Raw genomic sequence first — 53,417 nt, 5'->3', positions numbered from 1 at the left:
ACGTCTCCAAGTAGACCGTCCGCAGAGGGCCCGCCCGGACGAGTCCCGCCCGGGGCGCCGCCCCGTACAGCCCCACGCTTCGATCGCCCGGTAGGAGACGCCGCCCCGTGCCGCACTGGCTCGACCTCATGCTCCAGTCGCTGGGGCCGCTGCTCGCGGCCGGACTGCGCTTCACCGTGCCGCTGACGCTCATCACCTTCGTGCTGGGCCTCGCGCTGGGGCTCGGGACCGCCCTCGTGCGCCTGTTCGCGCCCCGGCCCCTGGCGGCCCTGGCGTGGTTCTACGTGTGGATCTTCCGGGGCACGCCGCTCCTCGTGCAGCTGTTCGTGATCTTCTACGGCCTGCCGAGCGCCGGCATCCTGATCGACGCCTTCCCGGCCGCCGTGATCGGGTTCACCCTCAACGTCGGCGCCTACACGTCGGAGATCGTCCGCGCCGCCATCGCCTCTATCCCGAAGGGCCAGTGGGAGGCGGCCTACGCCACCGGCATGAATCCGGTCCAGGCCCTGCGCCGCACGATCCTGCCCCAGGCGGCGCGGGTGGCGGTGCCGTCGCTCGCCAACTCCTTCATCGCGCTGGTGAAGGACACCTCGCTCGCGGCCGCCATCACGGTGCCGGAGCTGTTCCAGGCGGCCCAGCGCATCGTCGCCGTCACCTACGAGCCGCTGATCCTCTACATCGAGGTGGCGCTGATCTACCTCGTCCTGTCGACGCTCCTGTCCTGGCTCCAGACGCTGCTGGAGCGGCGCCTCGGGCGCTACGGCGGCTACCTGGAGGCCCGCGCGTGATCGCCCTGTCGGCCATCGAGAAGCGCTTCGGCGACAACCCGGTCCTGCGGGGCGTCGACCTCGCGGTGCCGGAGGGGCGGGTCACGGCGCTGATCGGCCCCTCGGGCTCGGGCAAGTCGACGCTCCTGCGCTGCGCGAACCTGCTGGAGGTCCCGCAGGCCGGGACGCTGACCCTCGGCGACATACGCCTCACCTTCCGGCCCGGCAGCCCGCCGGCGCGGCGGGACGTGCTCGCCGTGCGCCGGCAGACCGGCATGGTGTTCCAGAATTTCCAGCTCTTCCCCCACCGGACCGTGATGGAGAACGTCACCGAGGGGCTCGTCACCGTCGGCAAGTGGCCGCAGGACCGGGCGCGGGCGCGCGCCCTGGAATTGCTGGAGCGCGTCGGCCTCGCCCACAAGGCCGCGGACTGGCCCGCCAGCCTGTCGGGCGGCCAGCAGCAGCGGGTGGCGATCGCCCGGGCGCTGGCCCCCTCCCCGCGCCTGCTGCTCTGCGACGAGCCGACCTCGGCCCTCGACCCGGAACTCGCCGCCGAGGTGGTGGACGTGCTCGCCGGCCTCGCGAACGCGGGCACGACCATGCTGATGGCGACCCACGACCTGCGCCTCGCGCGGCGCGTCGCCGACACGGTGGTGTTCCTGGAAGGGGGGCATATCGTCGAGCAGGGCGCGGCCGCCGACGTCTTCGGCCGGCCGGCCGACCCGCGCACCCGCCGGTTCGTCCGGACGCTGCTCGGCGAGGCGGCCGAAGGGGCGTGAGAAGGGGCCTACGGAACGGGCCGGGACGCGGGATTCAGCGCGTCAGGCAGCGGAGCGTGAGAAGATCCTCGACGGTGAGCGCGGTCCCGAAGACCAGGGGCCGCCAGGCCGGCAGGGTGGCGAGGCTCAGGCCGGCCGCCAGGGCGAGCCAGGGCGAGCCAGGGCAGGACCGGGCGCAGGCCGGGACCGGCGGCCCTCACGCGGGATTCCGCGCCAGCGACGCCTCCTCGCCCTTGCCGACCACCACGAGGCCCAGACCCGCGGCCAGCATGGCGCCGCCCCAGAGCAGGAAGCCGATGTCCCAGTAGAGCCACTGCTCCGGCGGTGCCCGCTCGTTGACGTGGTGCACGCCGAGGATCTCGTGGTCGATCAGGCCCTCGACGAGGTTGAACAGGCCCCAGCCGATCAGGAGCGACCCGGCGAGCAGCTTGCTGGACCAGTAGAGGTGCGTGCGATGCGCGGCGCGCCAGAGGAGGAACAGCCCGAGGACCACGAAGACGTAGGTCGCGCTGTGGAAGAGGCCGTCCCAGCGGGTGTTCAGCTCGAGGTTCGGGATCGTGTCGATCGGGTACCAGCTGCTCAGCATGTGGTGCCATTGCAGGATCTGGTGCAGCACGATCCCGTCGAAGAAGCCGCCGAGGCCGAGCCCGAACAGGATGCCGGCGCTCACGGGGAAGACGCGCTCCCGGGTGTCGGCCGCTCTCTCAACCGCCCTGTCAGCCGCTCTGTCAGCCGCTCTCATGCGCAACTCCGGCGTGGCGGAGGCCGCGGCCGCGCGGGCGACGGCGTCCTGCGGGGAACCCGCCCGGGGCGCCGGCGGATCCGTCACGCCTCCCGCGGGACCGCTTCCGGTCGCGAGACCATCCGCAGGTAGACGGCGAGCCCCGCCAGGAAGACCGCGAGGCCGAGCCCGGTGGCGTAGGGCGCGAAATCCTTGCCGGCCACGGCGATCGCCGAGCTGTGGCCCGCCAGGAGGTCGGTGCCGGCGAGCAGCACGCCCACGAAGCTCTCGCCGACGAGGAACCCGGACGCGAGGAGGACACCCCGGCGGCGGGCAGTGCCGACCGCCTTGTCGGCCTTCGCGTCGCCCTTCGCGCCGACCCGGGCGCGCAGCCGGCGCTCGGCGACCCAGCCGAGGATGCCGCCGATGGCGATCGTCATCTCCACCGAGAGCGGCAGGTACATGCCGATGCCGACCGTCAGGGCCGGGAAGGTGAGGTCGCGTCGCTTCAGCCACGTCTCGGCCGCCACCAGGACAACCCCGAGCCCGGCGCCGATCAGCACCATGGTCCAGGGCAACTCGCCGTGCGTGATGCCGTTGGCGATCTGGGTCATCAGGGCCGCCTGGGGCGCCGGCATGGCGCTCCCCGCGTCCTGCCCGTCCCGCGCGGGGGCACCGACGAAGCCGTAGGCCTCGTAGAGCAGCGACAGGAGCGGGGCGATCACCACGGCGCCGACCCCGACGCCGAGGATGAGCGCGACCTGCTGGTGCCAGGGCGTGGCGCCGAGCACCTGCCCGGTCTTCAGGTCCTGCAGGTTGTCGTTGGCGATCGACGAGGTGGTGATGATGACCGACGTCAGCAGCAGCGCCATGCCGGTGACGAACCGGTCTCCCTCGGGCCCGGCGGAATGCCCCAGGACCAGGGGCAGGAGCAGCGCGGTCGCCATCGTAGTCAGGATGCCGATCCCCGAGATCGGGCTCGACGAGGAGCCCAGCAGGCCCGCGAGGTAGCCGCAGGCCGCCGCCATCAGGAAGCCGAACAGGACGGTGAACAGGGTGGCGGCCACCGCCAGCACGATCGTCAGGCCGCCGAGGTCGGCGGCCCCGGCGAAGGCCCAGAACAGCAGCGCGAGCGGCACGCACAGGCCCAGGGTCGCGGCGGCCACCCAGGTGATCGGCAGGTCGCGGTCCTCGCGCGGGTGATCCTTGCCGAGACCGCCACTGCCCGACAGGGCGGCGCGGATGCTCCCGAGGATCGGGCGCGCCAGCGAGCCCACGGTCCAGAGCCCGCCCACCGCGATGATACCGGCGCCCATGAGGCGCACTTGGCCCGACCAAACCGCCTCGGCGGCCGCGCCCGCCGACTTGGCGGGATCGGGCGACAGGGCGGTGAGGATCGGGACCGCGATCCCCCAGGCGATCAGGACGCCGGTCAGCAGCGCGAGGCAGGCGCCGATGCCCACGAGGTAGCCGACGCCGACCAGCGCCAGCGAGAAGCCGGTCCCGGTGCGGAACACCGCGCCGCCGAGGCTGACCGCGCCGTTGAGCCCCTCGCCCAGGACCTTCAGCCCCGTGGTGGCGAGCCCGATCGTCCCGGCGGCCGCGGCGGCCCCGAGCAGGTCCCGCAGGCCGTGGCCGCCCTGCTCCTCGTGGCCGGTCCTGAGCACCTCCGCGGCGGCGATGCCCTCGGGATAGGGGAGATCGCTGCCCGACACGAGGGCGCGGCGGAGCGGGATCGAGAAGGCGACGCCGAGGAGGCCGCCCAGCAGGCAGACCGCCGTGGTCTGCCAGAACGGGAAGCCGTGCCAGTGGCCGACGAGGACGAGCCCGGGAAGCGCCAGGATGACGTTGCACAGGGTGCCGGCCGCCGAGGCCTGCGTCTGCACGATGTTGTTCTCGAGGATGCCGGCGCCGCCCATCAGCCGGAACGCGCCCATCGAGATCATCGCGGCCGGGATCGAGGACGAGAACGTCATCCCGGTCTTCAGGCCCATGTAGAGGTTGGCGGCCATGAACACGACTGTGATGGCCGCGCCGAGCGCGATCCCCCGCAGGGTCAGCTCGGCCTGACGGTCCTGCGTCGTCGGCGTGATCGTCGGGCTGCGGGCGTCCATCGTCCACTCGGGCTGCCACAGGCACAGCACGCGAGGGGCCGGAAACGTTCCCGCGCCGCGCCCGGCCCGCCCGGCCTCACCCTGCCCCGCCCCGCCCTGGGGCGATCTGTCCCGGCGCCGACCGGGCCTGTGATGCAGTCACCCGGCGCGGCGGCGGGTTTGGCAGCAGACCGCCCCGTCCGGGTGCGATCCACTCCTCGTCGGGAAGGCGCCGCCTTGTCCAAGTGGTATCTCTACGGCATCGCCCTCGTGGCCGGCGTCGCGAACGCCATCGAGCCGGGCCAGAACGCCACGCTGGCGAAGGTCACGGGGCAGCCGATGCTGGCCGGCCTGTTCTGCTTCGGCCTCGCGATCGCCTGCTTCCTCGCCGCGATGGCCGTCGCCCGGCTGCGCGGCCGCTCCCAGGCCGAAGCGGCCACGCCCGTGCCCTGGTGGGCTTGGCCGGGCGGCGTGCTCGGGGCGGCGGTCGTCCTGGCGCAGCTCTACATCTCCGAGAAAGTCGGCGCGGCGCCGTTCCTGGGCTGCGTGATCACCGCGGGCGTGGTCGGCTCGATCCTCCTCGACCATCACGGCCTCGTGGGCTTCGAGCGCCACCGCGCCGGGCGCTGGCGCATCCTCGGCGGCGCGCTGATGGTCGCGGGCGTCACCCTCGTGGCGGCGTTCTGACGGGACCGTCGATCCGAACGCCTCGCACCCTTAGGATCCCAGCATGCTCTTCCTGTACGGCTTCGCGCTGCTCGCGGGCATCGCCACCGCGATCGAACCGGGCCAGAACGCGGGCCTCGCCAAGTCCCTCGCGCGGCCGCTGCTCGCCGGCGTGGTGAGCCTCGTCGTCAGCGTCGCGGCGATCTGCGTCGCCATGCTGGTGACGGGGCAGTACGGGTGGCCGACGCTGGACCGCCTCGCGCAGGTGCCGTGGTGGGCGTGGCTCGGCGGCGTGATGAGCGCGGGCCTGACGATGGCGCAGCTCTCCGTCTCCGCGCGGATCGGGGCCGCCACCTTCCTCGGATTGATCGTGACGGCGGGCGTCGTCACGTCGATCCTGCTCGACCATTTCGGCCTCGTGGGCTTCAAGGTCCATGAGGCCGGCCTGTGGCGCATCCTCGGCGGCGCCCTGATGATCGGCGGCGTGGCGCTGGTCGCCCGGTTCTGAGGCCCGCCCCGGCGGATCAGATCGTCCAGCCGCCGTCGATCACGACGGCCTGGCCGGTCGTGTAGGTCGCGCCCGCGAGGTAGACGGCGAGGTCGGCGATCTCCTCGGGCGTGCCGAGCCGGCCGATCGGCTGGCGCGCGATGAAGGCCGCGCGGGTCTGCTCGTAGTCGCCCTGCTGGCGGATGCGCTCCTGCAGCGACGGGCTCTCCACCGTGCCGGGGCAGATGGCGTTGCAGCGGATGTTGTGGCCGACATAGTCGGCGGCCACCGCCTTGGTCAGGCCGATCACCGCCGCCTTCGTCACCCCGTAGGCGAAGCGGTTGGGCACGCCCTTCACCGAGGAGGCCACCGAGGCCATGTTGACGATGGCGCCGTCGCGGCGCTCCAGCATGCCGGGCAGGACCGCCCGGATCGTGCGGATCATCGCCTTGACGTTGAGGTCGAGGGCGAAGTCGAGCTCGTCGTCGCGCATCTCCAGGATGGTGCCGGCGTGGACGGTGCCGGCGCAGTTGAACAGGATGTCGACCGCGCCGATGCGCGCGACCAGGGCCCCAACCGCCTCCGCGTCTAGCACGTCGAGGGTCGCGGTGCTGAGGTTGTCGGCGCGCAGGTCGGCGAGGGCGTCCACGTTGATGTCGGTGGCGTGGACCTGCGCCCCGGCGCGGGCGAAGGCGAGCGCGCTGGCGCGCCCGATCCCCTGACCCGCCGCCGTGACCAGGACCGTCTTTCCGGAAAGATCTGCCATTGCTCGCTCCAGCAGGCTGCGCGGCGCCGCGCGGGCGTCCGGACCGGGCCGCGCCCGGCGGGGCCGCCGATCAGGTCCGGTGGGCCCGGCCGAGCGGCCCATCCTTGTAGGTTCTGACCGCGCCGGGCTCCAGGCCCGATCGCGTCGGATCCGGGGCCGCCGTTCGGGCGTTCTCCCGGCGTCACCGTTCTGTGGAGGATCGCCGTGGGGCTCGCCGCCTTCGTCTTCTTCGTCGTCCCGTGGATGGCCGTCGCGATCTGGATGTCGATGCGGCCGTCCGGCGCGCGCCTCGGCACTCCGTCCGCCCCCTGGCGCCCGCTGACGGATTACCCGCCGCCGGCCCGGGATCAGCGGCAGGCCGGCGAGACGCGGAGCATGGAGTCGGGCTCCGCCCACGACGGCAAGCACGCGCCGATCGAGGCCGTCTAGAGCGCCCGCCGCCGGATCAACTACTGGCCCGGCGCGCGCGAGCGTGTCGGGAGAAGAGTTCCGCGCCGGGTCAGGCCTCCGCCTGCAGCAGGTGGAGGTTGAAATCTCCGCCCTCCCCCGTCCACAGGGCGCGGGGCTGCCAGCCGCTCTCGGCCGCGAGCGCCCGGAAGGCGTCCGCCGGGTACTTGTGCGACGTGTCGGTGCGGACGCTCTCCCCCGCCGCGAACGCGATGGTCCGGTCGCCCAGCCGGTAGCTCGCCGGCCGGGTCGCGACGAGGTGGGCCTCGACCCGCAGCGGGTCCGGGCAGATCCGCACGGCGTGCCGGAAATTGTCGCGGTCGAAATCGGCGCCGAGTTCCCGGTTCAGCCGCGTCAGGATGTTGCGGTGGAACGCGGCCATGAGGCCGTCGGCGCGCCCGTAGGCGCGCTGCAGGCGGTCCGGGTCGGCGGTGCCGTCCGCGCCGACGAGGAAGAGGCTCGGCCCGAGCGTGGCGCGCGCGCGCTCGAGGAACTGCCGGGCCCCGCGCGGGTCGAAGTTGCCGATGCTCGTTCCCGGATAGAAGCCCAGGATGCCCCCCGGCCCGGCCCCTCGCGGCAGCTGGACCGGCTGCGAGTAGTCGGCACAGACCGGAATCATCGGGATGCCGGGGTAATCGGCGGCGAGCCGCCGGATCGCGGCCTCCAGGTACGCCCCGGAGATGTCGATCGCCACGTAGGCCGCCGGTTCGGGCAGCGCGTCGAGGAGCGTGCGGATCTTGCGGCTCGCGCCGCTGCCGAACTCGACGACGGTCACCCCCGGCGTCACCCGGCGCGCCACGTCGGCGGCGACCTGCGGCAGGACGGTCATCTCCTGCGCGGTCGGGTAGTAGTCGGCGCTGTGGCAGATCCTGTCGAACAGGTCCGAGCCGGTCTCGTCCCAGAGATACTTTCCCGGCAGCATCTTCGGCTCGGCGGAGAGGCCCGCGAGGGCGTCCCGGAGGAAGGTGTCGGTCGAGCTGTCGGTCAGGGGATCGGTCATGGCCGGGTCACCGGGCGCGTGGCGGTCAGGACGACGAGGGCGAGCCGCTCGACCGCGTCGTAGGCGGGCGTCGCGAGTTCCTCGCCGTACGCGTCCGGGTCGAACTCGCGGTAGGTCCAGTCCAACCCGGCCCGGTCGCAGAGGTCGGCCACGGCGTCGCGGAACGGGTCCTCGCCGTCGACGATCGCCGCGCCGGTGAACAGGACGAGGCTGCCGCCGGGCGCGAGCCGCCCGGCCGCCTGCTCGGCCACCGCGAGCGGCAGCCCGGCCCCGAGGGGGCCGCCGCCGTGCCGGTAGGCCCGTTCCGCCGTGTCGATCATGAAGGGTGGGTTCGACACGATGAGGTCGAACGGGCCCTCGACGTCGCGCAGCAGGTCGCTGCGGCGGACATCGACCCCGTCGGTCCCGGCGAGCCGGGCGTTGACGCGCGCCGCCCGCATGGCCGCCGGGTTGATGTCCACGAGCACCACCTCGGCGCCCGGTGCCCGCTTGGCGACGCAGATCCCGGCCGCACCCGAGCCGCAGCCGATATCGACCGCGCGCCGCACCGGCCGCGACCGCGCCTCGAGATGCGCGATCACCCCCGCGGCGAAGCGCATCGTGTCGGGACCGAAGAACACCGCGTCGGCCGCGCTCGGGGGATACGCGGAATGGACGAACAGCTCGCCGTCGAGGCTGGAGACGCGCAGCGTCGGCCGCAGCAGCGGGCCGTCCTCGAGCACGGCGCCGGCCGCCCGCATCAGGCGCAGGATCGGCTCCGGGACCAGGTCGGCGCGGAACGGCCGGCTCCAACCGAACACGTCGCGCAGGCTGCGCGCCTCGGCGTGCCGCGGCCGGGCATTGACGTGGGCGTGGGTGGCCGGGGTCACGGTGGTGAAGGTGTAGCCGGTCTCGCGCAGGGCGCGCGCCAGCGCCAGCACCGCCTCCTCGTCCTCGGGAAACGGAGCGGCAATCGGAACGGAACGCGTCATCGGTCGGCCCTCAGCTGTCCATCCGGCGCATCACGAAGGCGCCCGACGCGCGACCGGCGGCGACCTGCCGGACGTCCCCGGTCGAACAGCACCGCGAAGCTCCGGAACAGGCCCGGCTGCGCGCGGTACCGCGCGGTACCGACAGAGGAAGGCGAGCAGGGCCGGGTAGATGCGGGCGTCGTCCAGGCCCGATGAAGTCCCGGAACCGCGCGGCGACGGGATGGTGATCGTCATACGTGGGAAGCTGCATCGGAGCGTCGGTTCACACCACCGGTAGCGGGCGCGCGCGCACCCCCGCCCGAACGGCCGCGGTGTCGTCCCGACTCGAATGCCCGGAGAACCGGAAGCCGCAGGCATTGTTCCCGGCGCAATACGCGCGGATCGGCCCCTGATCTATGTTAATCCCAGAGTTCAAACATCTTGTTTTGGTTTAATACTCACATGATGTAGATCGACACACTGAATGAACGATGATCGGGCCCACGGATATGCGGGCACGGCGGGTCGCCGCGCGGGACCGCGGTGCGGCGGCGCGGCCACGCTCGCCGGGTCGCGATCGTCGCCGGAGGCGGCGTTAACCATCCGATTACCGGGCGATCCTAGCGCGATCGACTGAAACGGCGCCCCCGCGCCGGCCGGTCGCGCACGATGAACGCCGCATCATTCCTGTATTCCTGGTCCGCCGCCGCCGCGACGCACCTCGATCTGTTCGGGTCGCTGGGCCTGATCCTGGGCTTTACTGCGGGGGTGATGCCGCGGCGCGCCTGGATCCTCGCGGCCTCGGCGGCCTGTGCCGCCTGCTTCGGCGCGCATTACCTGACGCTCGGGGCGCTCACCGGGACGGCGATGTGCGCCATCTCGGTGCTGCAGAGCCTCGTCTCCCTCCGCTGCGTCGGCGCGCCCGGCCGGGGCGGCTGGGTGCCGCCCGTCTTCGCCGCGAGCACCCTCGCGGCGGCGTGCCTGACGGCGGCCACGTGGAACGGCTGGCCGTCGGCCTGCGCGGCCGCGGGCGCGCTGCTCGCCACCGGCGCGCGGCTCCAGGCGGCGCCGCAGGCGATGCGCCAGCTCTTCCTCGGCGCCTCCCTGTGCTGGGCCGGGCACAATCTCCTGGTCGGCTCGGTCTTCGGACTGACCTGCGACGTGCTGACGATCCTCGGTCTCGCGATCGCGCTGCTGCGCGCCGCCCCGGTTCCGCCGATGGAGCCGGTCGCGCCCGACTGCGCGCGGGCGTGAGACGCCCCGGGCCTGCGGCGATGGATCCGGGAAACCCGCCGCGGCCCCGCCGTTGCACGGGAGCGGGCGCGTGACGTCCCGCGGCCGAGGAAGAGAGCGGGATTTGCCGGACGCGACCTATCCACCCCTCGACGTGCTCAAGCCAGTGGCCGAGGGCGTCTGGATCGTCGACAGCGGGCCGCTCCGCGCCCTCGGCATCCCCCTGCCCGTCCGGATGACCGTCGTCCGTCTCGGGGACGGATCGGTCTGGCTGCACTCCCCCACGCGCTACGACGCGGGCCTGCACCGCGCGATCGCCGCGCTCGGACCGATCCGCCACCTGGTCGCGCCCAACATCGCCCACTGGACCTTCCTGAAGGACTGGCAGGCGCAGTGTCCGGAAGCCCTGACCTGGGCAGCCCCGAACCTGCGCGAGCGCCGCCAGGTCCGACGCGCCGGCCTGCGCGTCGACCGGGTCCTGGAGGATGCGGCGCCGCCCGACTGGGCGGCGGACCTGCGCCAGGTCGTCGTGCCGGGCGGGTTCGGCTTCCGGGAAGTCGCGTTCTTCCACGGCGCGAGCCGCACGCTGATCCTGACCGACCTCGTCCTCAACCTGGAGCCGGCGAAGATGCCGGCGCTGCTGCGTCCGCTCCTGCGCCTCGCCCGCATGACGCCGCCGCACGGCGAGCCGCCGCCCTACCTGCGCCTCGTGATCAGGCTCCGGCGGCGCGACGCCGCGCGGGCGGCCGCGGATCTCGTCGGCTTGGCGCCGGAACGGGTCGTGTTCGCGCACGGACTCTGGTTCGCCGCGGACGGTGCGGCCCGGCTGAGACGCTCGCTCCGCTGGCTCGGGACGCCGTCCTGAGGATAACCCCGATGATCACCCCGAGTTTCGCCGTCGCCGCCGTCAGGCCGCGGCGATCAGCTGCCGCATGATCCAGGCCCGGGCCGCCGGAAGGTCCGCGAACAGCGGCGGCCCGAGGGGATCGATCGGGCCGAACCCGGCTTCGAGGAACCACTTCCCGGCATCGGCCCCGTGCTGCGCCGAGAGACGGACCAGGATCGCGACCAGGAACCCGTCGGCGAAGACGAGCTGACTTTCGGCATCGTCGCTGCCGGTCGCGACCTGCACGGCCTGCAGGCTCAGGATCATGCGGCCATCGCCTTCACGACGCGAGCGGGTTGAGGGCGTGCGACCGGAGGCGATCGTCGCACCGCGGCGACGGCGCGGATCTCCGTGCCGGCACACTGATCAATCAGCCCTTCGCCCCGAAGTTCCGGCCTCGCGGCGGTCCGGAACACGGCCGGAACCGCCCGGTTGGCCAACCATGGACCGGTGGCCGCGCGGAGCAGGATCGCAGATGGATGACAGGCAGATGGCCCGCGGGCTGGCTTGGTTCGGGATCGGGCTCGGCCTCGCCGAGACCTTCGCGCCCCGGCGCGTCGCCGCGGCGACCGGCCTCGACGGCCACGAGGGCCTGATCCAGCTCTACGGCCTGCGCGAGATCGCCTCGGGCGCGGCGATCCTGGCTGCCGCCGAGCCGGAGCGGCATCTCGGCCTGCGGGTGGGCGGGGATCTCCTCGATGCCGGCCTGCTGGCGACCCGCGCCACGCCCTCGAACCCGCGGCGCAACCGCACCCTGGCCGCGGCCCTGGCGGTGGCGCCCGTCGTCATGCTGGATGCCGCCATCTGGCTGAGAGCGCGCGACAGGCGCGGCCCATCTCCGGGCGATCCCGGCCGGAGGTCCGGCGCGATCGCGCGATGACCGTTACAAGGGTGGCGACGAGGGTGGCGACGGGGATGTGGCGACGGGAGCGGTGCGCTCAGGGCTGTCCGGGCGCGTCCTTCGCCGGGTCTCCCCCAGAATCGTCCGCCTCGCCTTCCGCGGCGGGTTCGGTCCCCTCGATCGCTCGGGCGAGCTCGGTCAGCACCTCCTCCACCATCGGCGGCCAGGGGGCCCTCTCCTCATCCATCAGGCGGGCCGCGCCGACCAGCGCGGAGATCTGCGCCTCGTAGACCGGGCGGCCTACCAGCTGCGCGTAGCGCACGCGCGCCGCGAGCGCCGTGGCCAGGCGCTGAACCTCCGCGATCTTCGCGCTCGGCGCGCCGCTGCCGTCGCCGTTGCCCATCCGTCCACCCCCTCGGGATCCTCACCGATCCTCATAGGCCATGGCCGGGACACAGTCAGGACCGGCTACCAGGCTTCGAGAATCCGGCCGCCGACGAGCGCGACGACGACACCGACGAGCAGCGCCATGCCGATGTCCCGGAGCGGCGCGGTGATCAAGCCGGCCTCGGGAGCCGGCGGCGACACGTAGCGGGTCAGGCTCTCGGGCAGCGCCGGCGCCGGCGGCACGGGGGCCCTCCGCCGAAGGGCCAGGCGGATACGGTGCATGGGCGTGATCCCCGGACGACCTCAGGCGGTCTCGACCTGGCGGGGCCCGGCGGCCGCCTGGGCCTTCCGCGCGGACGTCTTCGGCCGGACGAAATCGCCGAGGGGCTTGCAGGTCGGCAGGCCGATCACCTCGACCGACCGGGTCGCGGCCTGGGGCGCCGCATTGCGCGGAACGACAACCTCCGTCCCGTCCGCACTCTCCGTCTGCCCTTCGCCGAGATCCGGCAGCTCGACGCGATGCCCGACCAGGTACGCCTCGATATCGATGAGGCGGTGGCGCAGCCGCCAGATATCGTTCTCGACGCCGTTGATCTGCACGAGGAGGTCGGAGACGGTGCCCTGACGCGCCGCGATCGCCGAGAGCACAGAGGCCCGCTCGTTCAGCAGCACGGCCTTGACGGTCGGGTTCATGACGTACGCCTCCGAATGTTACAGCACCACGATTCCCCAATTCGGAAGCGAAGACAGTTCTCAAAATGGCTTAGCCGTTACGCCCGAAGGTGAACGGCCGCATTCAGCCGCCGAACGACTCGCGCCGGGGTGCCGATCGCGCGCGGAGGCGGGAACTTCTCGCGCGCGCGTGCGTCAGTTTCGCACAGACCGACGCACGCAGTGCTGGGAGCTTCACATGCGCAGATCCGCGACTCTCGCCATGGCCGCCGCCCTGACCCTGGCCTCCGTCACCGCCTGGGCCGACCCGGTGAGCCAGACGGGCACCGGCGGCGGGCCCGCCACCACCGCCAAGGCGCCCCATACCGCCGCGACCGGCCAGACGGTGCCCAATCCCGGCGCCCTCGGCCCGAACGAGACCGGCAGCATCGAGCGCCGCGACGCCGTCGAGGAGCGCAACGACGCGATCACCCGCGGCATCTGCATCGGCTGCAACCGCTGATAGCGGCGGGCCGGCGGCTACAGGGCTTCGGCAAGACCGCGCGCCTACGGCGTCCCGGCCATGACCGCGATTCATGGCCGGGGTGCGGTGGCCGCGGCCGGGGGTTGAAGCCCCGGCCGCTCTGGCCCAAATCAGCGCGCCTCACCGACCATGAACAGGAGTGAACACGTGGCAAACGAGTCTGTCGAACAGGCGGCAGAGAAGACCTATTTCGGCCTGACCCTCTCGCAGCACGCGGACCGGATCCGGAAGCTCGCGACGGAGCGGGGCCTGACCGGGGAGACGTTCGACCGCGTGACCGCGCAGGCCGTGGCGATGATCCCGACCATCAAGGTGACCGACGCCGCCCAGCGGTGAGCCGGGCCGGGCCGATCATCGCTCGGCCCGCAGCCCCTTGAGCATGCGCCGGGCGATGGTCCGCACGGCCTCATCGTCCCGCGCCTCGCCCTCGACCGTATCCCATAGGTGGACGAGGCTGCCCTCGAGTTCGTCCAGCAGCTCCGGGTTCTGCCGCGCCAGGAACCGCATCGTCCCGAACAGGAGATGCTCGATCGCCATCTCGCGCCGGCGCGCCTCGGTGACGGGATCCGGGTGCGGCTTGGATGTCTGATCGCTCATGGCCGGCCAACGGCCCGCGCGGGCCGCGGTTCGCCGGGCCGTGCGCGGTGCGACGCCGCGGACGGCCCCGAGCCTCGACAACGCACGCGACCGGGAACAGCGCCGGACCGACACGGTTTGCCGGTCAGGAACGGGCGTCCGGAGAGGGCTGACGATGGCCGAGGCGGATCCGCGCAAACCCGGGGACGAGGCCCCGCCCGGCACGCCGGGCACCGGCGAGAACCTGTGCCGGACCTGCGGCGGCACCGGCAAGGTCGCCGACGCGCAGTGCTCCGATTGCCGGGGCAGCGGTACGGTGACGACCGGAATCGGCGGCGCCTGACGCCGTATCACCCGGCACGATCGGCGCGGAGACCGCGACGCGCTCAGCGCCGCAGCGCGCCGAGCCACGCGGTGAGCGGCTCCACGAACGCCGCCCAGGTCCGTGACCACACCGTGCCGGTGCGGGCGTCCGCCGGGCGCGCGCCGGACATCAGGGCAGCCACCAGGGCATCCTCGCGGGCCTTGCACTCGTCGAGGGCGTTGCGCTCGTCGCCGGCGCGGCTCTGCCCCGTCGGCTGATGCCCCGTGGCGTCCCGCAGGCAGCGGTGCCACGCGCGCTCCAGCTCGGCCGGATCGGTGGCTCCGGCGGCCGGCCCCGCAACCGCAGGTCCGGTGGTCAGGAGGAGCATCGCGGACAAGCTGAGCACCGGCATGCGCATGCTCGCTCTATGCCCGATTCGTGCCCCCGAGAGATAGAACGTAGCAGCAACAGTGGCCACGGCTCGGCACGGCTGGGCTCGGCCGCCGGTCAGCCGGCCCGGCCGTGCCTGGCCACCCGGCAGCCGTGATCCATCAGGTATTCGGCACTGGCCTCAGGCTCCCGATAGGCGAGCAGGATCATCCCGCCCCGCGGATCCCCGGGATCGGCCTCCACCGCCGCGAAGCTCGCGTCGTGCAGGTGGCCCTGCCAGCCCGGCACGCGGGCCAGAGCGGCGAACGGGTTGAACGCCGCGACCGCGTCCGCCGGGACCCGCATGGCGAGGTAGGACACCTCCGCCAGCGGCACCGGGAACGGGGCCCAGCTGTCGCCGACGGCGTCGCCGTGGGCCTTCAGGGCCGCCGTGACGCTCCGGCGCATGCAGTCGAGGTGGATGTGCAGCTGATCCTGGCTGCGGCCGCCCACGGAATTCACCTCCAGGCCCACCGCGGAGGGCGGCAGGCGGCCCTGCAGCGCGTCCGACACGTAGTGCCGGGCCGCGAGCGCCGCCCGCCAGTAGGCCGCTCCCCGCGGGCCCTGGAGCACAGGGGCCTCGATGCCCGAGACGCTGTCGGAGGGCATCACCACCGTGTGGGTGGGCTGGCCCGGCGCCCGCAGCACCGCCGTTCCCGGGCGCGCCGCGTCGCCGAGATCGACCGCGAGGCAGGGAAAGCTCCGGCCCGCGGCCTTCTTGGCGAGCACGCAGCCCTGCAGCGCCACCCAGAGCACGTCCCGCACCGGATTGGCCGCGATGGCGGCCGGCATCACCGAGAAGGCGAGAAGGGTCGCGACGACCAGAGTACCACGCATGATCAGATGTTCCGGTCCCCGGCCGTCGTTATGATACGTCGGACGGCGCGCCATCGTTGTACGCGGCCGCCGTCGCCGCGAGGTTACGTTTCCGCGATGCTGAGATCGAACGCGCAGTGGCACGGCCTGATACGGGTCGCGGCCTGGATCCTGGTGGCACTGATCGCCGCGATCACGCTGGTGCCGATCGGATTCCGCCCGGTGGTCACGGCCAATCCGAGCTACGAGCGCGTCGCGGCCTACGCACTGGCCGGGCTGCTCATGACGGTGGCCTACCCGCGGCACTGGCTCTGGATCCTGGCGGGCAGCGTCGTCCTGGCCGGCGGCCTTGAAGCCGGCCAGACCCTCACTGGGACCCGCCACGGCCGGTTCGACGACTTCCTGATCAAGGCCGCCGCCGGGCTCGTCGGCGCCCTGGCGGGCCGCCCGCTCGCGATCCTGGCCGACCGCGCCCTCGCCGGCGGCACCGCGGCCGGCACCACCCTGGCCGGCCGCGATCTGGGCGACCGCACCTGCGGCTGAGCCGTGTCCGCCGTCGCGCCCATGCCGCCGGCGCATGGCCGCGGCGCCGGTCCAGTGCCGGACGACGGGCAGCGCGCGGAAACCGCCGAGCTTGACCCGCGTTGCTTTGAAGGGGCTCTCACGCGAGGTGCTGCATGTTCGGCGCGGCCAAGCTCACGGGACGGTTCTGGTTCCGCAAGACGTGGACGGGCAAGCTGGTCCTGCTCGTCGAGGAAGAGAGGCCGCGGTGGTTCAGCCGCACCGGCCTCACCAAGCTCCGCTGGCGCGACGCCCGCCTGCTCGATCTGGCCGAGGCGCCGATGCGCACCCTGATGACCCTCGAGCGCAGCTACCGCGCCGACTACGCGGCCGGGCCCGCGCGGGTCCTGCAGGCCGTCATCCCGCCCGGGACGCGCGGCGCGATCGCCACGCCGATCGGGACCGCGGCCAACGCCTGAGCGTCGCCGCGGCGCGAGGGCGCGGGCCGAGCATGGAGGGGCAGGGCTCGGCCCGCCTGTCGTTCGGCTTCTTACCCCCAAAGCCGGAGCGACCCTGTCAGTGACCACGGTCAGGGTTAACGCTTTGTGAAGAGCCCCGCCCGGTCCGGCCGGTCGGCTGCGGCCGAAGGCGCCCGAGGATCCGGAAATCGGGGTGCCGGCGGGCGAAAGATCCGGCGCGAAATGCGCCACTGATCTATGTTGGTATTCGCCACTCCATTCGGTAGATAACAGGCATAATGGGTTATCTTCGTGCAGATAAGGACTTGACTGTCGAGAAGCGAATGCACGTTCATGGATCACTCACACGTGAGAGGCGCCCATGGAAGATAGCAATCCTGCACCGCATCAGGACCCGATCGATTTCGTCGAGCTGACCGCCGATATTGTTTCGGCTTATGTCGCCAACAACTCCGTTCCGGTTCCCGACCTCCCGTCGCTGCTGTCCGGCGTCCACGCCGCGCTGGCCGGTCTCGGGCACACGACGGTCACGTCGGAGCCCGAATTCAAGAAGGCGACGCCCGCGCAGATCAAGAAGTCGATCACGCCCGACGCCCTGATCAGCTTCATCGACGGCAAGCCGTACAAGACGCTCAAGCGGCATCTCACCGGCAACGGCATGACGATCGAGCAGTACCGGCAGCGCTACGGACTGCCGCCGGACTACCCGACAACCGCGTCCAACTACTCGGCGATGCGCGCCGAGTTCGCCCGCAACGCCGGCCTCGGCCACAAGCGCCGCGGCCCGGCCGCCAAGCGGAGCGAGCCCGCGGAGATCGTCGCGGCGGAGGCCGGCGCCGGCACGAAGGCTCCCAAGGGCCGCAAGACCCGGAAGGCCGCCGCGGAGGCGTGAGGCCCCGGCCGCGCGCTCCGGCGCGCACTGCCGGCGCCCCGCGCGTCAGGACCTGAGATGACGGGACCGGGGACGGCCTCGCCCGACCCACCCGTCACCTCCCGGCCGGTCCCGGACCGGCGCGCGTCGGAACGACCCCAGCGGCCAGCCGTTGGGCCGGTTGAACGCCCGACCGCGCGACGGAGCCACGCTTGACCCGATCGATCCCCGCCCTCGTCCTCGCCGCCACGCTGGCCGCCCTTCCGGCCGCGGCCCGGGCGCAGGATCGGCCCGGCCCCGGGGCGGCGCCACCGGCCGAGACCGCGCCGAAGCCGGCAGCCGACACGAAGGACCCGGGCAAGACCGCGACGGAGGCCGTCACGCATCCCTCCGCCGTGCCGCCGACGGAGGGCGCGGTCGGCACCGGCAAGCCCCCGGCCACGGGCGACGCCCCGACGACCGGCCGGTAGAGTCCGCCCCCGCACCCCCAACCCTGTCCGCCCGCCGCCACCCCCGGCCGGCGGCCACATCCCCGTCGCGGCCGAGCCTCGTCCCGGCCGCGCATCGGCCCTGTCGGGCGAGGTGAGCCGGATCATGCGTCCAGACCGGGCCGTTCACGCCGGCCGCGCGCCCATCGTCCGCGCTCGAAACCCGGCACGTCCCTGGTGGCGCCTGCTGCGCCGGCACAGCACCGGCATCGCCGCGCCGGACCCGCGTCTCTGGGCCCTGACCCTGGCGATCGTCGCGGTCGACGCCGTCTGGATGGCGGCGTCCGGGATCGCCGCCGAGCCCCTGGGCTTCGCGCTCGCGGGCCTCGCCGTCCTCGTCCTGCTGAGCGCCGCCGCCTGCCTGAGCACGGTGAAGTCCGACCCGCCCCTGCGCGGCATGGCCCTGGCAAGCGCGTTCCTCATCGCCTTCACGGTGCCGGTGGCGGTCCTGCACTTCCTCGCCGCCGGGATCGGGCTGCCCTTCGTCGATCCCGCGCTCGCCCGCATCGAGGCCGCCCTCGGCTTCGACTGGACCGGTCACGTGGCGTTCCTGGCGCGGCACCCGACGCTGTCGTGGTGGCTGGCGCTCGCCTACCATTCGAGCGGCCCGCAGGTCGGGCTCGTGGTGATCGCGCTGAGTGCGACCCGCCGCCTCGGCCGGCTCTGGACCTACATCCGGCTGTTTTCCGCGACGCTGCTGTGCGTGATCGTCCTCGCCGCCCTGCTGCCGGCCCTCGGCCCCTACGCCCACTACGCCCCGCGGGTCGTCCCGTCCGAGCCCCTGGAGACGGTCGGCGCGCTCTGGCACCTGGAGCCGGTGGCGCGGCTGCGGGCCGGCACCCTGCACACGCTGGCGCTCGGTGACCTGCGCGGCCTCGCGACCTTCCCGTCCTTCCACGTGTGCCTCGCGGTCCTCACGGCCTGGGCGCTGGCGCCGGTGCCGGTCCTCGGCCCCCTGGCCGCCCTGCTGAACGCCGCCGTGATCGTCGCGACCGTCGGGTCGGGCGGTCATTACCTGCCGGACGTGCTGGCGGGCGGTGTCCTGGCCCTCGCGGCCCTGGCCTGCCGCGCCCGGCGGCGCGGGTCGACGGCCGATCCCGCCGCGCGCGATCCCACCACCCGGAGGATCGAGGCGCTCGAGGCGATCCGGCCCGCCGACGCCTGAGAACGGGTCGGGCCGCGAACATCCCCCCGCCCGGCGGATGGGCCAGGGAGCGGGGAAGGCGCGACGATGACCCGGGCCCGGTGGACGATCCGCGGTTCCGTCGCCGCCGCGCGGCTCCGGTCGATGTCCGAGACGCCCACGGGCGCCGACGGCACCGCCCGGATCCCGCGGCCCCGACGGCCCCGCTTGCCCCCCGACCCCGCGCTCCATAGATCCTGACGATGACGGCACTCCCCTTCGACAACAGCTACGCCCGCCTGCCGGAGCGCTTCTACGCCCGCCGGCCGCCGACGCCCGTGGCGGCGCCGCGCCTCGTCCGGCTGAACCGCGCGCTCGCCGAGGAGCTCGGCCTCGATCCGGACTGGCTCGCCGGCCCGGACGGCGTCGCGGCGCTCGCGGGGAACGCGGTCCCGGACGGTGCCGAACCGATCGCCGCGGCCTATGCCGGGCACCAGTTCGGCCAGTTCGTGCCCCAGCTCGGCGACGGCCGCGCGGTCCTGCTCGGCGAGGTCGTCGACCGGAACGGGCGCCGCCGCGACATCCAGCTGAAGGGCGCGGGCCCGACGCCGTTCTCCCGGCGGGGCGACGGGCGGGCAGCGCTCGGCCCGGTCCTGCGCGAGTACCTCGTCAGCGAGGCCATGGCGGCGCTCGGCATCCCGACCACCCGGGCCCTCGCCGCCGTGACGACCGGCGAGCCGGTGGTGCGCGAGACGCTCCTGCCGGGCGCGGTCCTCACGCGCGTGGCGGCGAGCCACATCCGGGTCGGCACCTTCCAGTTCTTCGCTGCGCGGGGCGACGTCGAGGGGCTGCGGGCGCTCGCCGACCACGTCGTCGCCCGGCACCATCCGGACGCGGCCGGGGCCGGCAATCCCTACCGGGCGCTGCTGGAGGGCGTCGTCGCGGCCCAGGCGGCCCTCGTCGCCCGCTGGTTGCACGTCGGCTTCGTCCACGGGGTGATGAACACCGACAACATGTCGGTCGCGGGCGAGACGATCGATTACGGGCCCTGCGCGTTCCTCGACGCCTACGATCCCCGGACGGTCTACAGCTCCATCGACCGCAACGGCCGCTACGCCTACGGCCAGCAGCCGCGGATCGCGCTCTGGAACCTGACCCGGCTCGCCGAGACGCTGCTGCCGCTCCTCGCAGAGGGCGAGGACACCGCCGTCGCCGAGGCCGAGGCGGCGCTGGCCACCTACGCACCGCGCTTCGAGGCGGCCTATCACGGCGGCCTCGCCCGCAAGCTCGGCCTCGCCGAGACCCGCGACGGCGACGCCGAGCTGGCGGGCGACCTCCTCAAGGGCATGGCCGAGAACCAGGCCGACTTCACCCTGATGTTCCGCCGGCTCTGCGACGCGGCGGCGCGGCCTGAGGCCGACGCGGCCGTGCGCGAGCTGTTCGTCGACCCGACGCGCTACGATGCCTGGGCGGCCGCGTGGCGCGCGCGGCTGGCGCAGGAGGCACGCGACCCGGTCGAGACCGCCGCCGCGATGCGCCGGGAGAACCCGGCCTTCATCCCGCGCAACCACCGGGTCGAGGCGATGATCGAGGCCGCCGTGGAGCGGGACGACTTCGCGCCGTTCGCGACGCTCCTCGCCGTCCTGGCCCGCCCCTACGACGACCAGCCGGACCACGCCGCCTTCGCGGAGGCGCCCGCGGGCGGCGGCGTCGGCTACCGGACCTTCTGCGGCACCTGAGCCCGCGCGCCGCCGGTCAGGACCGCGGCCACGTGAAGATCTCGCGCAGCCCGCCCGCGTGGCGAAACCAGTGGACGCGGGTCGCTGGATTGAAACCGTGATCCTGGTACGAAGTGGCGATCACCGACACGAGCGTCTCGGCCGCCGAGCGGTCGTGAATGTCGTAGGCCAGAAGTTTGGGAGTACCGTCGGTCTCGCGGGTGAGATCGCGAACCAGAATCGAATACGACATATCCCCCCTCCTTTCGGCACAAAGCATGTACTCAAGATTATATCGCCAAAGCCAGGATCGTTCGCGGAAGGATCGTGTAAAGGTTAAACAACGTTAACGGGAATGTGTTGATTTGATACGGCCCCGGTTGGACTCGCCGGGCGCGCAGGTCTTCGCGGGGGTCGCGCGGCCCGCGACGCCGGAGCGGTCCGGTGCGGGAGACGCGGCTGTCGACCGGGTTCGGGCACCGAATCACGCCGCGGCGCCGGCCCGAGAGCTGCTCCCGATCGTGTCGCAGCGGTCTCGACGGACGACGATTCGGGCGGAGTCAGTCGCGCCCTGCCCCCTCTCCCGTGCGGCACAGGCTCGGTGCGCCTCCGCCTCAACTTGACCGGGACCGGCCCTAGATGTCGGAAAGCGGGCGCCCGACCGGACCGACGGGGCGCAGGGCAGAGCCGGAGGCCATGGTGAAGCGGATCCGGGCGGGGCTCGTCGCAGCAGGGCTCGCGCTGCTGACAGCCCAGTGCGCGCCCACGCCCGGCGCGCCGGCGGCCGGGATCGTCGTCGCCTCCAAGCTCGACACGGAGGGCGGGGTGCTCGGGAACATCATCCTGCAGGCGCTCCAGGCCCGGGGCCTGCCGACCGTCGACAAGATCCAGCTCGGCGCGACCGCGATCGTCCGCCAGGCCCTGATCGAGGGGCAGATCGACATCTATCCCGAATACACCGGCAACGCGGCGTTCTTCTTCGGGAAGGCCGATCTCCCGGTCTGGAAGGACCCGGAGGCGGCCTACCGCACGGCCCGGGACCTGGATCGCGCGGCCAACGACCTCGTCTGGCTGACGCCCGCCTCGGCCAACAACACCTGGGCGATCGCGGTGCGCGAGGAGATCGCGCGGGCCGCGGGCCTGAGGACCATGAGCGACTTCGGCCGCTACGTGGCGGGCGGCGGCGCGATCAAGCTCGCCGCCTCATCGGAATTCGTGACCAGCCCGGGGGCGCTGCCGGCCTTCGGCCGGGCCTACGGCTTCACCCTCCGGCCGGACCAGCTCGTCATCCTGGCCGGCGGCGACACGGCCGCCACGATCGCGGCGGCGGCGCGGGGCACCTCCGGCACGAACGCCGCCATGGTGTTCGGCACCGACGGCAGCATGGCGGTCGCGCGCCTCGTCATGCTGGACGACGACAAGGGCGTCCAGCCGGTCTACCAGCCGGCGCCGGTGGTCCGCGGCGCGGTCCTCAAGGCCCATCCGGAGATCGCCGCGGTGCTGGACCCGATCTTCCGCAAGCTCGATCTGGCCACGCTCCGGGATCTCAACGGCCGGGTCCAGATCGGCGGCGAGCCGGCCTCCGCGGTCGCGGCGGACTTCCTCCGCCAGAACGGGTTCGTGCGGTGAGCCGGCCGCGCGGACAGCGCGGCGCGACGCGCCCTCACGGGCGGAGCCGTCCGCGGCCCGCGGGATCCCGCGTCGACAAGCCGGGGCTCCGCCGGCAAGGATGCGCGGCGGGGCGCCCGAGAGCGTCGCGACGCCGGTGACCCGCCTCATGAGACCCGCCGCATTTCCGTCCATCGTCGCGCCCCCGGGCGCCGCCGCAGCGTGAGGATGGGGGAATCCCTCGCGACCGGGCGGTTTCGCCCGGGCGTCGATCCGCTGGGCGCGGCCTTCGCGGCCGTCCTGGCACTGAGCCTGCTCGCCCTGCCGCTGATGACGACCCGGCCGAACCGGATCGCGGCCGGCACCGCGCTGACGGCGTGGTCGGCGCTCCCCCCCGGCGCGGCGCTCCTCCTCGGGGGCGTCGTCGCCCTCGCGCTGCCGCCGCTGGTCCTGCGGTCGGCGCCGATCCTGCGGCTGGCCGCCGCCGCCGCGATCCTGCTGCTGCTCGGCCTCGCGGCCGGCTGGGCGGCCGATCACCTGACCGCGCCGGGCGACCGGTACGGCCGGGTCTCGCCGGACGCGGGCTGGTGGCTCGCCTTCGTCACGGCGGCCCTCTCGGCCGGCGACGGGCTGGCGCGGCTGCGGCCGGGACCGGTCCTGCGGATCGCCGCACTCGCCCTGCTGGTCGCCGCGACGGGGCTCGCCCTGCGCACCGGCTTCTGGGACAACCTCTCGGTCCTGCGGGAATATGCCAGTCGCTCCGACACGTTCGGCCGGGAGTTGCGGACCCACGCCGCCCTCGCCCTCGCCTCGGTGGCGGCCGCCGCCCTGGTCGGGATCCCGGCGGCCGTGCTGGCCCGCCCGATCGCGCCCGCGCGGACGGGCCTGCTCACGGGCCTCAACGTCGTGCAGACCGTCCCGTCCATGGCGCTGTTCGGCATGCTGATCGCGCCCCTGGCCTGGATCGGCCGGGAGGTGCCGGGTGCGGCCGCCCTCGGCATCGCGGGGATCGGCGCCGCGCCGGCCTTCGTGGCGCTGTTCGCCTACGCGCTCCTGCCCGTGGCCGCCGCGACCGTCGCGGGCCTCGACGCGGTGCCCTGGCCGGTGCGCGACGCCGCCCGGGGCGTCGGCATGACCGCGCGCCAGCGGCTGGTCCAGGTCGACCTGCCCCTCGCCCTGCCGGCGATCCTGACCGGGATCCGGATCGTCCTCGTCCAGAATATCGGCCTCGCGGTGATCGCGGGTCTCGTGGGCGGCGGCGGCCTCGGCGTGTTCGTCTTCCAGGGCATCAGCCAGAACGCGGGCGACCTCGTCCTGCTCGGCGCGCTGCCGACCGTCGCCATGGCGACCGGCGCCGCGGTGCTGCTCGACGCCGTCATCGACCTGAGCCGCGGCCGCGCGGCGGAGCGGATCCCATGATCGACCTCGCCGGGGTGAGCCGCGTCTTCGAGGGGCGCACGGTGGTGGCGGACGTCACCCTGCGGGTCGAGGCCGGGGCGATCCTGACGGTGGTCGGCACCTCGGGATCGGGCAAGACCACCCTGCTGCGGATGATCAACCGCCTGATCGAGCCGAGCGCCGGGACGATCCGGATCGCGGGCCGGGACGTCCGGGAGGTGCCGCCGCACCTGCTGCGGCGCGGGATCGGCTACGCCATCCAGGGCCACGGGCTGTTCCCCCACCGCACGGTCGCGGAGAACATCGCGGTGGTGCCGAGGCTCGTCGGCTGGGACCGCCGGCGGATCGCCGCGCGGGTCGACGAGCTCCTCGGCCTGTTCAACCTCGATCCGGCGATCTACCGGGACCGCCTGCCGGCGGCGCTCTCCGGTGGCGAGCAGCAGCGGATCGGCGTCGCCCGCGCGCTCGCGGCCGAGCCGCCGATCCTGCTCATGGACGAGCCCTTCGGCGCCCTCGATCCGATCATCCGCGGGCGGGCGCAGGCGGATCTGCTGGCGATCCAGGCGCGCTACGGCACCACGATCGTGCTGGTGACCCACGACATGACCGAGGCCCTGCATCTCGGCGACCGGGTCGCCGTGATGGATGGCGGGCGCCTCGTGCAGGAGGCCGCGCCGGCGGACCTCGTCGGCGCGCCCGCCACCGCCTTCGTCGGCGCCCTCCTCGGCAGCGGCGACCGGGCCTTCCAGCTCATGGCCCTGCGCGCCGTGGACGATCTGATCGAGCCCGGCCCGGCGCCGGGCCCGCCCATCCCGGCCGGAACCACGGTGCGGGCGGCCCTCGCCGAGAGCCTGTGGTCCCGGCGCCCGGCCCTGCCGGTCAGCCGCGACGGCGTCGTCCTGGGCCGGGTGACGCGGGAGGCCCTCGAGGCGCAGGGTGCCCGGCCGTGATCCGCGCCCCGCAGATCGCCCGGGCCGCGCTCCTCGCCCTGCTCGGGGCGTTCCTGGTCGCCCCGGGGTGGTTCGCGCCCCTGTTCCGGCCCTTCGCCCCCGGCGACACGCCGCCGATCTACGCCCAGACGCCGCTGCTGACGCTCGCCGTCAACCACCTCCTGCTCGTCGCCGCCGCGACCGTGACCGCGGCCGCCATCGCCCTCGGCCTCGCGGTCGCGGCCACGCGGCCGGCCGGCCGCGACGTGCTGCCCTTCGCCCGGTCGGTGGCCCAAATCGGGCAGACCTTCCCGCCCGTCGCGGTCCTGGCCCTGGCCGTGCCGATCCTCGGGTTCGGCGCGGTCCCGACCCTGATCGCCCTCGTCCTCTACGGGCTCCTGCCGATCTTCGAGACCGCGCTCACCGGGCTCGAGGATCTCGACCCGGCGCTGATGGAGGCCGCCCGCGGCATGGGGCTGACCGACCGGCAGCGACTCGTCCGCGTCGAGCTGCCCCTGGCGCTGCCCATGATCCTGTCGGGGATCCGCCTCGCCGCGATCATCGGGCTGGCGACGGCGACCATCGGCTCCACGGTCGCCGCCAGCACCCTCGGCGAGGTGATCATCTCCGGCCTGCTGACCGGCAACACCGCCTACGTCCTGCAGGGCGGCCTCGTCGTGTCCGCGCTGGCGCTCCTGATCGACGGCGGTTTCCGCCGACTCGAGCGCGGCGCGGCACGCCGGGCTGGATTTCCTTCCTAGAGGCGACTAGAAGGCCAGCGGGGCCGTACGCGCGGCCCTGGGGCGTGGAACCCCCTGTCTGATGGTCGGTGCCGACCACAACGGCACCCGTATCCTTGGCCACACGGTCGGGGAGCCTGCGGCGTATGTCCAGGCGTTCCGGCGCTAAAGGTCGTAGGGACCGTTCAGACACGGTTTTCCAACTCCCCGACTCGGGATGGTCGAAGGCTCGCTCGCGGGGGCGCACCGCGAGCCAGGGCCCGCCGGGAGGATGGGCCATGGGTTCCAGCGATCCCGAGACGCGCAGGCGGCAGCTCGACCGGCTGCGCGCGGCCTACGAGGCCCGCGCGGGCCGGCCGGACCTCACGGCCATCGGCAGCGGTGCGCGGCACTCGCGGGTGCTCCTGGGACGGATCCTCGTGGTGCTCGGCGGCCTGCCGGACGGGGCCGGGCTGCCGGCGATCGGTCCGGGCGGGAACGGACGCGCCCAGACGTAGCCGCGCGGGTCGCGGCGCCGGACGGCCGGCGAGACGCGCGGCCGCGGCGGCCTGACCGGCACGGAGGCTGGCGCGAAACCGGATCGACGGATCCGGTGCGACGGGACAGGCGGGTCGACCGGCGATAAGACGCTGCCCATGACGTCGCCCATGACGCCCGCCGACCGGGACCGGTTCGAGAAGTGCCTCGCGCTCGCCGATCAGGGGGCCACGGCGGGCGAGCGCGCGGCCGCCCGGGCGGCCGCCGAGCGCATCGCCCGGGGTGCCGGGCTGACCCTCGCGGCGGCGGCCGAGGCGCTCCGGCGGAGCGGGCAGGCCTCCGCCGATCGGGCGGCCCGCCCGCCCCCGCCCCGGCGGTCCTATCCCTGGGCGCAACCCAAGGAACCCGTGACACCCGTCACGGTCGAGGAATTGCTGCGCCAGAAGGCCGAGACGGAGGCGTGGCGCAAGCGCAGCGCGGCCGCCGCCGACCGCCGCCGGAAGCGGGAGCGCGCCGACCAGGAGGCCTACGTGGCGGAGCAGCGCGCCCGGCAGGCGGAGCGCGACCGGGACTGGGCGCGCACCCGCGCGGATCCCCCGGGGGCGCCGGAGGACGGGACCTGAGCGCCGGTCGGCCGGCTCAGCGGTGATGCCGCGGCCGCGCGCTCCGGTGCGCCCGCGCCCTGCGGTGCCGCGGCGCGACCCGCGGCGCCGCCGGCGGCTCCGCGGCGGCGACCGGGGGCCCGGGCGCGACGCCGTCACGGGCGGCGACGATCCGGCGGGCTTCCTCGACGCTCATGTCGCAGGCGCTCGTCATGCCCTGCAGGGCGCCCAGGGCGCGGTTGTACTCGGGAAGGTTGATGCATCCGGGGACGCCCCACGCCCAGGCGGGGACCGGCGCGGAGCCCGCCACCGCCAGCGCGAGGGCGGCAAGAGCGTTCCTGAGCGACACGGATCCCTCTCCTCTTCACCGAGGCCCGGATCCCGCCCCCTGAGGCAGCACGCCCCTCCGGGGGGCGGGTTCACGGACGCCAGATCAGGCCCCGCCGCACATGTGCTGGGAGTCGGGCAAAGTCCAGGAATCCAGCGTGCGCAGGTTGGTCGTCGTGTACATCTTGCCGCGATCGTCGCCCTTGGGGCAGCCCGTCGGCAGGAGTACGAGGCAGGTCATGACCCGGTCGCCGACCCGCGACCGCGCGACCGCTTCGACATACGCGTAGGAGACGCCGTAGACGCCGTTCCTGAGATCGACGCTCGTCCCGTCGCCGATCCCGTCGCCCTTCGGCTTCACGAGCGTGTCGCTGAACCGGGTCCCGATCCGCGCGATGGTGGTCGCCGCGCAGGTGCCGACCCGCGTCGGCACCTGCGCCTCGGCGGCGGACGCGAACCCGAGACCGGCGACCACGAGGGCGCCGGCCAGGATCGGTCCGGGGGCAGCCACCATCAGGCGGCTTCGAGGAGGAAGTTGGCCCGGCGGAACATCAATTCGCGCCGGTAGAAGTAGACGCCGCGGTGCCGCATCGCCGCGTGCGCCGCGTCCACGTCGAATCCGTACGGCCTGTCCCGGGTCGTATCGATGCAGCCGACATACATCCATCGGACACCGTCGATGAGCGACGGGATGGGCTGGTCCTGTCGGACGGCGCAGAACTGCTCCCCGTCCGAGGCCGAGATGAAAATGTAGAAGGTCTTCCGCGCGCACATCCGAACCTCCATGGGACTCGGGGGTGTAACCGCAACGCCACGGTCAAGCTATAAACCGACCCTGGAAGAATAGTCAAGCTTCTGCCACATTTTCGTCACGTGTGGGACAGACCGCCCCGGCCGCACGCCTCACAGGCAGCCGACCCGCCGCAGGGCACCGATCAGCTTCCGGCCGACGCGGTAGCCGTTGAGGGATTCCGACCCGAGGATGCGGACGGTCTCGGCCGACGCGGTGCGATCGTACAGGAACACCTGAAAATCGGACCGCCCCTGCCCGACGGGGCCGCTGCTGACCTGGCCGCAGAACGCCACGGCGGACTCCACCTCGGTGGGGATAGGTCGGATCTTGCGGAATCTCACGAGGCCCGCATCCGGGAAGGCCGCGGCGACCCGCGCCCGCATCTCGGCCTCCAGATCGTCGGCGCCCTGTCCGTGGGCGAACGGCGCCGCGAGCAGGCCTCCGAGGAGCGCCGCCAGCATCGCGCGTCCCCATCTCGCCCCAGGCACGGTGCGGGACTTCCGGACCCTCGACCTCGGAACGGACGGGCGGCGTGTGGCGGCCATGAAGGGACTTCGCGATGCGCTCGAAGCGTATTGGATCACGAAGATCTGCGAAGTGGAAGCGTCGGAACCGCGCCGGCGAATTGTCCCGCAGGCGCGACCCGAAAAATCCGACGGCGCTCTCCCAATCTCGGACAGGACCATGGCCATATTATTGACCAACCGGACGGCGCGCGTCGCATCGAAATTCTGCATTCAAAATTCGTTACTTGCCAAGCATGTCATTCTGCATTGACAGACGATAATGTCCGAGTATTCCTGGTCTATAACAGGTGTCGGCAGGGTCGAAGAAGGGATCGATCGCTTTGCGCAAGAACCAGGACCAGCTCGAGCCGACCATCAGAGACGTGGCCCTGCGCGTCGTGACCGCCTATCTGTCGAACAACGCGCTGCCGCACACCAGCATACCGCCGCTCCTGCTCACCGTGCACGGCGCGCTCTCCGCGCTCACCGACCGGCCCGCGGTCGTCGAGGCGCCGCCCGAGCAGCCCGACGCCGCTCAGATCCGCGGCTCGGTCCGCCAGGACGGCATCGTCAGCTTCATCGACGGCCGGTCGTACAAGACCATGAAGCGGCATCTCACGGCGCACGGGCTGACGCCGGAACTCTACCGCGCGCGCTACGGGCTGCCGGAGGATTACCCGATGACCGCGCCGGGCTACGCCGAGCGCCGGTCAGAGATCGCCAAGGCGATCCGGCTCGGCAGCAAGGCCGCCTGATCGACGCAGCCCGTCCGCCGAGCCCCCGTGAACCGATGGCCCGCACGGACGTAGACGCGCCGGGCGGGGCGGCGCGCGCGTGCCGGCACTGCGGGTTGGCCCGTCTGGCAACGCGATCGGGTGAGAGGGATCTGGCCATGAAGGGTCTGTCTGGCTGCGTCGCCCTCCTTCTCCTCGGCATCGGACCGGCCTCGGCGCAGACCGTCCTGGCCCCGTCCGGAGACTCGGCCGTGACGCAGCCCGGTGGGACGGCGGGGCGGGCCGCGCGACGCAACATCCAGGAGGCCTACCGCAACGGCGACGTGGTCGGCCATCGACATGCGCCAGCCGCCCCCGCGCCCCGGCCGGACCGGCCCCGCCGCACGAGCCCGCGCTTCTAGAGGCCCCGCTCCTCGCGCGAGCGCCGTGCTGCGCGCCGGCCTTCGGCGCCCGGGCGCCGGCGGAGACGGCGCTCGCCGCCCGCGGGCCACGGCCTGAAATCGTTCTGTAATCCGAGCCGGTCACGGTCCGCGCGCAGGTCGACCGCAGATCGCGGTCGCGGCGGGTCGCGCTGGACCGGATCGCCCCGGCAGCCCGGCCCCGGCAACGACGACAGGTGCTCGATGCTTCGGACTGCGATCATCCTGACGCTTCTGCTGGCCGGAGCCCCGGCCTGGGCCGGACCGCGCTGGCAGGACCTGCCGCCGACCCCCGCGCCGGTCGCCGGCACGGTTTCCGGTCGCGCCGCTGTCAACGGCATCCGGCTGTATTACGCCACGATCGGCAACGGCCCGCCGGTCGTCCTGCTGCACGGCGGCCTGTCGAACTCCGATTACTGGGGCCACCAGGTCGCGGCGCTCGCCGCCCGCCGCACGGTCATCCTCGTGGACAGCCGCGGGCACGGCCGCAGCACCCGGGACGATCGGCCATTCGGCTACGACCTGATGACCGACGACGTGGTCGGGCTGCTCGACGTGCTGAAGATCTCGCGCGCCGACATCGTCGGGTGGAGCGACGGCGCGATCCTCGGTCTCGACATGGCGATGCGCCATCCCGACCGCGTCGGCAAGGTGTTCGCGTTCGGCGCCAATGCCGACCCGTCGGGCCTGATCGAGGGTGTGGAGACGAACCCGACCTTCGCCGCCTTCATCGACCGGGCCGGCAAGGAGTACGAGGCCCTCTCGCCGACCCCGAAGGACTACGCCGCCTTCGTCGACGCGGTCGGCCGGATGTGGGGCGGGCAGCCGCGCTGGACCGAAGCCGATCTGAAGCGGATCCGCGCGCCGGTCTTCATCGCGGACGGCGACCACGACGAGGGTATCAAGCGCGCGCACACCGAGTACCTCGCTGCCACGATTCCCGGGGCTGGGCTGCTGATCCTGCCCAATGCCAGCCACTTCGCGTTCCTCCAGGATCCGGCGCTCTTCAACGCGGCGCTCCTCGGCTTCCTGGACGGGCCTTGAGGGTCCTGGGTGGCCCCCTGACGCGCGCGACTCACCGGGCCGACAGCTAGCCTTGCTGACCCTAACCCAGTCGGCCTCTGCGCCTGGACGTACGGATCACGGACGCGCGGCGCGGGCCGCTTCGGGAACGGCGGCGCGACGAGGACGCCGACCCGACCCGTCAGGCGATCGCGAGATGGAGGAACTGGTTGAAGTCGCTCGGCACGTAGGTCCCGAACGCGGGGCCGTTCACGAAGCCCCGACGCCGATAGAGTTCGAGCGCGGGCGCGAATGCGGGTCCGCATCCGGTCTCGAGGCTGAGGCGTCGCGCGCCGCGGGCGGCGGCGGCCGCGATGATGGTGTCGAGGATCGCCGCGCCGGCTCCCAGGCGGAGGAAATCCGGATGCGTCCGCATGGACTTCACCTCCGCGGTGCCGTCCGTCGCCATCCTGAGCGCCCCGACGCTCGCCACCCGCCCGCCGCGGCGCGCCGTCCAGACGGTCACGTCCGGTGCTTGCAGGCCTGACAGGTCGAGAGCGAACACGCTGCCCGGCGGCGAGGATGCGTGCATGCCGGCGAGATGGAGCGCCAGCAGCGCCCGTGTCTGCGTATCGGACAGGTCGTCCCGCGCGATCTCGAACATCGTGCCCCGGCCATCCGCCCCGACATCCCCCGCGCAGGATGTCCTCCCGATCAACGATCAGCAAGGCGCGGAACGGCGGTGCGGCCCCCGCGCCGAGGCTCCCGGCGGAGGGCGGATCGACAGCTCCGCAAGACCCGCGGACCGCCGACCTCCCTGCGACCCGCAACCATGGCGCGCATGGTGCATTTGTGAACGCCGTCACGTTCCCCGGTGGGGAACACGCTGCCGTGGCGGTGCGTCACCGGTTGCGGGCACGCTCCGGCCGGAGAGGACTCACACGCTTGATCGACGCCGGAAGCCAGACCGCGAGTGCCTCCGATGCCGCCGCATCGGTCGCCGGGTCGATCGCGGCCGTCACGCGGCGGCTCGATTCCCTTCCGATGACGCGGCTTCACGCGGCGGCGCTCGCCGTCTGCACGCTGGGCCTGTTCACCGACATCGCCGAGGTCGCCCTGAGCAACGCCCTGGCGGCCATCTTCCTCGCGCCGCCCCACAACATGCCGCGGGGCAGCCTCTCGCTGCTCCTCGCCTCCGTGTTCGCCGGCGGCGCCGTGGGCGCACCCGTCTTCGGGATGCTGGGGGATCGCCTCGGCCGCAGGCGCGCGCTCCAGGCCTCCCTCGCGCTGATGGCCGCCGGATCGCTGGCGGCCGCCGCGAGCCAGGGGCTCACGGCGCTGACGATCGCCCGGACGGTCTCGGGGTTCGCGATCGGCGGATTCCCACCCCTGGTCGCCACCTACCTCGCCGAGGTGACGCCCGCGCGCCGACGCGGCGCGACGCTGCTGGTCTGCGCCGGACTCGGGCTCCTCGGCGGCCTGGCCGCCATCGGCCTCGTCCAGATGATGGCCCCGGCCGCGCCGCTCGGGATCGAGCCGTGGCGCTGGGCGCTGATCCTCGGGGGCGCCCTGGCGGCGCTCGGCGGCGTCCTGTTCGCGCGGCTGCCGGAATCGCCGCGGTGGCTCGCCTCGGTCGGGCGCTCCGCCGAGGCCGACGCCGCCTGCCGCCGGTTCGAGCGCGCGGCCGGCCGGAGCCGGGTCGCCGCCCCCACCGACCCGGACCCGGACCCGCCCGCGACCGGGCCCGCGGGGTTCCGGGGCCTGTTCGCCGAGACGCGCCAGTTGCGCCGGACGGCCCTGTTCGTCGGCCTCTACACCCTCGCCCCCCTGGCGACGATCGCCTTCCCGCTGCTCAGCGCCGTCGTGATGGTGGAGAAGGGCTTCAAGGTCGATCAATCCCTCGTCTTCGCCGCGCTGTCGATGCTCGGCCCGCCCCTGGGTACCCTGCTGACCGCGCTGGCGATCGACCGGCTCGAGCGGCGCGCCGTCCTGACGGCCCTGGCGGCGGCGATGGCGGCCCTCGGCACGGCCTTCGCCGCGAGCGGCACGTTCCTGACCCTGGTCCTGGTCGGCATCGCCTTCAACACCGCGGCGGCGACCTACGGCAGCATCCTCGCCGTCTACGCGACGGAGCTGCTCCCGACGCCGCTGCGGGCCTCGGCCATGACCTGCGCCTGGGCCGGCGGCCGGGTCGCGGCCGCGCTGGCGCCGATCATCCTCCTGCCGATCCTCTCGGCCTACGGGCCGCACGCGATGTTCGCGGTGATCACGCTCGTCCTCGCGGCGAGCGCGGCCCTGCTCCTCGCCGGACCGCGCGGCCTGTCCGGGCAGGCCCTTGCTTAGGGAAACCCGGAAGCGCGGGTCTCCGACCCGCGGCGCCGCGCCGGATGGCGTCGGTTGCCAATCCGGCAAGATTCACACGATAAAGTTGCGCAGGCAGCCGGACGGAACCGCCGGGCACGCCGGGGGTGTCACACGTGTCTAGCCCGGTGCTCGTCCCGAGCCTCGTCGAGACGACCAGCCACGTCGACCCCAAGCAGGCCTTCGAGTTCTGGCGCTGCACGGCCCTGGCCGGATTCGGCGACATCGGCCGGCGGCACCCCCGGGAGCGGTTCGCGGCCAAGCGCCTGAGCGTGGCCTCGGCCGGCTGGGCGCTGACCCACACGATGAGCAGCCCGGTCGCGGTGGAGTTCCGCTCCCGCCACGTCGACCGGAACGCCCGCGGGATGGTGGTGATCGGCCTCGCGCTCGACGGCGTCGGCTACCAGGAACAGAACGGCCGCGGGGCCCAGCTGACCCCCGGCGACATCAGCTTCCTGACGCGGAACCGGCCCTTCGTGGCCGGCACCCAGAGCGCCTACGGCGAGATCCGCCTCGCCGTCCCGCGCAAGATGTTCGAGGCTTTCGTCGGCGACGCCGACGCCTTCGCGGGCCGCAGCCTCGGCCCGCTCCCGGCCGGGGCGGAGGTTCGGGCGCGGCTGCGCGGGGTGGCCGGCTCGGTCGCCTGGATGTCCGCCGACGAGGCGCAGGCGGCCGTCGAGGGCGTGCTCCACCTCCTCGGCCACCTCGTCGACGGCGCGGCCCGGCGCGGCGATCCGGAGGCGGTCTCGCAGGCGGCCGTCGTCTCGCTCGCCCGCGCCCACATCGCGCGGCGGATGCACGACCCCGACCTGAACCCGCAGGACATCCAGCGCGCGCTCGGTCTCTCCCGGACCAGCCTGTACCGCGCCTTCGCGGAGACCGGCGGCATCGCGGCGGCGATCCGCGACGCGCGCCTCGACCTCGCGCGCCGGCGCCTCGAGGCCCGCCGCGACGACAAGCTGCGGATCGCCTCGATCGCCTACGCGTGCGGGTTCACCGACGTGCCGACCTTCAACCGCGGCTTCCGCAAGCGCTTCGGCCTGGCCCCGGGCGACCTGCGGCCCGCGCTCCCCTAGGCGAAGCGCGTCGGGCGCGTCAGCCCGCGGCGGCGAGATCCGCCCGGTCGCGGACCTGGGCGGGGAAATCGAACACCGCGTCCGCGTGGGCGATCGTCGCCGGGCGGTGGGCGACGATGACCCGCGTCATCCGCAGGTCGCGCAGGGCCTGGGCGATCACCGCCTCGGTGGCCTCGTCGAGGTGGCTCGTGGCCTCGTCGAGGAACAGGATCTCGGGCCGCCGGTAGAGGGCGCGCGCCAGCACGATGCGCTGCTTCTGGCCGCCCGACAGGGTCGAGCCCATGTCGCCGACGAGGCTCTCGAAGCCCATGGGCATGCGGCGGATGTCGTCCAGGATCGCCGCCCGGGCGGCGCACTCGGCGATCCAGCCCGCGTCCGGATGCTCGTCGAAGGCCGCGATGTTCTCGGCGATCGAGCCGGCGAACAGGCCGTCGCTCTGCATCACGCCGGCGATCCGGCGCCGGTAGGACCCGGCGGCGGTGCGGATGTCCTGGCCGTCGGCGGTGACGATCCCCTCGCTGGGCGGCGTCAGCCCCATCATCACCTTCATGAGCGAGGTCTTGCCGCATCCCGAGGGACCGGTGATCGCGAAGCACGCGCCGGCCCGGACGGACAGCGAGACGCCGCGGAAGATCCAGGGCTCGTCGGCCCCGTAGCGCAGCGCCAGGCCCGCGCCGGCGAGCGTTCCGGCCTTCAGGGCGACGACCGGGGGCGCCCCCGGCTGCGCCCCGGCGGCGAGATCCTGCTCCTCGGGCTCGCACAGCACGATGTCGGCGAGCCGGTCGGTCTGCACGTCGAGCATGCGCAGCTTGAACCACGCGTCGATCAGGCTTCCGATCCGGGTGGCGAACTGGTCGCGATAGGCCAGGAACGCCACCAGCATGCCGAGCGACAGGGACCCGCCGATGACCGCGCGGGCGCCGAGCACCAGCAGGATCAGCCGGTCGAGGCCGAACAGGAACTCGTTCGCGCGGCCGAACACGAGGTCGAGGCGCTGCAGCCGCAGCCGGGCGTTCAGGGCCGTGACGAAGTGGTTCATCCAGGCGCCGCCGCGCCGCTCGCGCAGGTCGAGGAGCTTGACGCTCGCCATGCCGCGGACCGTCTCGATGAAGTGCGTCTGCTGGCGGGCCTCGGCCACGAGGGCCTCCTCGCTCCCCTCCCGGTACGCGCCGTAGGCGAAGACCCGCAGGACCGCGTTAAGCGCCGTCGAGGCCAGGACCACGGCGATCAGCCAGCCGCCGTAGACCGTCAGCATCACCAGCATGCCGACCGCCATGAGCCCGTCGAGCATGGCCTGGACGAGATCGGTCGTCAGGCCCTTCTGGATGGTGGCGAGGGAGCCGAACCGCGAGATCACGTCGCCGACATGGCGCTTCTCGAAGTAGTCGAGGGGCAGCCGCGACAGGTGGTCGAACAGGCCGGCCGACCACTGGTAGTTCAGCCGGGTTCCGGCCAGCATGATCGCCCAGGTGCGGGCGATGCTGAGGCCGAGCTGGAGCAGCAGCAGCAGCGCGAGGCCGATCGCCACCACGAGGAGCAGGTCGTGGTCGGCGTTCACGATCACCTCGTCGATGACGACCTGCGAGGCGATGGGCATCAGGAGGGCGACGAGCTCGATCCCGAGGGAGAGGGCCAGGACCTGGGCCAGGGCGGCGCGGATGCCGGCCATGTTGCGGAACAGGTCGCGCAGCCGCAGGCCCGGGGCGGCCCGCTCGCGCCGGAAGCCCGGATTGGGCACCGCCTCCAGGGCGACGCCGGTGAATTCCCGCGAGGCCTCCGCGAGGCTGATCCGCCGCCGGCCGCGGCCCGGATCGTTGATGACGAGGCCGCCGCGCTCGACCCGGGTCAGCACCACGAAGTGGTTGAGGCCCCAGTGCAGGATGCAGGGCAGCCGGAGCCGGGGCAGATCCGTCAGCTCGACCCGCAGGGCGCGGGCGGTCAGGCCCTGCGCGCCGCAGAGGTCGATCAGGTTGCGCAGGGTCATGCCCTTGAGGGACAGGGGATGGCGCCGCCGCAGCGTCGCGAGGTCGATCTGGCGCCCGTGATAGGCCAGGACCATGGCGAGGCAGGCCATGCCGCACTCCGCGGCCTCGGCCTGAAGGACGACCGGCACCCGGCGGCGGAGCCCGAAATCCAGCCGTGCGGCGAGGGACGGCGCCGTCACGGGGCGGCCTTCCGGACCGGCAGAGCGTCGAGGCCGCCGCGCGTGACGAGGGCGAGGCTCTCCCGGACATGCGCCACGGGATCGAGCAGCCAGCGGTAGAGTGACCGCTTCTCCAGGGCGATGTCGGCCTCGACGCGCATGCCCGCCTCGAGGCTGCGCCGCTCGCCGTAGGCCAGCACGGTGTCGGAATCGGGCCGGACCACGATGCGGTAGAGGTCGGTCCCTTCCCCCCGGGCGGCGGCGCGCCGCGCGAAATCGGGCGCGTCGTCGCTGCCCAGCGGCGCCCGCGTGACCTCGGTGACGACGCCGCGGTGCAGGCCGAAGCGCTGGAACGGGAAGGCGGCGTAGCGCAGCATCACGGGCGCGCCGGCCTCGGCGAAGCCGATGGCCGACGAGTCGACGAACAGGTTGGCCTGGAGGCGCCCGGCGCTTGGCAGCAGGGTCAGGAGCGTCGCCCCGGCCGCAACGGTCTGGCCGACCTGGGCGCGGATCGACGTCAGGGTCCCGGCCTCCGGCGCCCGGACCTCGATGGCGCGGCGCGCCTCGCTCTCGGCCTTCTGCTGCGCCAGCTGGGCGGCGGTCCGGTCGAGGTCGGCGAGGTCGCGGGCCAGCCGGTCGTCGTAGGCGGCGAGCTGGGACTTGGTGTCGGCGAGCTTGCCGTCGATCTGGAGGCGGCTCTGCTGGAACTGGGCGAGCTGCGCGCTCGCCTGCATGTAGAGGTAGTTCTGGCTCTGGAAGTCGGCGGCGCGGGCGTAGCCGCGCGCCACGGCGTCGGCGAGTTCCTCGACCCGCGCCCGGAGCGGCGGCACGAGCTTGTCCTGCAGGTCGATCTGCTTGGCGAGCTGGGCCGACTGCTCGCTCAGGTTCGCTACCTGCTCGCGCAGCGCCTGCCGCTCCGTGCCGGCGAGATCGGCCCGTGCGGTCCGCTGCCGCTCGACGCTCTGGCGCTGCCGTTCCAGCTCGGCGATCACGCGCTCCTGCGTGGGGCCGCTCGCCGACACGGCGTCGAGGTCGATCGTGTACAGGAGCTGCCCGCGGGCGACCTTGTCGCCCTCGCGGACGCCGGTCGAGCCGACGCGTCCCGCCACCGGGCTGGCGAGGCTGATCAGCCCGATATCGGGCGCGAGCAGGCCGACGGCGTGGATGCGGCGCGTATAGGTCCCCTGCCAGGCATACAGGCCGACCGCCGCCACCATGATCACGCAGCCCAGGGCCACGATGCGGACCGGCAGAGGCTGGATGATCTGCGCCTCGCCCAGCCACGCGTTGCGTCGCGCCTCGATAACCTCAAGTCGAAAGAGCGGACTTGGCACCCGGAGAAAGCAACCTTCCTGAAGGAGACAGCCGTATTCGAGGGCAATGCTCAGCGCATCTGCCACCTTACTCGGTCGCATCACGGGAGTTTCATGTCAACACTTGCCGACACGGCGAATTTTGAATAATCCTGCCCGCGTCAGAACGTCACGCCTACGTTGAAAATCGTCCTTTTTTCAATGGCTTATTCCAATTCGCCGTCGAGCTTACTTTGCAGCGCAGCAGGACGTCAGTTTTTGCATCATCGCGTGCTGCGTTGCGAAAACTCGACGGCGTGAGACGCGGTGAGACGCGCCGCTTCGCAGCGCAGGCGGCCGCAGTGCCGACAGCGTCTGGAGCACGGCCCGGGAAAGACAAGGCCTGTCAGTTTTTGCGCATTGGCCGGGCTCGATCGTCCGCGAGCATTATCGGCTGGCCATGACCGATTGACACGAAGCACATCTCTGTAATCCTAAAGGCAGGTGCCGACGTCCAAGGCGCCTAGACGCTACGATCAGGCAATAGATCGAAGCAAATAACCTTCTACCTGAATCTCAATCTGGAGAACGATCATGCAGGACAGCATCGATACCGTCCGCGAGCTGAGCGCCGCCGAGCTGGACCAGGTCGGCGGTGGCCTCGGGGTCGGCCTCACTGTCGGCCTCGGGGTCGACGCGAGCCAGGAGCTCGGTGCGGTCTCGGGGGTCGTGGGCCAGGTCGGCGGTCTGGTGAGCGGCCTGGTGGGCAGCGTGCTCGGCGCGGTCGGCGGTGTCGTCGGCGGCGTGACCGGCTCCCTGCGCTGACGGTCTGACACCGGGAGGGCGGCCGCGGGGCCGCCCTCCTCCGTCGCGGGGCGTGACCGCGACGACACCAGAATCACGGGCCCGCATGGACAGAACAGCCGAGAGTTCAGGCGAGCGTTCGGCCGAGACGTTCGCCTACGCCACCAGCGGCAGCGCCGGGCATCTCTCCGGCCGCCCCGAGCTGACCTGCTACGCGCCGAGCGACCGCGGCCTCCCGGAGGTCACCTTCATCGATTTCCGCTTCCCCACCGGCGGGTGGAGCACGCACGCGGTCACGGGCCTCGAGGTCGCCGCCAGCACGCAGCCCGCGGGGGCGCACCACGCGGTCGATTACGAGATCGCGGCCCGGCTGACCGAGCGCGAAGGCCTGCTGGTCCGGCGTCCCGGCCTGAACGGCACGACCCGTTGGGCGGGCCCGTATGCCGGCCGTGTCCTCTCCTTCTCGGCAGCCGCCGTCGAGCGGCTGGCCGAGGCGCCGATCGGCAAGATCGCCTTCGCGGCGGACGGGCGCGATCTCCGCGCCTGCCGCAGCACCTGGCACATCCTCGACGCACTGGCTTGCGCGCACCGGGACGACCCGTCGCCCGACGCGCTGCTGATCGAGAGCCTCCACCTGGCGATCCTGCGCTCGGTCGTCGCCGCGCGCGCTCCGGGCCGGTCGGCGGCGCCCGACCTCTCGGCGTCGCAGGCCGGGCGGGCCTGCGCGTATATCCGGGAGCACCTGGACCGGGAGATCACCGTCTCCGCCCTGGCCGGCGTCGTCGGACTCAGCGAGGGCTACTTCATCCGGGCCTTCCGCCGGACCACCGGGGTCACGCCCTACCAGTACATCATGCGCGAGCGCGTCGGCCGGGCCGAGGCCCTGATCCGCTCCGGCGCGGGATCGATGGCGGAGGTCGCCGCGCGATCGGGCTTCACGAGCGCGAGCGCCATGAGCCGCACGTTCCGGAAGCTCGTCGGGCGCTCGCCGACCGGGCGCACGGCCGGCCGGCGCGCCTGAGGCGCTACCCGGCGGCCCGCCCCGCTCCCCCGCGGAACAGGTCCTCCATCTCGCGCCGGACGCGAATCGCCTCCTGATCTGCGTCGAAGGCGACGTCGCTCCAGCGCACGGCCCGGCCCGCGGGCACGTCGTTCTTCAGGACCATGTTGTGGGCGAGGCCGATCGGCAGGGCGTCCTGCGCCAGGGAATCCGCCGCCGGCATCAGCTTGCCGTAGACGGTGAACCCGCCCTCGCCGTCGAGCCGCTCCCCGGCCCGCAGCGCGCGCTTGGCCGTCGCGGCGACGTCGCCGCGCCAGTCGCCCGTCGCCCCCGTGGCCTCGCCGCGGACCGCGATGGAGGCGACTGAGATGCCGAGCTCGAGCCCGATCAGGTGATAGGGCTTGTAGGTCGCGGCGAACCGGCCGCTCGAATCGGTCTTGAGGCCATATTGCGCGAAGCAGTCGCGCACGTAGGCGCTCGGCGCCTCGAACACCGCGTAGACTCCCCAGCGCAAGTCCCGGAAGACCGGCCGCCCGTCCCGCTCCACCGACGAGACCACCTCGACGGTGCCGCGCTCGGTGAGGAGGCCGCCATCCGCCGCGGGCTTCAGGATGCCCGGCAGGTCGTCGACGCCGCAGGGCGGGAAGGCGAGGCCGTCGCGCGGCGGGGTGAGCCCGCAGGCATTGGCCACCGCGGCCATCTCCAGCGCCGACTTGGTGCCGTCGAGGAAGGAGTTGAACATCTGCGGGTTGAAGTCGCCGCCGGCGACCTGGCTCTCGCTGAAGCCGTAATGGCCCCAGACCGTGTCGGGCGTGGAGGCGTGGTAGGCCGGGAGGTACTTGGTGCCCTTGCCGGCGCAGATCACCTCCAGCCCGATGGTGCGGGCCCAGTCGACCAGCTCCGCGATGAGCGCCGGCTGGTCGCCCGAGGCCATGGAGTAGATCACCCCGGCCTCGGCCGCCCGGCGCGCCAGCAGCGGCCCGGCCAGCACGTCGGCCTCGACGTTGACCATGACGATGTGCTTGCCGTGCGCGAAGGCCTTCAGCGCGTGGCGGATGCCGGCGGCCGGGCTGCCGGTGGCGTCGATGACGATGTCCACGAACGGGCTCGCGATCATCGCGTCGGCATCCTCGGTCACGAGGGTCGTGCCGCCGCGCGCGGCCTCCTCCAGCCCCCGCGCGGCGAACCGCGAATCGTCCCAGCCGACCCGGCGCAGCGATTCGCGCGCCCGGTCGGGCGACAGGTCGGCCACCGCGACGAGGTGGATGCCGGGCGTGCGCGGCGCCTGCGACAGGTACATCGAGCCGAACTTGCCGGCCCCGATCAGCCCGACCCGGACGGGCCGGCCCTCGTCGGCGCGCCGCTGCAGCTTGGCGGAAAGGGACATGGGGCGTTCTCTCCCTAGGTGGCGCGCGGTCGGGACCGGACCCCGCCGCGCTCGCCGCGTCGTTGGACGGGGACCTAGCGCGGTTCCCGATGCCGTTGAGGCCCGCCGAATAAAAAGACGGGGGGGGGGTCTGTTCGGGCGACGCGCCGCTCCCTTCTCCCGTGCGGGAGCGGGGCGGGGTGAGGGATCGGGTATCTCCGCCTCGGGCCGCCTCGGGCCGCCTCGGGCCGCCTCGGGCCGCCTCAGGCCGCCTCGGCCCGGCTCTGCGCCTCCACGTCGAGGAGCCAGTGCCGGAAGGCCCGGATCTTCTCCAGGGCCCCGTCGCGCTCGCGGAAGCAGATGAAGTGGAGGTCGCGGGTCAGGCTCGCGACCAGATCGCCGCCGAGGCGCACCAGCTGCCCGGCGGCGAGCTCGTCCCGGGCGAACCGCAGGGTCTCCAGCGCGACGCCGAGCCCCTGAACGGCCGCCGAGATCACCAGCGAGCCCCGGTCGAAGGCCGCGCCCGCCGCCCCAGCCGGGACCGGCAGACCGTTATGGGCGAACCAGTCCGGCCAGCGGACGGGGCTGAAGGACGAGTCGAGCCGGGTGAAGGGCCCGATCGATCCGGCCGCGTCCGGCTGCGCGGCCCGGGCGACCTCCGGCGCGCAGAGGGCGGCGATCTCCTCCGGGCCGAGGGATTCGACGGTCAGTCCGGGCCCGTGCGGCGGCCGGCCGTAGGCAATCAGGATGTCGATCTCCTCGTGCCGGCCGAGATCCACCGGATCGGCGCTGGTGGAGAGCCGGATGGCGATGCCGGGATGCGCCTCCACGAAGGCGGGGAGCCGCGGCCCGAGCCACTTCGCCGCGAAGCTCGGCGTGCAGTGTACGGCCAGCGACGCGGGCGACGGCGGGCTGAGGTCGGCGCAGACCGCCTCGATCGCGTCGAAGGCGCTCGAGAGCCCGGCCAGCAGGCGCTGGCCGTCGGCGGTGAGGAGCGCCTGGCGGTTCGCCCTCCGGAACAGGGCGCGCCCGAACCAGCGCTCCAGCGCCCGGATCTGGTGGCTCACCGCCGAGGGCGTGAGGTGCAGCTCCGCGCTGGCGCGGGCGAAGCTGCCGAGGCGCGCGGCCGCCTCGAAGGCCCGCAGGGCGGAGAAGCTCGGGATCCGGCGCATGCGCAATCCGTGAATTGAATTCATGGAAAGCGTGAAAAATCGTCGTTTGTCAACGTGCGGATCCGGCAGGATAGTGCCGGCCACGACGCGATCGGCGGGCCGGTCCGTACCCCGACGAAAGGAGACGCCATGCTCGACGATCACGCCCACGAGGCGGCCGTCGCCCTCGACCTGCCGAACGACGATGCCGGCCGCAAGCGGACCTCGATCTACCAGCCCGAGCAGGCCGGCCTGATCTTCCCGGAGATCCCGGACTTCGCCGACCACGCCGAGGAGCGGGACTACCGCAAGAAGCACCTCGTGGCCGCCTGCCGCGCCTTCGCGATGCACGGCTTCGACTACGGCTTCGCCGGCCACCTGACGATCCGCGACCCGGAGCGTCCGGAGCTGTACTGGACCAACCCGATGTGCGTGCACTTCTCGCAGGTGCGGATGTCGAACCTGATCCTGGCCGACCACAAGGGCCGGGTGGTCGAGGGGCGCCACGCCATCAACCGCGCGGGCTTCGTCCTCCACGCCGCCGTGCACGAGGAGTACCCGGAGGTCATGGCGATGTGCCACGCGCACACCACCTACGGCACCGCGTGGTGCGCCACCGGCCGACCGCTGGAGATGATCAGCCAGGACGCGGCGGCCTTCTACAACAGCCACGCGGTGATCGGCGCCTCGGCGGGCGCCGTGGCGGTGGAGAAGGAGAGCGGCCTGTCGGTCGCCCAGCAGATCGGCCGCAACCGCGGCGTGCTGCACCAGAACCACGGCCTGCTGACCTGCTCGCAGCACAGCATCGACGACGCGGCCTTCTGGTTCATCGCCCTGGAGCGGGCCTGCCAGCAGCAGCTCCTGGTCGAGGCCTCCGGCATCAAGCCGCAGCTCCTCTCGGAGAAGACCGCCCGCTACAGCCGCGAGCACGTCGGCAGCGACTACATCGGCTGGCTGCACTTCCAGACGCTGTACAACCACATCGCCGAGACCCAGCCCGACATGTTCGCCTGAGGCCCCGCGCGGGGGGCCGCGAAGGATTGAGGGCCGGCCGCGAGGCCGGCCCTCTCGCTGTGGGCGGTCCGCCGGGCTGCGCCGCCCCTCGTACCGGGCCCGCGGCCGGATCAGCGTCCCCTGGCGGCCCTGCTCCATGGCGTGCGCCGCCCAGCCCAGGCTCCGGCCGAGCAGGAAGATCGTGAACGGCGCGCTCCGCGGCAGGCCCGCCGTCCGGACGAGCGCCGTCAGCGCGAAGTCGATGTTCGGCCGCGCCCCCGTCGCCGCCTCGGCGCAGTCCCGGACGGCGTCCAGCAGGGGGTCGGCGGGCAGGACCGCGCCCAGGGCCGCGGCGCGGGCGTCGCCGTCCGGGTAGAGCGGGTGGCCGAAGCCCGGCAGCGCACCTGCCCGATCCAGGCAGGCGCGCACGGCCTCCCGGGGGTTCGTCGCGTCAGCCTCGTCGACGAGCCGCAGCACCGCGGCGGAAGCGCCGCCGTGGCGCGGTCCCGACAGGGCGCTCAACCCGGCCATGAGGCAGGCCGCGATCGGCGCGCCGGTGGAGGCGGCGACGCGGGTCGCGAAGGTCGAGGCGTTCAGTTCGTGGTCGGCCAGCAGCACCAGCGCCTGGCGGACCCGGTCGGCGGTCGCGGCGTCGAGGGACCAGAGCCGCGCCAAGCCCTGATGCAGGGGCGCCCGGCCTTCGGGGATGCCGCAGGACGCGGCGAGATGCGCGACGGCGCGGCGCGCGTCGCGGCACAGGCGGTGGTGCCCGCGGCCCAGCGCGGCTTCGGCCTCCTGCAGAAGCCCGGCCAGCGCCAGGAACGGCGTCGCGGCCGCGTCGGCCGGAACCTCGAACAGCGTCGCCTCCGGGCTGTCCCACAGGAGGTCGGCGGTCGCCTCCAGGCTCGCGTCGCGGGCGAACGCCACGGCGTCGCGGCCGCGGTAGATCAGGCTGCCCCGGTGGACGGTGCTGATCGCGGTGACGACCGACGGCTCGCCCCAGGCCATGGCCCCCGCGGCGATCGCCGCGCTGGCGCGGCTCCGGCCGCGCCGGTCGGCGAGCGTCGCGACGTCGGCGGCCCGGTACTGGCTGTGCCGCCGCCCCGGCGCCCGCCGCGCCTCGATCAGTCCGCGGCTGACGTAGGCGTAGAGCGTCTGGGCCCGGATCCCGAGGGCGTCGAGGGCTTCGGCGCGGTCCAGCCATTCCGTCATGTTGATCAGATGTATCAAGATTGATCGATCCGTCGATGGCCGGCAGCCTGCGCGAACCGATCGAGGGCCGGGACCATGCGCGAACGACACGCCGACCACGACGCCCTGACGCCGATCCTCGCGGAGGCGCTGGCCGCCCTGGCGCTGCCGCCCGAGGCCGGGGACCGGCTGGCGGTGACCGGCACCGGGAGCCTGCCCTCCTGCTTCCCGGTCACCGCGCTGGCGACGGCGTCGATCGCCGCCGCCGGCCTCGCCGTCTCCGAATTCCTCGGCCTCTCCGGCCCCGCGCCCGCCGTCGCGGTCGACCGGCACTTGGCCTCGGCATGGTTCGGCACCTCCGTGCGGCCGCAGGGCTGGACGCTGCCGGCCGCCTGGGACCCGATCGCCGGCGACTACCGGGCGGCGGATGGCTGGATCCGGCTGCACACCAACGCGCCCCGTCACCGCGCCGCCGCCCTCGCAATCCTCGACTGTCCGGGCGAGCGGGAGGCGGTGGCGGCCGCCGTGGCGCGCGCGGCGGCCGAGGACCTGGAAGCGGCGATCCTGCGCGCCGGCGGCTGCGCCGCGGCGATGCGCGGTCCGGACGATTGGGAGGGCCTGGACCAGGGCCGGGCGGTCCGGGCCGAGCCCCTCGTGGCGCTCGCGGAACGTCCCGTCCAGCACCGGTCATCGTGGCGCCCGGACCCGGCCCGTCCCCTCGCGGGGATCCGGGTCCTCGACCTGACCCGCATCCTGGCCGGGCCGGTGGCCACGCGCGTCCTGGCCGGCCTCGGGGCCGACGTCCTGCGGATCGACCCGCCCGGCTGGGAGGAGCCGTCCCTGGCGCCCGACGTCACCCTGGGCAAGGTCTGCACGCGCCTCGACCTCCGGCAGGTCGACGACCGCCGGCACTTCGAGACCCTGCTCGCCGAGGCCGACATCCTCGTGCACGGGTACCGCCCGGACGCCCTGGAGCGGCTCGGCTACGGGGCGGCGCGGCGCGGCGCGCTCAACCCGGACCTGATCGACGTCGCGCTCTGCGCCTACGGCTGGACCGGACCCTGGGCCGGACGGCGCGGCTTCGACAGCCTCGTCCAGATGGCGACGGGCATCGCGGCGGCCGGGCAGCGGTGGAAACAGGCCGACCGGCCGGTGCCGCTGCCCGTCCAGGCGCTCGACCACGCCACCGGCTACCTGATGGCGGCGGCGGCCGTGCGAGGCCTGATCGCCCGGCAGCGCGACGGGCACGCCGTCACCGCGCGGCTCTCTCTGGCCCGGACCGCGCGCCTGCTCACGGACCATCCCGGCAGCGCGCCGGGGCCCGCCTTCGGCGGATATCGGGACGCGGATTACGCCCCGGAGATCGAGGACACGGCGTGGGGACCTGCCCTCCGGCTGCACGCGCCCGTGCGGATCGAGGGCGCGCCGCTGCGGTGGGATCGCCCGGCCTGCGATCTCGGCACGACGGAGGCCGCACAAGTCAGACATTTCGGCAGCGCGCGCTTGTCCGGCTCGAAAGCCGCTCCGGGGAGCAGAAGCGCTATAAATTGACCAATCGCGGGAATGTTTTTGCAGCCTCCGCGCGGCGGAACGCTTGACACCGATCTATGTTATCTGGCAATCCGCATTCATGATCTGTAATGCGTTTTGTAGGCGTTTTTAATACTAGGTTTAAGTGAAGATTTAATAGTCAGCTTTCTTAAAATCTGCACATATCGACCGAAGACCGAAAATAATACCACCGTTTACGTCAAAGCGCACCCGGTTCGCTGAACCCGTCTCGCACTGTGCCAGACGGTCCGACACCGAGAAGGATGACGATGAACGAGTCTGCCCCGGGCCACCCCATCCTGCGCGACGTTCCGATCGGCATCGCCGCCACCGGGATGCGGCACGAGACGGACTCGATGGGCGGGATCGACGTGCCGGCGGACCGCTACTGGGGCGCGCAGACGCAGCGCTCGCTCCAGCACTTCTCGATCGGCGACGATCGCATGCCCAAGCGGGTCTACCACGCCTACGGCTACGTCAAGAAGGCCGCCGCCCTGGTCAACGCCGCCGCCGGCCGCCTGGAAGACTGGCGCGCGCAGGCCATCGTCCAGGCCGCCGACGAGACGATCGCGGGCAAGCTCGACGCGCACTATCCGCTCTACGTCTGGCAGACCGGCTCCGGCACCCAGTCCAACATGAACGTCAACGAGGTGCTGTCGAACCGCGCGATCCAGCTCCTCGGCGGTGTGCTCGGCTCCAAGAGCCCGGTCCACCCGAACGACCACGTTAACATGGGCCAGTCGTCGAACGACACCTTCCCGACCGCGATGCACGTCGCCACGGTGCTCGAACTCGACGAGGTCCTGCTCCCCAAGGCGCGGGCGCTGGCCGACGCGATCGACGCCAAGGCGCGGGCCTGGATGGACGTGGTCAAGACCGGCCGGACCCACCTGCAGGACGCGACGCCGCTCACCGTCGGCCAGGAATGGTCGGGCTACGTGGCGCAGATGCGCGACGCGCTGGCCCTCGTCGAGGCGTCGCGCGCCGGGCTGTACAAGCTAGCGGCCGGCGGCACCGCGGTCGGCACCGGCCTCAACGCCCCGGAAGGGTTCAGCGCGGAGATCGCCGCCAAGATCGCCGATCTCACCGGCAAGCCGTTCGTCACGGCGCCCAACAAGTTCGCCGCGCAGGGGTCGCTGGACGCCACGGTCGCCGCCATGGCGGCGGTGCGCGGGCTCGCGGTCGCACTGATGAAGATCGCCAACGACATGCGCTGGCTCGCCTCGGGGCCCCGCTGCGGCCTCGGCGAGCTGCTGCTGCCCGCCAACGAGCCGGGCTCCTCGATCATGCCCGGCAAGGTCAACCCGACCCAGTGCGAGGCCCTGGTGATGGTCTGCATCCAGGTGATCGGCGAGGACAACGCGGTCGCCTTCGCGGGCTCGCAGGGCAACTTCGAGCTCAACGCGATGCGCCCGATCATCATCAACAACACGCTGCATTCGATCCGCGTGCTGGGCGACGCCTGCGAGAAGTTCCGGACCTACTCGGTCGCGGGCACCGAACTCAACCGGACGCGGATCGACGAGACCGTGAACCAGTCGCTGATGCTGGTCACGGCCCTGTCGCCGGTGATCGGCTACGACCTCGCCTCGAAGATCGCCCACCGCGCCAACGACGAGGGCACGACCCTGCGCGCGGCCGCCCTGGCCGAGGGCGTCCCGGCCGAGCGCTTCGACGCGGTGTGCGATCCCAGGACGATGATCGGCCACGGGCTGGCCGGCGCCTGAAGCGCGCCGGGACCGTCCGTCCGCCCCCCTCAGCTGAGCGAGACACCATGAGCACGAAGGTCGCCGATCTGTTCGTCCGGGCGCTGGCGCAGGCCGGCGTGAAGCGCATCTACGGCGTAGTCGGTGACAGCCTCAACGGCCTGACCGAGGCCCTGCGCCAGGACGGCTCGATCGCCTGGATCCACACGCGCCACGAGGAGAGCGCCGCCTTCGCGGCCGGCGCCGAGGCGCACCTGACCGGCGAACTCGCGGTCTGCGCCGGCTCCTGCGGGCCGGGCAACCTGCACCTGATCAACGGCCTGTTCGACGCGCACCGCTCCCGCGTGCCCGTGCTGGCCATCGCGGCCCAGATCCCCTCGGCGGAGATCGGCCGGGGCTACTTCCAGGAGACGCACCCGCAGAACCTGTTCCAGGAATGCAGCCACTACTGCGAGCTGGTCTCCTCGCCGGCCCAGCTGCCCGGCGTGATCGAGACCGCGATGCGCGTCGCCATCGCCGAGCGCGGGGTCGCCGTCGTGGTGATCCCCGGCGATGTCGGCCTCATGGCCATGCCGGGGAACGCGCCCGAACTCTCCGCCGCCCTGGTGCCGCCCCCGCCCGTGGTGCGCCCGCGCGAGGCGGACCTCGACGCGCTCGCCGGGATGCTCAACGCGGCCGGGCGCGTGACCCTGTTCTGCGGCCGCGGCTGCGCCGGCGCCCACGCGGAGCTGCTGCAACTCGCCGAGGCGCTGAAGGCGCCTGTCGTCCACGCGCTCGGCGGCAAGGAGCACGTCGAGTGGGACAATCCCTACGACGTCGGCATGACCGGCCTGATCGGTTTCTCGTCGGGCTACCGGGCGATGCTCGACTGCGACACCCTGCTGCTGCTCGGCACCGGCTTCCCCTACCGCCAGTTCTACCCGGACGACGCCAAGGTCGCGCAAGTCGACCTGCGGGCCGGGAGCCTCGGGCGCCACTGCCGGATCGATCTCGGCCTGATCGGCGACGTCGGGGAGACGATCGCGGCGCTGCTCCCGAAGCTGCAGGCCAAGACCGACCGGGCACATCTCGACGACAGCCTCGCCCATTACCGCAAGGCCCGCGCCGGGCTCGACGCGCTGGCGGTGGGCAAGCCCGGCGGCAAGATCCACCCGCAATACGTCGCCCGGACGCTCAGCGAGGCGGCCTCCGAGGACGCGGTCTTCACCTTCGACGTCGGCACGCCGACGATCTGGGCGGCGCGCTACCTCGCCATGAACGGCAAGCGCCGGCTGATCGGCTCGCTGAACCACGGCTCGATGGCCAACGCCCTGCCGCAGGCGATCGGCGCGCAGGCGGCCTATCCCGGGCGGCAGATCATCTCGTTCTCCGGCGACGGCGGCTTCGCCATGCTGATGGGCGACCTGCTGACCCTCAACCAGCACAAGCTGCCGGTGAAGATCGTGGTGCTGAACAACGGCACGCTGGGCTTCGTCGAGATGGAGATGAAGGCGGCGGGCTTCCTCGAGACCGGCGTCGAGCTGGTGAACCCGGACTTCGCCGCCATGGCGAGCGGGGCCGGCATCTTCGCCCGGCGCGTGGAGGACCCGGCCGCGCTGCCGGACGCGATGGCCGCGATGCTCGCCCATGACGGTCCGGCGCTGCTCGACGTCGTCTCGGCCCGCCAGGAGCTGTCGATGCCGCCGAAGGTCGGCCTCGAGCAGGTGACGGGCTTCGGGATGTGGCTCGCCCGGGCGGTCATCGACGGGCGCGGCACCGAGATCATCGACCTCGCCAAGACCAACCTCTGGCGCTGAGGCGCCCTTCCGAAGCCGGAGCTCTGCCCGATGATCCGCTGCGTACGCATCTGGACCGGTGACGACGACAATTCCTACTTCGAGGAAGGCGTCATCGACCTGCCCCACGGCGAGCGCGGCGACATCCTCAGCGGCACGACCGACGTGGTCTCGATCTCCTTCCGCGAGACCCAGGCCGGCGGGACCTACGCGTGGCACGCGGCGCCGACCCGGCAGTTCGTCATCACCCTGCGCGGCACCCTCGACTTCCAGACGAGGGCCGGCGCGCACTTCACGATCCGCCCCGGCGACATCCTCATCGCCGAGGACACGGCCGGCTCCGGCCATTCCTGGCGCCTCGTCGACGACGAGCCCTGGTGCCGGGCCTACGTGATCCTCGCCCCCGGCGCCGAGGCCCGGCTCCCCTTCGTCCCGAACAAGACCGCCTGAGGAGGGGCCCGATGGCCGCCATGAGCTTCGACGACGCTCCCGACGTGGTGCTGATCGGCGCCGGGATCATGAGCGCGACCTTCGGCACGATGCTGAAGGAGCTGGAGCCGTCGCTCAGGATCGCGATGTTCGAGACGCTGCACGACTGCGCGCAGGAGAGCTCGGAGGGCTGGAACAACGCCGGCACCGGCCACGCGGCCAATTGCGAGCTGAACTACACCCCCCAGCGCCCCGACGGCAGCGTCGACATCGCCAAGGCCCTGGAGGTGAACACCGAGTTCGACATCTCGCGCCAGCTCTGGGCGCATCTGGTGAGGAAGGGCGCGATCCCGGACCCCCGCGCCTTCATCCATCCCTGCCCGCACATGAGCTTCGTCTGGGGGGCCGAGAACGTCGCCTTCCTCAAGGCGCGCTACGCCGCGATGTCGGCGCACCACTGCTATCATGGCATGGAGTACAGCGAGGACCCGCAGGTCATCGCCGGCTGGGCGCCGCTGATCATCGAGGGCCGCGATCCCGGCGAGCCGATCGCCGCCACCCGGATCGTCACCGGGACGGACGTCGATTACGGCGCCCTGACGCACCTGCTGGTCAAGCAACTCGCGGCGCAGCCCGGCTTCGCCGTCCACTACAACCGCAAGGTCGTCGCCCTGGACCGGGTCGACGACGGCCGCTGGGCCGTGACCGTCGAGGACACCTACGACGGCACGCGCCAGACCGTGACGGCCAAGTTCGTGTTCATCGGCGCGGGCGGCGGCTCGCTGCCGCTGCTGCAGGCCTCGAAGATCCCGGAGGGGCGCGGCTACGGCGGCTTCCCGGTCTCGGGGATCTGGCTGCGCTGCGACGTCGACGCGGTCAGCGCGCGCCACCACGCCAAGGTCTACGGCAAGGCCGCCTCCGGCTCGCCGCCGATGTCGGTGCCCCACCTCGACACCCGCATCATCGGCGGCAAACGCTCGCTGCTGTTCGGGCCCTACGCGGGCTTCTCGTCGCGCTTCCTGAAGCACGGGTCGCTCACCGACCTGTTCACCGCGCTGACACCGCACAACATCGTGCCGCTGCTGGACGTCGCCAAGGACAACGTCGCGCTCACCGAGTACCTCGTGGGCCAGGTGCTCCAGAGCTCCGACCACCAGTTCGCGACCCTCAAGGACTTCTTCCCCAAGGCGCTGAAGCAGGACTGGACCTCGGCGGTGGCCGGCCAGCGGGTGCAGACGATCAAGCCGACCGGCAAGGCGAACCCGCTGGAGGAAGGCTACCTCGAATTCGGCACGGAGCTGGTGGCCGCGGCCGACAACTCGATCTGCGCGCTGCTCGGCGCCTCGCCCGGCGCCTCGACGGCGGCCTTCATCGCGGTCGAGGTCCTGGAAAAGTGCTTCGCCGACCGGCTCACGCCGGATGCCTGGCTGCCCCGCCTCAAGGCGGTGATCCCGACCTACGGCATCGACCTCAAGCGGGACGCCGAGGCCTGCCGCCGCACCCGGGCCGAGACGGCGCCGGTCCTGAGGATCGACAACGTCTGACAGGTTCGCGAGGCGCGGTTCCCCGCGCCCCGCCGGCGGGCATCTGAGGGTGCGACGCGCCCGGCCCGCGGCGGCGGACCGGCGAGCTTCGGCCGGAGAGAGGAACGATGGACATCTCCGCCCTGATGCTCTCGCGCATCCAGTTCGCCTTCACGGTGTCGTTCCACATCATCTTCCCGGCCTTCACGGTCGGGCTGGCGGCCTGGCTCGCCTTCCTGCAGGCGCGGGCGATGATCGCGCGCGAGCCGGTCTACGACCGCCTGTTCGACTTCTGGCTCAAGATCTTCGCCGTCGCCTTCGGGCTCGGCGTCGTCTCCGGCATCGTCATGGCGTTCCAGTTCGGCACCAACTGGAGCGAGCTCGCCCGCCGCACCGGCCCGATCCAGGGGCCGCTCCTCGGCTACGAGAGCTTCACGGCCTTCGCGCTCGAGGCCTCGTTCTTCGGGGTGCTGATGTTCGGCCGCAGGCGGGTGCCGCGCTGGTTCTACCTATTCGCCTGCCTGATGGTCTGCCTCGGCACCAGCCTGTCGTCCTTCTGGATCCTCGTGAACAACTCGTGGATGCAGTACCCGACCGGCTTCGCCCAGCGCCCGGACGGCGTGTTCGTACCGACGGACTGGTGGGCGATCATCTTCAACGGGGTCGTCTGGGTCCGCTTCCCCCACATGGTCCTGGCCGCCTACGTCACCACCAGCTTCTGCGTGGCCGCGACGGGGGCGTGGTACATGCTGCGCGGCAGCGATCGGATCGAGGCCCGCGCCATGATCCGGATGGGGCTCGGCCTCGCCGCGATCCTGGTGCCGCTGCAGCTGTTCTTCGGCCACCTCACCGGCGACTACGTCGTCAAGCACCAGCCCTCGAAGATCGCCGCGATCGAGGGCCACTGGGAGAGCCAGGCACCGGCCGGCGAGATCCTGTTCGCGTGGCCCGACGAGGCGCAGGAGAAGAACCACTTCGTCATCGCGCTGCCCGCCCCGATCGGCAGCCTGATCGACGACGGCACCCTCACCGGCAAGGTGATCGGCATCAAGGACATCCCCAAGGCCGACCGGCCGCCGGTGCTGATCCCGTTCTTCGCCTTCCGCATCATGGTCGGCTGCGGGCTGCTGATGCTGGCGCTGGCCTGGGGCGGGATGGCCTTCTACGCCACCGGGCGGCTGGAGCGGGCGCGCTGGCTGCAATGGGCGATCTTCCTGTCGTTCCCGCTGGGCTTCGTGGCGACGCTGACCGGATGGTTCACCGCCGAGGTCGGGCGCCAGCCCTGGACCGTCTACGGCCAGCTGCGCACCGCCGACGCGGCGACGCCGTTCCTGGCCGCGCCGCAGGTTGCGACCTCGCTCGCCGTGTTCGGCGCGGTCTATGCGCTGATCTTCGCGGCCGGCACCGTCTACATCTACCGCATGCTCAAGGCCGGCATCCTGCCGACCCCGGCCCGTGCGGGGAGCGCCGCCAACCCCAAGCGGCCGCTCGCCGTGCCGGGCGACAGTCCCGGCACCCCCAGCAGCAATCCGGCGGAGTGAGCAGCCGTGATCGAATTCTGGGCCGCCGCCCTCGCCCTCACCCTGATGCTCTACGTGCTGCTCGACGGGTTCGACCTCGGCGTCGGCATGCTGTTCGGGATCGCCCCGGACGAGACGGCGCGCCGGCACATGATGCAGGCGATCGCCCCCGTCTGGGACGGCAACGAGACCTGGCTGGTGCTCGCCGCCACGATCCTGTTCGGCGCCTTCCCGACGGTCTACGCGCTGCTGCTCTCGGCCTTCTACCTGCCGCTCCTCCTCATGCTCGCGGCCCTGATCCTGCGCGGCGTCGCCTTCGAGTTCCGCTACAAGTCCCGGCGGCTGCGGCGGGTCTGGGACGCGGGCTTCGTCGGCGGCTCCTACTGCGCGGCCTTCGTGCAGGGCGTGACGGTCGGGGCGCTCGTGCAGGAGCTGCCGGTGCAGGGCGGGCTCTACGCCGGCGGGGCGTTCACGTGGCTCACGCCGTTCTCGCTGCTCTGCGGCCTCGGCCTGTGCCTCGGCTACGCGCTGCTCGGCGCCGCGTGGCTGTGCGGCAAGACCGAGTCCGACGTGCGCGACCTCGGCTTCCGGCTGCTGCCGCGGCTCCTGCTGGGCGTCCTGGTCTTCCTCGGCGCGGCCTTCGCGTACGCGCTGGCGATGAACCTGCGGGTGCTGCACCGCTGGGTCGAGCGGCCCGAGATGCTGGTCCTGCCGCTCGTGGGGGCCGCGGCCTGCGCCGGGCTCCTCTACGCGGCGCGGCGCCGGATCGATGCCCTGCCCTTCCCGCTGGTGGCGCTGATCTTCGCCGCCGCCTTCGCGACGCTCGCCGCCTCGTTCCTGCCCTACATGGTGCCGTTCAGCGTGACGGTGACCGAGGCGGCGGCGCCGGAGGCGAGCCTGTCCTTCATGTTCTGGGGGGCGGGGATCGTGGTCCTGCCGATCACCCTGATCTACACCCTGGTGGTCTACCGGGTGTTCAAGGGGAAGGTCGACATCGCCGAGCACTATGACTGAGCCTGCAGCCGGGTTCCCGGACCCGGCCCGGCCGGCGAGGCCGCGCCGTGGCCGGTGAGGTCGCGCTCTCCGAGGACGCGCCGGTCCTCCTGCAGCGCCTCGCGGCGTGGTGGCCGCGCGAGGCGGCCGAGGCCGTGCGCATCGCGCTCACCGCCATCGCGGCGGTCTGGCTCGCCATGTGGCTCGAGCTGGCGCTACCGCACTGGGCCGGCTGGACGGTCATCTCGGTGACGCTCGCCACCCGCGCGGCCTCCCTGCGCAAGAGCCTGTGGCGCGCCGGCAGCACGCTGGTGGGCGTCACCGTCGCGATGGTGCTGGTGGCCAATTTCGCCCAGGCGACCCTGGCCTTCGACCTCGCGCTGGCCCTGTGGATGGGCCTGCTCACCGCGGCCTCCAGCGTCGAGAGCGGCCAGCGCGCCTACGGCTTCGCCTCGATGGGCTTCACCGTGCCGATCATCGCGCTG

63 protein-coding genes and 1 pseudogene (2 of these 64 only partly in view) are annotated in these 53,417 nt (G+C 72.9%); 41 read left to right on the top strand and 23 right to left on the bottom strand.

Annotated features, from left to right (window positions below; all coding sequences use genetic code 11):
- The 3 genes from BLW78_RS01810 to BLW78_RS01800 all read left to right on the top strand — a co-directional run.
- On the top strand, positions 1–14 hold the final stretch of the coding sequence (locus tag BLW78_RS01810; RefSeq protein WP_091676114.1) for an amino acid ABC transporter substrate-binding protein. The gene continues 772 nt to the left of window position 1, outside the view; 14 of the gene's 786 nt are visible here — the last part of the coding sequence; its start codon lies beyond the left edge, outside the window; it ends in the stop codon at positions 12–14.
- A gap of 93 nt (positions 15–107) precedes the next feature.
- Positions 108–788 (top strand): amino acid ABC transporter permease, encoded by a 681-nt coding sequence (locus tag BLW78_RS01805; RefSeq protein WP_056522924.1) that lies wholly within the window; start codon positions 108–110, stop codon positions 786–788.
- Positions 785–1,546 carry an amino acid ABC transporter ATP-binding protein gene (locus BLW78_RS01800; RefSeq protein ID WP_091676111.1) on the top strand — a complete coding sequence of 254 codons (762 nt, stop codon included), beginning with the start codon at positions 785–787 and terminating at the stop codon, positions 1,544–1,546. The genes BLW78_RS01805 and BLW78_RS01800 overlap by 4 nt, the downstream gene beginning before the upstream one ends.
- Positions 1,547–1,742: 196 nt before the next feature.
- Here the strand turns inward: BLW78_RS01800 and BLW78_RS01795 are convergent, their stop codons facing one another.
- Positions 1,743–2,216: a DUF2243 domain-containing protein gene (locus tag BLW78_RS01795; protein WP_091676107.1), complete on the bottom strand. Its 474-nt coding sequence runs from the start codon at positions 2,214–2,216 to the stop codon at positions 1,743–1,745.
- A gap of 155 nt (positions 2,217–2,371) precedes the next feature.
- The gene (locus BLW78_RS01790; RefSeq protein WP_091676104.1) at positions 2,372–4,381 is read right to left on the bottom strand and encodes an OPT family oligopeptide transporter; all 2,010 of its coding nucleotides are present in this window, start codon (positions 4,379–4,381) and stop codon (positions 2,372–2,374) included.
- 216 nt (positions 4,382–4,597) lie between these two features.
- Here BLW78_RS01790 and BLW78_RS01785 point away from each other — a divergent pair, with 216 nt between their 5' ends.
- Together BLW78_RS01785 and BLW78_RS01780 are read left to right on the top strand one after the other, a co-directional pair.
- Positions 4,598–5,047, top strand: a complete 450-nt coding sequence (locus BLW78_RS01785; RefSeq protein ID WP_091676101.1) for a DMT family transporter — start codon at positions 4,598–4,600, stop codon at positions 5,045–5,047.
- 43 nt (positions 5,048–5,090) lie between these two features.
- The gene (locus tag BLW78_RS01780) at positions 5,091–5,534 is read left to right on the top strand and encodes a DMT family transporter (RefSeq protein ID WP_020090969.1); all 444 of its coding nucleotides are present in this window, start codon (positions 5,091–5,093) and stop codon (positions 5,532–5,534) included.
- 16 nt (positions 5,535–5,550) lie between these two features.
- Here BLW78_RS01780 and BLW78_RS01775 read toward each other — a convergent pair whose 3' ends face one another.
- Positions 5,551–6,279, bottom strand: coding sequence for an SDR family oxidoreductase (locus BLW78_RS01775; RefSeq protein ID WP_091676099.1), 729 nt, complete (start codon positions 6,277–6,279; stop codon positions 5,551–5,553).
- 204 nt (positions 6,280–6,483) lie between these two features.
- On the opposite strand from BLW78_RS01775, the gene BLW78_RS01770 reads away from it, so the two are divergent.
- Entirely contained in the window at positions 6,484–6,708 is a 225-nt protein-coding gene (locus tag BLW78_RS01770) for a hypothetical protein (RefSeq protein ID WP_020090971.1), read from the top strand.
- 70 nt (positions 6,709–6,778) lie between these two features.
- On the opposite strand, the gene egtD is transcribed toward BLW78_RS01770, so the two are convergent.
- Together egtD and BLW78_RS01760 are read right to left on the bottom strand one after the other, a co-directional pair.
- The gene (egtD, locus tag BLW78_RS01765; protein ID WP_091676096.1) at positions 6,779–7,726 is read right to left on the bottom strand and encodes an L-histidine N(alpha)-methyltransferase; all 948 of its coding nucleotides are present in this window, start codon (positions 7,724–7,726) and stop codon (positions 6,779–6,781) included.
- Positions 7,723–8,697: a methyltransferase gene (locus tag BLW78_RS01760; RefSeq protein WP_091676094.1), complete on the bottom strand. Its 975-nt coding sequence runs from the start codon at positions 8,695–8,697 to the stop codon at positions 7,723–7,725. The genes egtD and BLW78_RS01760 overlap by 4 nt, the downstream gene beginning before the upstream one ends.
- A gap of 648 nt (positions 8,698–9,345) precedes the next feature.
- On the opposite strand from BLW78_RS01760, the gene BLW78_RS01755 reads away from it, so the two are divergent.
- Both BLW78_RS01755 and BLW78_RS01750 read left to right on the top strand, forming a co-directional pair.
- Positions 9,346–9,930, top strand: coding sequence for a YgjV family protein (locus BLW78_RS01755; protein ID WP_091676091.1), 585 nt, complete (start codon positions 9,346–9,348; stop codon positions 9,928–9,930).
- 103 nt (positions 9,931–10,033) lie between these two features.
- Positions 10,034–10,774 (top strand): DUF4336 domain-containing protein, encoded by a 741-nt coding sequence (locus BLW78_RS01750; RefSeq protein WP_091676086.1) that lies wholly within the window; start codon positions 10,034–10,036, stop codon positions 10,772–10,774.
- 42 nt (positions 10,775–10,816) lie between these two features.
- Here BLW78_RS01750 and BLW78_RS01745 read toward each other — a convergent pair whose 3' ends face one another.
- Positions 10,817–11,062, bottom strand: a complete 246-nt coding sequence (locus tag BLW78_RS01745; RefSeq protein ID WP_091676084.1) for a hypothetical protein — start codon at positions 11,060–11,062, stop codon at positions 10,817–10,819.
- Positions 11,063–11,270: 208 nt separating this feature from the next.
- Here BLW78_RS01745 and BLW78_RS01740 point away from each other — a divergent pair, with 208 nt between their 5' ends.
- Entirely contained in the window at positions 11,271–11,675 is a 405-nt protein-coding gene (locus BLW78_RS01740) for a hypothetical protein (protein ID WP_091676081.1), read from the top strand.
- Between the two features lie 58 nt (positions 11,676–11,733).
- Here BLW78_RS01740 and BLW78_RS01735 read toward each other — a convergent pair whose 3' ends face one another.
- The 3 genes from BLW78_RS01735 to BLW78_RS01725 form a co-directional block, all read right to left on the bottom strand.
- Positions 11,734–12,039 (bottom strand): hypothetical protein, encoded by a 306-nt coding sequence (locus BLW78_RS01735; protein ID WP_091676078.1) that lies wholly within the window; start codon positions 12,037–12,039, stop codon positions 11,734–11,736.
- Positions 12,040–12,104: 65 nt separating this feature from the next.
- On the bottom strand, positions 12,105–12,305 hold the full coding sequence (locus tag BLW78_RS01730) for a hypothetical protein (RefSeq protein WP_020090979.1): 201 nt from the start codon (positions 12,303–12,305) through the stop codon (positions 12,105–12,107).
- Positions 12,306–12,326: 21 nt separating this feature from the next.
- Positions 12,327–12,716 carry a hypothetical protein gene (locus BLW78_RS01725; protein ID WP_091676075.1) on the bottom strand — a complete coding sequence of 130 codons (390 nt, stop codon included), beginning with the start codon at positions 12,714–12,716 and terminating at the stop codon, positions 12,327–12,329.
- A gap of 217 nt (positions 12,717–12,933) precedes the next feature.
- On the opposite strand from BLW78_RS01725, the gene BLW78_RS01720 reads away from it, so the two are divergent.
- Complete coding sequence (locus BLW78_RS01720; RefSeq protein WP_026604594.1) at positions 12,934–13,197, top strand: hypothetical protein; 264 nt, start codon at positions 12,934–12,936, stop codon at positions 13,195–13,197.
- Between the two features lie 168 nt (positions 13,198–13,365).
- The gene (locus BLW78_RS01715) at positions 13,366–13,554 is read left to right on the top strand and encodes a hypothetical protein (RefSeq protein WP_020090982.1); all 189 of its coding nucleotides are present in this window, start codon (positions 13,366–13,368) and stop codon (positions 13,552–13,554) included.
- A gap of 15 nt (positions 13,555–13,569) precedes the next feature.
- On the opposite strand, the gene BLW78_RS01710 is transcribed toward BLW78_RS01715, so the two are convergent.
- Positions 13,570–13,815, bottom strand: a complete 246-nt coding sequence (locus BLW78_RS01710; protein WP_170855062.1) for a hypothetical protein — start codon at positions 13,813–13,815, stop codon at positions 13,570–13,572.
- A gap of 154 nt (positions 13,816–13,969) precedes the next feature.
- On the opposite strand from BLW78_RS01710, the gene BLW78_RS31245 reads away from it, so the two are divergent.
- Positions 13,970–14,137 (top strand): hypothetical protein, encoded by a 168-nt coding sequence (locus tag BLW78_RS31245; protein WP_020090984.1) that lies wholly within the window; start codon positions 13,970–13,972, stop codon positions 14,135–14,137.
- 43 nt (positions 14,138–14,180) lie between these two features.
- On the opposite strand, the gene BLW78_RS01705 is transcribed toward BLW78_RS31245, so the two are convergent.
- Entirely contained in the window at positions 14,181–14,510 is a 330-nt protein-coding gene (locus BLW78_RS01705) for a hypothetical protein (RefSeq protein WP_244491794.1), read from the bottom strand.
- A 95-nt stretch (positions 14,511–14,605) separates the two neighbouring features.
- Positions 14,606–15,364, bottom strand: a complete 759-nt coding sequence (locus BLW78_RS01700) for a CDP-diacylglycerol diphosphatase (RefSeq protein ID WP_091676071.1) — start codon at positions 15,362–15,364, stop codon at positions 14,606–14,608.
- A gap of 96 nt (positions 15,365–15,460) precedes the next feature.
- On the opposite strand from BLW78_RS01700, the gene BLW78_RS01695 reads away from it, so the two are divergent.
- The 6 genes from BLW78_RS01695 (at position 15,461) to BLW78_RS01670 (ending at position 20,544) form a co-directional block, all read left to right on the top strand.
- Positions 15,461–15,886 carry a hypothetical protein gene (locus BLW78_RS01695; protein ID WP_091676066.1) on the top strand — a complete coding sequence of 142 codons (426 nt, stop codon included), beginning with the start codon at positions 15,461–15,463 and terminating at the stop codon, positions 15,884–15,886.
- Positions 15,887–16,020: 134 nt separating this feature from the next.
- Entirely contained in the window at positions 16,021–16,323 is a 303-nt protein-coding gene (locus BLW78_RS01690; protein WP_020090988.1) for a hypothetical protein, read from the top strand.
- A 361-nt stretch (positions 16,324–16,684) separates the two neighbouring features.
- Positions 16,685–17,215: a Ros/MucR family transcriptional regulator gene (locus BLW78_RS01685; protein WP_091676063.1), complete on the top strand. Its 531-nt coding sequence runs from the start codon at positions 16,685–16,687 to the stop codon at positions 17,213–17,215.
- A 191-nt stretch (positions 17,216–17,406) separates the two neighbouring features.
- Positions 17,407–17,664, top strand: a complete 258-nt coding sequence (locus BLW78_RS01680; protein ID WP_091676061.1) for a hypothetical protein — start codon at positions 17,407–17,409, stop codon at positions 17,662–17,664.
- A gap of 124 nt (positions 17,665–17,788) precedes the next feature.
- A complete protein-coding gene (locus BLW78_RS01675; RefSeq protein ID WP_091676058.1) occupies positions 17,789–18,847 on the top strand; it encodes a phosphatase PAP2 family protein in 1,059 nt (352 codons plus the stop codon).
- A gap of 221 nt (positions 18,848–19,068) precedes the next feature.
- On the top strand, positions 19,069–20,544 hold the full coding sequence (locus BLW78_RS01670; RefSeq protein ID WP_091676057.1) for a protein adenylyltransferase SelO: 1,476 nt from the start codon (positions 19,069–19,071) through the stop codon (positions 20,542–20,544).
- A gap of 16 nt (positions 20,545–20,560) precedes the next feature.
- On the opposite strand, the gene BLW78_RS01665 is transcribed toward BLW78_RS01670, so the two are convergent.
- Positions 20,561–20,776: a hypothetical protein gene (locus BLW78_RS01665; protein ID WP_056522883.1), complete on the bottom strand. Its 216-nt coding sequence runs from the start codon at positions 20,774–20,776 to the stop codon at positions 20,561–20,563.
- A gap of 443 nt (positions 20,777–21,219) precedes the next feature.
- Here BLW78_RS01665 and BLW78_RS01660 point away from each other — a divergent pair, with 443 nt between their 5' ends.
- The 6 genes from BLW78_RS01660 to BLW78_RS01635 all read left to right on the top strand — a co-directional run bounded on the left by BLW78_RS01660 (position 21,220) and on the right by BLW78_RS01635 (position 26,298).
- Positions 21,220–22,152, top strand: coding sequence for a glycine betaine ABC transporter substrate-binding protein OsmF (locus BLW78_RS01660; protein WP_091676054.1), 933 nt, complete (start codon positions 21,220–21,222; stop codon positions 22,150–22,152).
- 207 nt (positions 22,153–22,359) lie between these two features.
- Positions 22,360–23,550 (top strand): ABC transporter permease, encoded by a 1,191-nt coding sequence (locus BLW78_RS01655; protein WP_091676051.1) that lies wholly within the window; start codon positions 22,360–22,362, stop codon positions 23,548–23,550.
- Positions 23,547–24,479: an ABC transporter ATP-binding protein gene (locus BLW78_RS01650; RefSeq protein WP_091676049.1), complete on the top strand. Its 933-nt coding sequence runs from the start codon at positions 23,547–23,549 to the stop codon at positions 24,477–24,479. The genes BLW78_RS01655 and BLW78_RS01650 overlap by 4 nt, the downstream gene beginning before the upstream one ends.
- Entirely contained in the window at positions 24,479–25,219 is a 741-nt protein-coding gene (locus BLW78_RS01645) for an ABC transporter permease (protein WP_091676478.1), read from the top strand. Before BLW78_RS01650 ends, BLW78_RS01645 begins: the two co-directional genes overlap by 1 nt.
- Positions 25,220–25,476: 257 nt before the next feature.
- Positions 25,477–25,695 carry a hypothetical protein gene (locus BLW78_RS01640; RefSeq protein WP_020090998.1) on the top strand — a complete coding sequence of 73 codons (219 nt, stop codon included), beginning with the start codon at positions 25,477–25,479 and terminating at the stop codon, positions 25,693–25,695.
- A gap of 138 nt (positions 25,696–25,833) precedes the next feature.
- On the top strand, positions 25,834–26,298 hold the full coding sequence (locus tag BLW78_RS01635; RefSeq protein ID WP_020090999.1) for a hypothetical protein: 465 nt from the start codon (positions 25,834–25,836) through the stop codon (positions 26,296–26,298).
- 16 nt (positions 26,299–26,314) lie between these two features.
- On the opposite strand, the gene BLW78_RS01630 is transcribed toward BLW78_RS01635, so the two are convergent.
- The 4 genes from BLW78_RS01630 to BLW78_RS01615 form a co-directional block, all read right to left on the bottom strand.
- On the bottom strand, positions 26,315–26,626 hold the full coding sequence (locus tag BLW78_RS01630) for a hypothetical protein (RefSeq protein ID WP_026604598.1): 312 nt from the start codon (positions 26,624–26,626) through the stop codon (positions 26,315–26,317).
- A gap of 84 nt (positions 26,627–26,710) precedes the next feature.
- Positions 26,711–27,118: a hypothetical protein gene (locus BLW78_RS01625; RefSeq protein ID WP_091676046.1), complete on the bottom strand. Its 408-nt coding sequence runs from the start codon at positions 27,116–27,118 to the stop codon at positions 26,711–26,713.
- Positions 27,118–27,378 (bottom strand): hypothetical protein, encoded by a 261-nt coding sequence (locus BLW78_RS01620; RefSeq protein ID WP_056523187.1) that lies wholly within the window; start codon positions 27,376–27,378, stop codon positions 27,118–27,120. The genes BLW78_RS01625 and BLW78_RS01620 overlap by 1 nt, the downstream gene beginning before the upstream one ends.
- A 129-nt stretch (positions 27,379–27,507) precedes the next feature.
- Positions 27,508–27,858, bottom strand: a complete 351-nt coding sequence (locus tag BLW78_RS01615) for a hypothetical protein (protein ID WP_091676043.1) — start codon at positions 27,856–27,858, stop codon at positions 27,508–27,510.
- 73 nt (positions 27,859–27,931) lie between these two features.
- Here BLW78_RS01615 and BLW78_RS30870 point away from each other — a divergent pair, with 73 nt between their 5' ends.
- The 4 genes from BLW78_RS30870 (at position 27,932) to BLW78_RS01600 (ending at position 30,100) form a co-directional block, all read left to right on the top strand.
- Positions 27,932–28,174, top strand: coding sequence for a hypothetical protein (locus BLW78_RS30870; protein WP_139307666.1), 243 nt, complete (start codon positions 27,932–27,934; stop codon positions 28,172–28,174).
- 70 nt (positions 28,175–28,244) lie between these two features.
- Positions 28,245–28,658, top strand: a complete 414-nt coding sequence (locus BLW78_RS01610; RefSeq protein WP_091676041.1) for a Ros/MucR family transcriptional regulator — start codon at positions 28,245–28,247, stop codon at positions 28,656–28,658.
- Positions 28,659–28,795: 137 nt separating this feature from the next.
- Entirely contained in the window at positions 28,796–29,038 is a 243-nt protein-coding gene (locus tag BLW78_RS01605) for a hypothetical protein (protein ID WP_091676038.1), read from the top strand.
- Positions 29,039–29,260: 222 nt separating this feature from the next.
- A complete protein-coding gene (locus BLW78_RS01600) occupies positions 29,261–30,100 on the top strand; it encodes an alpha/beta fold hydrolase (RefSeq protein ID WP_091676035.1) in 840 nt (279 codons plus the stop codon).
- A gap of 160 nt (positions 30,101–30,260) precedes the next feature.
- Here BLW78_RS01600 and BLW78_RS01595 read toward each other — a convergent pair whose 3' ends face one another.
- A complete protein-coding gene (locus BLW78_RS01595; protein ID WP_091676032.1) occupies positions 30,261–30,722 on the bottom strand; it encodes a GNAT family N-acetyltransferase in 462 nt (153 codons plus the stop codon).
- A 380-nt stretch (positions 30,723–31,102) separates the two neighbouring features.
- Here BLW78_RS01595 and BLW78_RS01590 point away from each other — a divergent pair, with 380 nt between their 5' ends.
- Together BLW78_RS01590 and BLW78_RS01585 are read left to right on the top strand one after the other, a co-directional pair.
- Complete coding sequence (locus BLW78_RS01590; protein WP_244526721.1) at positions 31,103–32,401, top strand: MFS transporter; 1,299 nt, start codon at positions 31,103–31,105, stop codon at positions 32,399–32,401.
- Positions 32,402–32,535: 134 nt separating this feature from the next.
- Positions 32,536–33,495 (top strand): helix-turn-helix domain-containing protein, encoded by a 960-nt coding sequence (locus BLW78_RS01585; RefSeq protein ID WP_091676025.1) that lies wholly within the window; start codon positions 32,536–32,538, stop codon positions 33,493–33,495.
- Positions 33,496–33,514: 19 nt separating this feature from the next.
- Here BLW78_RS01585 and BLW78_RS01580 read toward each other — a convergent pair whose 3' ends face one another.
- The gene (locus BLW78_RS01580; RefSeq protein WP_091676023.1) at positions 33,515–35,659 is read right to left on the bottom strand and encodes a peptidase domain-containing ABC transporter; all 2,145 of its coding nucleotides are present in this window, start codon (positions 35,657–35,659) and stop codon (positions 33,515–33,517) included.
- Positions 35,656–36,972 (bottom strand): HlyD family secretion protein, encoded by a 1,317-nt coding sequence (locus BLW78_RS01575; RefSeq protein ID WP_091676020.1) that lies wholly within the window; start codon positions 36,970–36,972, stop codon positions 35,656–35,658. Before BLW78_RS01575 ends, BLW78_RS01580 begins: the two co-directional genes overlap by 4 nt.
- Before the next feature lie 552 nt (positions 36,973–37,524).
- Between BLW78_RS01575 and BLW78_RS01570 the strand changes: the two genes are divergently transcribed.
- Together BLW78_RS01570 and BLW78_RS01565 are read left to right on the top strand one after the other, a co-directional pair.
- The gene (locus tag BLW78_RS01570) at positions 37,525–37,755 is read left to right on the top strand and encodes a hypothetical protein (RefSeq protein ID WP_012321783.1); all 231 of its coding nucleotides are present in this window, start codon (positions 37,525–37,527) and stop codon (positions 37,753–37,755) included.
- Positions 37,756–37,840: 85 nt separating this feature from the next.
- Positions 37,841–38,755: an AraC family transcriptional regulator gene (locus BLW78_RS01565; RefSeq protein ID WP_091676017.1), complete on the top strand. Its 915-nt coding sequence runs from the start codon at positions 37,841–37,843 to the stop codon at positions 38,753–38,755.
- Between the two features lie 4 nt (positions 38,756–38,759).
- Here BLW78_RS01565 and BLW78_RS01560 read toward each other — a convergent pair whose 3' ends face one another.
- Positions 38,760–40,121: an NAD(P)H-dependent oxidoreductase gene (locus tag BLW78_RS01560; protein WP_091676014.1), complete on the bottom strand. Its 1,362-nt coding sequence runs from the start codon at positions 40,119–40,121 to the stop codon at positions 38,760–38,762.
- Positions 40,122–40,363: 242 nt separating this feature from the next.
- Positions 40,364–41,272 carry a LysR substrate-binding domain-containing protein gene (locus BLW78_RS01555; protein ID WP_091676475.1) on the bottom strand — a complete coding sequence of 303 codons (909 nt, stop codon included), beginning with the start codon at positions 41,270–41,272 and terminating at the stop codon, positions 40,364–40,366.
- Between the two features lie 129 nt (positions 41,273–41,401).
- On the opposite strand from BLW78_RS01555, the gene BLW78_RS01550 reads away from it, so the two are divergent.
- Positions 41,402–42,265: a class II aldolase/adducin family protein gene (locus BLW78_RS01550; protein WP_091676473.1), complete on the top strand. Its 864-nt coding sequence runs from the start codon at positions 41,402–41,404 to the stop codon at positions 42,263–42,265.
- An 84-nt stretch (positions 42,266–42,349) separates the two neighbouring features.
- Here the strand turns inward: BLW78_RS01550 and BLW78_RS01545 are convergent.
- Positions 42,350–43,456, bottom strand: a pseudogene (locus BLW78_RS01545) (citrate synthase); the annotation flags it as partial.
- 75 nt (positions 43,457–43,531) lie between these two features.
- On the opposite strand from BLW78_RS01545, the gene BLW78_RS01540 reads away from it, so the two are divergent.
- From BLW78_RS01540 to BLW78_RS01505, 8 genes are all read left to right on the top strand, one after another.
- On the top strand, positions 43,532–44,986 hold the full coding sequence (locus BLW78_RS01540; protein WP_091676012.1) for a CoA transferase: 1,455 nt from the start codon (positions 43,532–43,534) through the stop codon (positions 44,984–44,986).
- Between the two features lie 263 nt (positions 44,987–45,249).
- Positions 45,250–46,713, top strand: coding sequence for a class II fumarate hydratase (gene fumC / locus BLW78_RS01535; protein ID WP_091676009.1), 1,464 nt, complete (start codon positions 45,250–45,252; stop codon positions 46,711–46,713).
- A gap of 47 nt (positions 46,714–46,760) precedes the next feature.
- Positions 46,761–48,488, top strand: coding sequence for a ubiquinone-dependent pyruvate dehydrogenase (gene poxB / locus BLW78_RS01530; RefSeq protein ID WP_091676006.1), 1,728 nt, complete (start codon positions 46,761–46,763; stop codon positions 48,486–48,488).
- Positions 48,489–48,518: 30 nt separating this feature from the next.
- On the top strand, positions 48,519–48,917 hold the full coding sequence (locus tag BLW78_RS01525) for a cupin domain-containing protein (protein ID WP_020091020.1): 399 nt from the start codon (positions 48,519–48,521) through the stop codon (positions 48,915–48,917).
- An 11-nt stretch (positions 48,918–48,928) separates the two neighbouring features.
- A complete protein-coding gene (gene mqo / locus BLW78_RS01520) occupies positions 48,929–50,440 on the top strand; it encodes a malate dehydrogenase (quinone) (protein ID WP_091676004.1) in 1,512 nt (503 codons plus the stop codon).
- A 107-nt stretch (positions 50,441–50,547) separates the two neighbouring features.
- On the top strand, positions 50,548–51,960 hold the full coding sequence (locus tag BLW78_RS01515; RefSeq protein WP_091676001.1) for a cytochrome ubiquinol oxidase subunit I: 1,413 nt from the start codon (positions 50,548–50,550) through the stop codon (positions 51,958–51,960).
- A gap of 6 nt (positions 51,961–51,966) precedes the next feature.
- Positions 51,967–52,953 carry a cytochrome d ubiquinol oxidase subunit II gene (cydB, locus tag BLW78_RS01510; RefSeq protein WP_091675999.1) on the top strand — a complete coding sequence of 329 codons (987 nt, stop codon included), beginning with the start codon at positions 51,967–51,969 and terminating at the stop codon, positions 52,951–52,953.
- A 47-nt stretch (positions 52,954–53,000) separates the two neighbouring features.
- A protein-coding gene (locus tag BLW78_RS01505) for an FUSC family protein (RefSeq protein ID WP_091675995.1) crosses the window boundary here: on the top strand, positions 53,001–53,417 show its beginning. 1,440 nt of this gene lie beyond the right edge of the window; the window shows 417 of its 1,857 coding nt (coding positions 1–417); the start codon lies at positions 53,001–53,003; its stop codon lies beyond the right edge, outside the window.

Source organism: Methylobacterium sp. 275MFSha3.1 (genome assembly GCF_900108435.1).
Taxonomy (GTDB): domain Bacteria; phylum Pseudomonadota; class Alphaproteobacteria; order Rhizobiales; family Beijerinckiaceae; genus Methylobacterium.
Note: the sequence above shows the minus strand (reverse complement) of the source record. Positions and strands in the feature narration are given on the sequence as shown.

Bases quoted from the DNA above. Each gene is read 5' to 3' on its own strand.
- BLW78_RS01685 (WP_091676063.1), top strand. From the start codon at position 16,685: ATGGAAGATAGCAATCCTGCACCGCATCAGGACCCGATCGATTTCGTC.
- BLW78_RS01755 (WP_091676091.1), top strand. From the start codon at position 9,346: ATGAACGCCGCATCATTCCTGTATTCCTGGTCCGCCGCCGCCGCGACG.
- BLW78_RS01615 (WP_091676043.1), bottom strand. From the start codon at position 27,858: ATGCTGGCGGCGCTCCTCGGAGGCCTGCTCGCGGCGCCGTTCGCCCAC.
- BLW78_RS01640 (WP_020090998.1), top strand. From the start codon at position 25,477: ATGGGTTCCAGCGATCCCGAGACGCGCAGGCGGCAGCTCGACCGGCTG.
- BLW78_RS01655 (WP_091676051.1), top strand. From the start codon at position 22,360: ATGGGGGAATCCCTCGCGACCGGGCGGTTTCGCCCGGGCGTCGATCCG.
- BLW78_RS01600 (WP_091676035.1), top strand. From the start codon at position 29,261: ATGCTTCGGACTGCGATCATCCTGACGCTTCTGCTGGCCGGAGCCCCG.
- BLW78_RS01565 (WP_091676017.1), top strand. From the start codon at position 37,841: ATGGACAGAACAGCCGAGAGTTCAGGCGAGCGTTCGGCCGAGACGTTC.
- BLW78_RS31245 (WP_020090984.1), top strand. From the start codon at position 13,970: ATGGCCGAGGCGGATCCGCGCAAACCCGGGGACGAGGCCCCGCCCGGC.
- BLW78_RS01595 (WP_091676032.1), bottom strand. From the start codon at position 30,722: ATGTTCGAGATCGCGCGGGACGACCTGTCCGATACGCAGACACGGGCG.
- BLW78_RS01635 (WP_020090999.1), top strand. From the start codon at position 25,834: ATGACGTCGCCCATGACGCCCGCCGACCGGGACCGGTTCGAGAAGTGC.
- BLW78_RS01555 (WP_091676475.1), bottom strand. From the start codon at position 41,272: ATGCGCCGGATCCCGAGCTTCTCCGCCCTGCGGGCCTTCGAGGCGGCC.
- BLW78_RS01760 (WP_091676094.1), bottom strand. From the start codon at position 8,697: ATGACGCGTTCCGTTCCGATTGCCGCTCCGTTTCCCGAGGACGAGGAG.
- BLW78_RS01705 (WP_244491794.1), bottom strand. From the start codon at position 14,510: ATGCCGGTGCTCAGCTTGTCCGCGATGCTCCTCCTGACCACCGGACCT.
- BLW78_RS01540 (WP_091676012.1), top strand. From the start codon at position 43,532: ATGCGCGAACGACACGCCGACCACGACGCCCTGACGCCGATCCTCGCG.
- BLW78_RS01740 (WP_091676081.1), top strand. From the start codon at position 11,271: ATGGATGACAGGCAGATGGCCCGCGGGCTGGCTTGGTTCGGGATCGGG.
- BLW78_RS01660 (WP_091676054.1), top strand. From the start codon at position 21,220: ATGGTGAAGCGGATCCGGGCGGGGCTCGTCGCAGCAGGGCTCGCGCTG.
- BLW78_RS01690 (WP_020090988.1), top strand. From the start codon at position 16,021: ATGTTCGGCGCGGCCAAGCTCACGGGACGGTTCTGGTTCCGCAAGACG.
- BLW78_RS01525 (WP_020091020.1), top strand. From the start codon at position 48,519: ATGATCCGCTGCGTACGCATCTGGACCGGTGACGACGACAATTCCTAC.
- BLW78_RS01780 (WP_020090969.1), top strand. From the start codon at position 5,091: ATGCTCTTCCTGTACGGCTTCGCGCTGCTCGCGGGCATCGCCACCGCG.
- BLW78_RS01735 (WP_091676078.1), bottom strand. From the start codon at position 12,039: ATGGGCAACGGCGACGGCAGCGGCGCGCCGAGCGCGAAGATCGCGGAG.
- BLW78_RS01665 (WP_056522883.1), bottom strand. From the start codon at position 20,776: ATGTCGTATTCGATTCTGGTTCGCGATCTCACCCGCGAGACCGACGGT.
- BLW78_RS01620 (WP_056523187.1), bottom strand. From the start codon at position 27,378: ATGTGCGCGCGGAAGACCTTCTACATTTTCATCTCGGCCTCGGACGGG.
- BLW78_RS01695 (WP_091676066.1), top strand. From the start codon at position 15,461: ATGCTGAGATCGAACGCGCAGTGGCACGGCCTGATACGGGTCGCGGCC.
- BLW78_RS01625 (WP_091676046.1), bottom strand. From the start codon at position 27,118: ATGGTGGCTGCCCCCGGACCGATCCTGGCCGGCGCCCTCGTGGTCGCC.
- mqo (WP_091676004.1), top strand. From the start codon at position 48,929: ATGGCCGCCATGAGCTTCGACGACGCTCCCGACGTGGTGCTGATCGGC.
- BLW78_RS01570 (WP_012321783.1), top strand. From the start codon at position 37,525: ATGCAGGACAGCATCGATACCGTCCGCGAGCTGAGCGCCGCCGAGCTG.
- BLW78_RS01725 (WP_091676075.1), bottom strand. From the start codon at position 12,716: ATGAACCCGACCGTCAAGGCCGTGCTGCTGAACGAGCGGGCCTCTGTG.
- BLW78_RS01650 (WP_091676049.1), top strand. From the start codon at position 23,547: ATGATCGACCTCGCCGGGGTGAGCCGCGTCTTCGAGGGGCGCACGGTG.
- BLW78_RS01710 (WP_170855062.1), bottom strand. From the start codon at position 13,815: ATGAGCGATCAGACATCCAAGCCGCACCCGGATCCCGTCACCGAGGCG.
- BLW78_RS01670 (WP_091676057.1), top strand. From the start codon at position 19,069: ATGACGGCACTCCCCTTCGACAACAGCTACGCCCGCCTGCCGGAGCGC.
- BLW78_RS01790 (WP_091676104.1), bottom strand. From the start codon at position 4,381: ATGGACGCCCGCAGCCCGACGATCACGCCGACGACGCAGGACCGTCAG.
- BLW78_RS01775 (WP_091676099.1), bottom strand. From the start codon at position 6,279: ATGGCAGATCTTTCCGGAAAGACGGTCCTGGTCACGGCGGCGGGTCAG.
- egtD (WP_091676096.1), bottom strand. From the start codon at position 7,726: ATGACCGATCCCCTGACCGACAGCTCGACCGACACCTTCCTCCGGGAC.
- BLW78_RS01560 (WP_091676014.1), bottom strand. From the start codon at position 40,121: ATGTCCCTTTCCGCCAAGCTGCAGCGGCGCGCCGACGAGGGCCGGCCC.
- poxB (WP_091676006.1), top strand. From the start codon at position 46,761: ATGAGCACGAAGGTCGCCGATCTGTTCGTCCGGGCGCTGGCGCAGGCC.
- BLW78_RS01700 (WP_091676071.1), bottom strand. From the start codon at position 15,364: ATGCGTGGTACTCTGGTCGTCGCGACCCTTCTCGCCTTCTCGGTGATG.
- BLW78_RS01745 (WP_091676084.1), bottom strand. From the start codon at position 11,062: ATGATCCTGAGCCTGCAGGCCGTGCAGGTCGCGACCGGCAGCGACGAT.
- BLW78_RS01675 (WP_091676058.1), top strand. From the start codon at position 17,789: ATGCGTCCAGACCGGGCCGTTCACGCCGGCCGCGCGCCCATCGTCCGC.
- fumC (WP_091676009.1), top strand. From the start codon at position 45,250: ATGACGATGAACGAGTCTGCCCCGGGCCACCCCATCCTGCGCGACGTT.
- BLW78_RS01730 (WP_020090979.1), bottom strand. From the start codon at position 12,305: ATGCACCGTATCCGCCTGGCCCTTCGGCGGAGGGCCCCCGTGCCGCCG.
- BLW78_RS01550 (WP_091676473.1), top strand. From the start codon at position 41,402: ATGCTCGACGATCACGCCCACGAGGCGGCCGTCGCCCTCGACCTGCCG.
- BLW78_RS01515 (WP_091676001.1), top strand. From the start codon at position 50,548: ATGGACATCTCCGCCCTGATGCTCTCGCGCATCCAGTTCGCCTTCACG.
- BLW78_RS01590 (WP_244526721.1), top strand. From the start codon at position 31,103: ATGACGCGGCTTCACGCGGCGGCGCTCGCCGTCTGCACGCTGGGCCTG.
- BLW78_RS01605 (WP_091676038.1), top strand. From the start codon at position 28,796: ATGAAGGGTCTGTCTGGCTGCGTCGCCCTCCTTCTCCTCGGCATCGGA.
- BLW78_RS01720 (WP_026604594.1), top strand. From the start codon at position 12,934: ATGCGCAGATCCGCGACTCTCGCCATGGCCGCCGCCCTGACCCTGGCC.